Origin of the sequence: Nocardia neocaledoniensis (genome assembly GCF_003182135.1) — a bacterium.
GTDB classification, from domain to species: Bacteria; Actinomycetota; Actinomycetes; order Mycobacteriales; family Mycobacteriaceae; genus Nocardia; species Nocardia neocaledoniensis.
On the sequence record NZ_QGTL01000005.1, the window covers coordinates 285261 to 341946 of the forward strand.

Annotated in this window: 54 protein-coding genes (2 of these 54 only partly in view); 20 read left to right on the top strand and 34 right to left on the bottom strand. The window is 70.4% G+C overall.

What is annotated here, in order from left to right:
• Window positions 1-110, top strand: the final stretch of a protein-coding gene (locus DFR69_RS16840) for a GNAT family N-acetyltransferase (RefSeq protein ID WP_110038506.1). Its footprint begins 490 nt before the window's first position; only the last 110 of its 600 coding nucleotides appear in the window; its start codon lies beyond the left edge, outside the window; the stop codon is at window positions 108-110.
• Window positions 111-176: 66 nt separating this feature from the next.
• On the opposite strand, the gene DFR69_RS16845 is transcribed toward DFR69_RS16840, so the two are convergent.
• The 8 genes from DFR69_RS16845 to DFR69_RS16880 all read right to left on the bottom strand — a co-directional run bounded on the left by DFR69_RS16845 (window position 177) and on the right by DFR69_RS16880 (window position 8605).
• Window positions 177-545 (bottom strand): hypothetical protein, encoded by a 369-nt coding sequence (locus DFR69_RS16845; RefSeq protein WP_186817530.1) that lies wholly within the window; start codon window positions 543-545, stop codon window positions 177-179.
• A gap of 520 nt (window positions 546-1065) precedes the next feature.
• Window positions 1066-1578, bottom strand: a complete 513-nt coding sequence (locus DFR69_RS16850; protein ID WP_110038508.1) for a hypothetical protein — start codon at window positions 1576-1578, stop codon at window positions 1066-1068.
• A gap of 32 nt (window positions 1579-1610) precedes the next feature.
• Window positions 1611-3398 carry a fatty acid--CoA ligase FadD11 gene (gene fadD11 / locus DFR69_RS16855; RefSeq protein WP_110038509.1) on the bottom strand — a complete coding sequence of 596 codons (1788 nt, stop codon included), beginning with the start codon at window positions 3396-3398 and terminating at the stop codon, window positions 1611-1613.
• The gene (locus DFR69_RS16860; RefSeq protein ID WP_167456296.1) at window positions 3395-4333 is read right to left on the bottom strand and encodes an alpha/beta hydrolase; all 939 of its coding nucleotides are present in this window, start codon (window positions 4331-4333) and stop codon (window positions 3395-3397) included. The genes fadD11 and DFR69_RS16860 overlap by 4 nt, the downstream gene beginning before the upstream one ends.
• Window positions 4330-5205: a short-chain dehydrogenase/reductase gene (locus tag DFR69_RS16865; RefSeq protein ID WP_110038511.1), complete on the bottom strand. Its 876-nt coding sequence runs from the start codon at window positions 5203-5205 to the stop codon at window positions 4330-4332. The genes DFR69_RS16860 and DFR69_RS16865 overlap by 4 nt, the downstream gene beginning before the upstream one ends.
• The gene (locus DFR69_RS16870; protein ID WP_110038512.1) at window positions 5202-6683 is read right to left on the bottom strand and encodes a flavin-containing monooxygenase; all 1482 of its coding nucleotides are present in this window, start codon (window positions 6681-6683) and stop codon (window positions 5202-5204) included. The genes DFR69_RS16865 and DFR69_RS16870 overlap by 4 nt, the downstream gene beginning before the upstream one ends.
• A gap of 21 nt (window positions 6684-6704) precedes the next feature.
• Window positions 6705-7727, bottom strand: a complete 1023-nt coding sequence (locus DFR69_RS16875) for a PDR/VanB family oxidoreductase (protein WP_110038513.1) — start codon at window positions 7725-7727, stop codon at window positions 6705-6707.
• On the bottom strand, window positions 7724-8605 hold the full coding sequence (locus tag DFR69_RS16880) for a metal-dependent hydrolase (RefSeq protein ID WP_110038514.1): 882 nt from the start codon (window positions 8603-8605) through the stop codon (window positions 7724-7726). The genes DFR69_RS16875 and DFR69_RS16880 overlap by 4 nt, the downstream gene beginning before the upstream one ends.
• A 68-nt stretch (window positions 8606-8673) precedes the next feature.
• Here DFR69_RS16880 and DFR69_RS16885 point away from each other — a divergent pair, with 68 nt between their 5' ends.
• The 5 genes from DFR69_RS16885 (at window position 8674) to DFR69_RS34500 (ending at window position 11251) form a co-directional block, all read left to right on the top strand.
• Window positions 8674-9285: a TetR/AcrR family transcriptional regulator gene (locus tag DFR69_RS16885; protein WP_244198304.1), complete on the top strand. Its 612-nt coding sequence runs from the start codon at window positions 8674-8676 to the stop codon at window positions 9283-9285.
• Between the two features lie 167 nt (window positions 9286-9452).
• Window positions 9453-10142 (top strand): TetR/AcrR family transcriptional regulator, encoded by a 690-nt coding sequence (locus tag DFR69_RS16890; RefSeq protein WP_110038515.1) that lies wholly within the window; start codon window positions 9453-9455, stop codon window positions 10140-10142.
• On the top strand, window positions 10123-10608 hold the full coding sequence (locus DFR69_RS16895; protein WP_110038516.1) for an SRPBCC family protein: 486 nt from the start codon (window positions 10123-10125) through the stop codon (window positions 10606-10608). Before DFR69_RS16890 ends, DFR69_RS16895 begins: the two co-directional genes overlap by 20 nt.
• Window positions 10609-10638: 30 nt before the next feature.
• A complete protein-coding gene (locus DFR69_RS16900) occupies window positions 10639-11064 on the top strand; it encodes a hypothetical protein (RefSeq protein ID WP_110038517.1) in 426 nt (141 codons plus the stop codon).
• Window positions 11065-11086: 22 nt separating this feature from the next.
• The gene (locus tag DFR69_RS34500) at window positions 11087-11251 is read left to right on the top strand and encodes a hypothetical protein (RefSeq protein ID WP_167456283.1); all 165 of its coding nucleotides are present in this window, start codon (window positions 11087-11089) and stop codon (window positions 11249-11251) included.
• On the opposite strand, the gene casI is transcribed toward DFR69_RS34500, so the two are convergent.
• The 4 genes from casI to DFR69_RS16920 form a co-directional block, all read right to left on the bottom strand.
• The gene (casI, locus tag DFR69_RS16905) at window positions 11252-12919 is read right to left on the bottom strand and encodes a steroid-22-oyl-CoA synthetase (RefSeq protein ID WP_110038518.1); all 1668 of its coding nucleotides are present in this window, start codon (window positions 12917-12919) and stop codon (window positions 11252-11254) included.
• 81 nt (window positions 12920-13000) lie between these two features.
• Entirely contained in the window at window positions 13001-14476 is a 1476-nt protein-coding gene (locus DFR69_RS16910; protein ID WP_110038519.1) for an FAD-dependent oxidoreductase, read from the bottom strand.
• A gap of 85 nt (window positions 14477-14561) precedes the next feature.
• Window positions 14562-15731, bottom strand: a complete 1170-nt coding sequence (locus DFR69_RS16915) for an AI-2E family transporter (protein ID WP_110038520.1) — start codon at window positions 15729-15731, stop codon at window positions 14562-14564.
• 51 nt (window positions 15732-15782) lie between these two features.
• Window positions 15783-16394, bottom strand: a complete 612-nt coding sequence (locus tag DFR69_RS16920) for a TetR/AcrR family transcriptional regulator (RefSeq protein WP_244198305.1) — start codon at window positions 16392-16394, stop codon at window positions 15783-15785.
• A gap of 70 nt (window positions 16395-16464) precedes the next feature.
• Here DFR69_RS16920 and DFR69_RS16925 point away from each other — a divergent pair, with 70 nt between their 5' ends.
• Window positions 16465-17226, top strand: coding sequence for a 3-hydroxyacyl-CoA dehydrogenase (locus DFR69_RS16925; RefSeq protein ID WP_110038654.1), 762 nt, complete (start codon window positions 16465-16467; stop codon window positions 17224-17226).
• 162 nt (window positions 17227-17388) lie between these two features.
• Here DFR69_RS16925 and DFR69_RS16930 read toward each other — a convergent pair whose 3' ends face one another.
• The gene (locus DFR69_RS16930; protein ID WP_110038522.1) at window positions 17389-18663 is read right to left on the bottom strand and encodes a sigma-54-dependent transcriptional regulator family protein; all 1275 of its coding nucleotides are present in this window, start codon (window positions 18661-18663) and stop codon (window positions 17389-17391) included.
• A gap of 95 nt (window positions 18664-18758) precedes the next feature.
• On the opposite strand from DFR69_RS16930, the gene DFR69_RS16935 reads away from it, so the two are divergent.
• From DFR69_RS16935 to DFR69_RS16965, 7 genes are all read left to right on the top strand, one after another.
• Window positions 18759-20585, top strand: a complete 1827-nt coding sequence (locus DFR69_RS16935) for a flavin-containing monooxygenase (RefSeq protein ID WP_110038655.1) — start codon at window positions 18759-18761, stop codon at window positions 20583-20585.
• 119 nt (window positions 20586-20704) lie between these two features.
• Window positions 20705-21895: a PucR family transcriptional regulator gene (locus tag DFR69_RS16940; protein WP_167456297.1), complete on the top strand. Its 1191-nt coding sequence runs from the start codon at window positions 20705-20707 to the stop codon at window positions 21893-21895.
• 82 nt (window positions 21896-21977) lie between these two features.
• On the top strand, window positions 21978-24239 hold the full coding sequence (locus tag DFR69_RS16945; RefSeq protein WP_110038524.1) for a LuxR C-terminal-related transcriptional regulator: 2262 nt from the start codon (window positions 21978-21980) through the stop codon (window positions 24237-24239).
• A gap of 206 nt (window positions 24240-24445) precedes the next feature.
• Window positions 24446-26506, top strand: a complete 2061-nt coding sequence (locus tag DFR69_RS16950; RefSeq protein WP_110038525.1) for an AMP-binding protein — start codon at window positions 24446-24448, stop codon at window positions 26504-26506.
• 62 nt (window positions 26507-26568) lie between these two features.
• Window positions 26569-26814, top strand: coding sequence for a hypothetical protein (locus DFR69_RS16955; RefSeq protein WP_146229306.1), 246 nt, complete (start codon window positions 26569-26571; stop codon window positions 26812-26814).
• Between the two features lie 97 nt (window positions 26815-26911).
• Window positions 26912-27895, top strand: a complete 984-nt coding sequence (locus DFR69_RS16960) for an AurF N-oxygenase family protein (RefSeq protein WP_110038527.1) — start codon at window positions 26912-26914, stop codon at window positions 27893-27895.
• 62 nt (window positions 27896-27957) lie between these two features.
• Window positions 27958-29307 carry a lipase family protein gene (locus DFR69_RS16965; RefSeq protein ID WP_110038528.1) on the top strand — a complete coding sequence of 450 codons (1350 nt, stop codon included), beginning with the start codon at window positions 27958-27960 and terminating at the stop codon, window positions 29305-29307.
• 63 nt (window positions 29308-29370) lie between these two features.
• On the opposite strand, the gene fadD5 is transcribed toward DFR69_RS16965, so the two are convergent.
• Genes fadD5 through DFR69_RS16980 form a run of 3 tightly spaced genes read right to left on the bottom strand, consistent with a single transcriptional unit; the run spans window position 29371 to window position 32749 of the window.
• The gene (gene fadD5, locus DFR69_RS16970) at window positions 29371-30942 is read right to left on the bottom strand and encodes a fatty-acid--CoA ligase FadD5 (protein WP_110038529.1); all 1572 of its coding nucleotides are present in this window, start codon (window positions 30940-30942) and stop codon (window positions 29371-29373) included.
• Between the two features lie 17 nt (window positions 30943-30959).
• Window positions 30960-31766, bottom strand: coding sequence for an enoyl-CoA hydratase-related protein (locus DFR69_RS16975; RefSeq protein ID WP_110038530.1), 807 nt, complete (start codon window positions 31764-31766; stop codon window positions 30960-30962).
• Entirely contained in the window at window positions 31766-32749 is a 984-nt protein-coding gene (locus DFR69_RS16980; RefSeq protein ID WP_186817383.1) for an NAD(P)H-dependent flavin oxidoreductase, read from the bottom strand. Before DFR69_RS16980 ends, DFR69_RS16975 begins: the two co-directional genes overlap by 1 nt.
• A gap of 213 nt (window positions 32750-32962) precedes the next feature.
• On the opposite strand from DFR69_RS16980, the gene DFR69_RS16985 reads away from it, so the two are divergent.
• Window positions 32963-34471 (top strand): aldehyde dehydrogenase family protein, encoded by a 1509-nt coding sequence (locus tag DFR69_RS16985; RefSeq protein ID WP_373867041.1) that lies wholly within the window; start codon window positions 32963-32965, stop codon window positions 34469-34471.
• Between the two features lie 41 nt (window positions 34472-34512).
• A complete protein-coding gene (locus DFR69_RS16990; protein ID WP_110038532.1) occupies window positions 34513-35658 on the top strand; it encodes an acyl-CoA dehydrogenase family protein in 1146 nt (381 codons plus the stop codon).
• Between the two features lie 51 nt (window positions 35659-35709).
• On the opposite strand, the gene DFR69_RS16995 is transcribed toward DFR69_RS16990, so the two are convergent.
• The 13 genes from DFR69_RS16995 to DFR69_RS17055 all read right to left on the bottom strand — a co-directional run bounded on the left by DFR69_RS16995 (window position 35710) and on the right by DFR69_RS17055 (window position 47927).
• Entirely contained in the window at window positions 35710-36969 is a 1260-nt protein-coding gene (locus tag DFR69_RS16995) for a TetR/AcrR family transcriptional regulator (RefSeq protein ID WP_308633198.1), read from the bottom strand.
• Between the two features lie 93 nt (window positions 36970-37062).
• The gene (locus DFR69_RS17000; protein WP_244198306.1) at window positions 37063-38289 is read right to left on the bottom strand and encodes a TetR/AcrR family transcriptional regulator; all 1227 of its coding nucleotides are present in this window, start codon (window positions 38287-38289) and stop codon (window positions 37063-37065) included.
• Window positions 38286-38879 carry a hypothetical protein gene (locus DFR69_RS17005; protein ID WP_110038534.1) on the bottom strand — a complete coding sequence of 198 codons (594 nt, stop codon included), beginning with the start codon at window positions 38877-38879 and terminating at the stop codon, window positions 38286-38288. The genes DFR69_RS17000 and DFR69_RS17005 overlap by 4 nt, the downstream gene beginning before the upstream one ends.
• Before the next feature lie 14 nt (window positions 38880-38893).
• Window positions 38894-40078: an MCE family protein gene (locus DFR69_RS17010; RefSeq protein ID WP_110038535.1), complete on the bottom strand. Its 1185-nt coding sequence runs from the start codon at window positions 40076-40078 to the stop codon at window positions 38894-38896.
• The gene (locus DFR69_RS17015; RefSeq protein WP_110038536.1) at window positions 40075-41187 is read right to left on the bottom strand and encodes an MCE family protein; all 1113 of its coding nucleotides are present in this window, start codon (window positions 41185-41187) and stop codon (window positions 40075-40077) included. The genes DFR69_RS17010 and DFR69_RS17015 overlap by 4 nt, the downstream gene beginning before the upstream one ends.
• Window positions 41184-42290 carry an MCE family protein gene (locus DFR69_RS17020; RefSeq protein WP_110038537.1) on the bottom strand — a complete coding sequence of 369 codons (1107 nt, stop codon included), beginning with the start codon at window positions 42288-42290 and terminating at the stop codon, window positions 41184-41186. The genes DFR69_RS17015 and DFR69_RS17020 overlap by 4 nt, the downstream gene beginning before the upstream one ends.
• Complete coding sequence (locus DFR69_RS17025) at window positions 42290-43303, bottom strand: MCE family protein (RefSeq protein WP_110038658.1); 1014 nt, start codon at window positions 43301-43303, stop codon at window positions 42290-42292. Before DFR69_RS17025 ends, DFR69_RS17020 begins: the two co-directional genes overlap by 1 nt.
• Window positions 43300-44322, bottom strand: coding sequence for an MCE family protein (locus DFR69_RS17030; protein ID WP_110038538.1), 1023 nt, complete (start codon window positions 44320-44322; stop codon window positions 43300-43302). Before DFR69_RS17030 ends, DFR69_RS17025 begins: the two co-directional genes overlap by 4 nt.
• A complete protein-coding gene (locus tag DFR69_RS17035) occupies window positions 44319-45752 on the bottom strand; it encodes an MCE family protein (RefSeq protein ID WP_110038539.1) in 1434 nt (477 codons plus the stop codon). Before DFR69_RS17035 ends, DFR69_RS17030 begins: the two co-directional genes overlap by 4 nt.
• A 9-nt stretch (window positions 45753-45761) precedes the next feature.
• Complete coding sequence (locus DFR69_RS17040) at window positions 45762-46625, bottom strand: ABC transporter permease (RefSeq protein WP_110038540.1); 864 nt, start codon at window positions 46623-46625, stop codon at window positions 45762-45764.
• A gap of 1 nt (window position 46626) precedes the next feature.
• Window positions 46627-47478: an MlaE family ABC transporter permease gene (locus tag DFR69_RS17045; protein ID WP_110038541.1), complete on the bottom strand. Its 852-nt coding sequence runs from the start codon at window positions 47476-47478 to the stop codon at window positions 46627-46629.
• Between the two features lie 39 nt (window positions 47479-47517).
• Window positions 47518-47703, bottom strand: coding sequence for a hypothetical protein (locus DFR69_RS17050; protein ID WP_110038542.1), 186 nt, complete (start codon window positions 47701-47703; stop codon window positions 47518-47520).
• Window positions 47703-47927: a hypothetical protein gene (locus tag DFR69_RS17055; RefSeq protein WP_110038543.1), complete on the bottom strand. Its 225-nt coding sequence runs from the start codon at window positions 47925-47927 to the stop codon at window positions 47703-47705. The genes DFR69_RS17050 and DFR69_RS17055 overlap by 1 nt, the downstream gene beginning before the upstream one ends.
• Window positions 47928-48280: 353 nt before the next feature.
• Here DFR69_RS17055 and DFR69_RS17060 point away from each other — a divergent pair, with 353 nt between their 5' ends.
• Entirely contained in the window at window positions 48281-49444 is a 1164-nt protein-coding gene (locus DFR69_RS17060; protein ID WP_110038544.1) for a thiolase family protein, read from the top strand.
• Window positions 49445-49503: 59 nt separating this feature from the next.
• On the opposite strand, the gene DFR69_RS17065 is transcribed toward DFR69_RS17060, so the two are convergent.
• Complete coding sequence (locus DFR69_RS17065; RefSeq protein ID WP_244198307.1) at window positions 49504-50256, bottom strand: oxygenase MpaB family protein; 753 nt, start codon at window positions 50254-50256, stop codon at window positions 49504-49506.
• A complete protein-coding gene (locus DFR69_RS17070; protein WP_167456298.1) occupies window positions 50253-51611 on the bottom strand; it encodes an AMP-binding protein in 1359 nt (452 codons plus the stop codon). The genes DFR69_RS17065 and DFR69_RS17070 overlap by 4 nt, the downstream gene beginning before the upstream one ends.
• Window positions 51612-51898: 287 nt before the next feature.
• On the opposite strand from DFR69_RS17070, the gene DFR69_RS17075 reads away from it, so the two are divergent.
• Complete coding sequence (locus tag DFR69_RS17075; protein WP_244198308.1) at window positions 51899-52720, top strand: oxygenase MpaB family protein; 822 nt, start codon at window positions 51899-51901, stop codon at window positions 52718-52720.
• A 183-nt stretch (window positions 52721-52903) separates the two neighbouring features.
• Window positions 52904-53902: an oxygenase MpaB family protein gene (locus DFR69_RS17080; RefSeq protein ID WP_110038546.1), complete on the top strand. Its 999-nt coding sequence runs from the start codon at window positions 52904-52906 to the stop codon at window positions 53900-53902.
• 48 nt (window positions 53903-53950) lie between these two features.
• Here the strand turns inward: DFR69_RS17080 and DFR69_RS17085 are convergent, their stop codons facing one another.
• From DFR69_RS17085 to DFR69_RS17095, 3 genes are all read right to left on the bottom strand, one after another.
• Entirely contained in the window at window positions 53951-54346 is a 396-nt protein-coding gene (locus DFR69_RS17085; RefSeq protein ID WP_110038547.1) for a RidA family protein, read from the bottom strand.
• Window positions 54347-54427: 81 nt separating this feature from the next.
• Window positions 54428-55573, bottom strand: coding sequence for a hypothetical protein (locus tag DFR69_RS17090; RefSeq protein WP_110038548.1), 1146 nt, complete (start codon window positions 55571-55573; stop codon window positions 54428-54430).
• Between the two features lie 10 nt (window positions 55574-55583).
• On the bottom strand, window positions 55584-56510 hold the full coding sequence (locus DFR69_RS17095) for a metal-dependent hydrolase (RefSeq protein WP_110038549.1): 927 nt from the start codon (window positions 56508-56510) through the stop codon (window positions 55584-55586).
• 134 nt (window positions 56511-56644) lie between these two features.
• Here DFR69_RS17095 and DFR69_RS17100 point away from each other — a divergent pair, with 134 nt between their 5' ends.
• Window positions 56645-56686: the beginning of a TetR/AcrR family transcriptional regulator gene (locus DFR69_RS17100; protein ID WP_110038550.1), read on the top strand. The gene runs 579 nt beyond the window's last position; only the first 42 of its 621 coding nucleotides appear in the window; its start codon is at window positions 56645-56647; its stop codon lies beyond the right edge, outside the window.

Here is a 56686-nt window from a genome sequence, read left to right on the forward strand (position 1 = left end):
GGCAGCACGACGGATTCCAGACCGTCCATCTCGAGATCCCACTGCGCCGAACGGATCCCGGCGCGCCCTCCGTCGGCCAGGGCCCGAGGGCCGACGGCGCGGCACGGTAGTGACCGCCTCCCCGCCGTCGACCGGACGGCGGGGAGTGTCGGCTACACGGCGCCTGGGATGCGGCGTCAGCGGTCGGCCGATGGGTGGGCCCGTTCGAGGATCACTTCGTCGTAGGTGACGGTGACGCGGTGGTCGTGTGCTGTCGCGTGGGCGCCGAGGACGCGGATGCGACCGAGGACGTCGGGGGCGCTGTCGGAGACGATGATCGTCAGGGTGTCACGGAAATCGGGATCGGTCGCGCAAAGGTCGAGCCAGTCGGCGAACCCGGTGCCGAGCTCTTCGCCTCGGACGAGGTGACCCACGCCGCCGGAGCGGCCGGGGTGGAAGCCGTCGATCGCCGTGGCCCAGCCGACCGTGGTGTCCAGGGCGATCTCGAAACAGGCTGCGCCCGGGAACATTCCAGGCAGATCGGGGACGGGAGCCGATGTCGCCAAATCTCTGTTCCCTCCCGCGCTCGAGACCTGAGAGTATCCGGTGGCAGACTGCCGGGACGGGACCGGTAGCCGAAACGGGGGAGGGCGTCGTGGGGGACTCGGCGGAGTACGAGATCTTCGTCCGGCCGGACGCGGTCGAGCGGGCGCTGCTGATCCTCGCCGACCACGCCGACCTGCCCGCCCGCGCACCGACGACGGTGCGGCTTCCCGATCGGCGGCGGGTGACCCTGCCTTTCGCGACCAATCGCGCCGGCCGAACGATCGCCGATTGCTCGCTGGGCGCCGACCTCGAGCTGATGCTCTCGCTGCGCGTCGACGCCGACGAGCTGATCGTCGACCGCTACAACCTGTTCCCCCGCTCCCTGTTCGCCGACATCGACGGAGCTACGACGACGAGAAGACCGTCCACTGGCTCAACGGCGAGTCGGTCGACCGGATCCCGGTGCCCGGCCCCGACTTCGCGAACCTCGTCGAGCTCGTCGCCTCCTGGCGACCGGTTTTCCCGGGGTAGAGCGACCCGCTATCCGCTTGTAGCGCTCCAGGATTCGATGGTGTCGGAGAGGGCTTTCCACTCCGCGGCGGCCGCGGCGCGGGCGCGGGGCTCGAGGTCGTCGAAGGCTTCGGTCGCTCGGAGAACGGTGAGCTTGGCCATCAGGAGTCCGAGCATCCGGTAGTGCTCCATCTCGCGCAGCAGCAGGACGAACTGCCCGACCAGGCGGAGCAGGAGTGGGTGAGCGGCACCGAGTTCGGTTGTCGCCAGCACTCTTCCGTGGTCGAAGTCGTCGTACGCGAGTCGAGCGGCGCCCTCGGCGCGGGTGCCCAGCGTGCCGACGGACAGCCGTGCGATCGTCGTCTGCAGGGCCCCGGCCCTGGTCGCCGCCGCGACCCGGCGCTCCACGGCCTCGTCCGGAGAATGCGCCGCGAGCCGGAGCAGGCCGATCTCCCTGCGGATCGCCTGGACCTCGGGCGAGGTCCTGAGCGCGTTGGTGCGTTCGACCATCTCCTCGAAGGAGAACGTCCGACCGGAATCCATACCCCATCATGCCCGCGGCGCCGGCGGACACCTCAGACGGGACTGGGCTGGGCGTCGTTCGCGTAGAGCTCCTCGATCTCGGCGGCGTACTTCTCGGCGATGACCTTGCGCTTGAGTTTGAGGGTCAGGGTCACCTCGTCGCCGCCCGCTTCCCAGAACGTCGGCAGGACCCGGAATCGCTTGATCTGCTCCACCCGCGACAGCGTGGTATTGCCCTGGGCCACACCCGCTTCGATGGCCGCGAGCACCGTCGGGTCGACGGCGAGGGCGGCGGGGGAGGCGTCGGGCAGTCCGTGCGTGCGGGCATACGGTTCCACGGATTCGGCGTCGAGGACGATCAGCGCGGTGTTGTAGGGCCTGCCGTCGCCGATCACCGCCATCGCGCCTATCAGTGGCGTCGCCGCTTTGACGGCGTTCTCGATATTGGTGGGCGACATGTTCTTGCCCGACGCGTTGATGATCATCTCCTTCTTGCGATCGACCACGGTGAGATAGCCGTCGTCGTCGATCTCGACGATGTCGCCCGTGCGCAACCAGCCCTCGGCGTCGATCGCCTCGGCGGTCTGCTCGGGCAGACCGCGGTAGCCCTTCATCACCAGCGGCCCACGCACGTGCAGCTCGCCGTCCGCGCCGCGGCGGGCCCGCATCCCGGGCAACAGCTTGCCCACCGCGCCGAGCTTGGCCTCGCGCGGATGACTGACGCTGCAGATGCAGGCCAGCTCGGACATGCCCCAGATCTCGGCGATCGGGATCCCCAGACCGGCGAAGAAGCCGAGCGTCTGCGGCGGAATCGGCGCGGCGCCCGACAGCGCCCAGCGCACCCGGTCCAGGCCGAGCGCGGCGCGCAGCGCGCTCAGCACCAGTTCGTCGGCGCGCGCCCACTCGGCGGCGAGCTCGGCAGGCACCGGTTCGCCCGCCAGCTGGTGGCGGCTGCGGGCCGCGGCCACCGACAGGGCCCATTCCATGGCCTGGCGGCGCGCGGCGTCGGGCTCGCCGGCGACCCGGAACTCGATGGCGGCCTTCAGCTTCTCCCACACCCGCGGCACCGCGCCCCACACCGTGGGGCGCAGGTCGACCAGCGCCGCGGCGATCTGCTTGGCATCGCCCACGCTGGTCACCTGCGTGCCGAGCACCTCCTGCACGTACAGCGCGGTGAGCCGGTCGGCGATGTGCGCGGTCGGCATGAACGAGGTGATGGTGTCGCCGAATTCGATGCCGAGCACCTCGGCGATCCCGGCGACCTGGAACAGCAGCGCGGCGTGCGTGGTCTCCACGCCCTTGGGCGCGCCGGTGGTCCCCGAGGTGTAGATGAGGGTGGCGACATCGTCGCCGCGCACCGCCCGCCACGCGGTCTCGAAATCGAAATCGGCGGGTGCGGCGGCGACGAGCTGATCGACCGAGAGGGTGCCGGGGGGCGCGTCGTCCACACAGATGATGTGGTCGAGGGCGACTTCGGCGGCGGTGAGTGTCGCGACGTACCGCGGCTCGCAGATCACCACCCGCGCACCGGCATTGCCGAGCACGTAGGCGAGCTGCTCGGGCGGCAGGGTGTTGTAGACCGAGAACGAGGTCGCCCCGAGGTGCTGGGCGCCGACCTCGAGCGGATAGAACTCGACCCGGTTGCTCATCATCAGCGCGACGGTGTCGCCGCGGCGCACCCCGAGCCCGGCCAGCCCGGCGGCGACAGCGCGCACCCGGTCGGCGTACTCGCGCCAGGTGAGGCTCACGGTGTCGCCGGGCGTGCGCAGCGCGACGGCGTCGGGGTCGATCGCGGCGGTGCGCTGGAACGCGGCGGGCAGGGTGTCGACGGCAATGCTCATGAGGCGACGGCTTTCTGGTTCGCGAGGGGAAGATGAGCGGCGACGAAGCGGGCCGCCGCCCGGTAGGACGCCCTGGTCTCGGGAACGACCGAGGGCAGGGTCTGGAAGGCGTGCATCTGGTCCGGCCACAGCTGCAACTCGCACGGGGCGCCGGTCGCGGCCCAGCGGCGCGCGAGGTCTTCGGCGTCGGCCCGGAAGTATTCGGTGTCGCTGGTGTGGACCAGAGTGGGCGGCAGGCGCATTCCGCGCTCGGGCCGCAGCGCGAACGGCGCGTCGGTGAAGTGCCCGACGGCCTGCCTGGCCACCCGCTCGGAGAGCAGGCCGTCGCGATCCGCGCCCGTGTGCCCGGCCCCGAGCGCGAGCGTCAGATCGGACATGGGGGAGAACAGCACGAGCGCGCCGGGCCCCGGCGCTCCGGCCGCCGCGAGCCGAAGGGCCAGGTGGGCGGCGAGGAATCCGCCCGCCGAATCACCGGCGACGACGATCCGGTCGGCCGGGTGGCCGAGTACGACCAGCCGGTGAAAGGCCGCGGCGACATCGTCCGGCGCGGCGGGGAAGGGGTGCTCCGGGGCGAGCCGGTAGTCCAGAGTGCAGACCGGAAGCCTTGTCGCCGTGGACAATCGGGAGGCGACGCCGCGGTAGCCGAGCGCCGACCCGGCCACGAATCCGCCGCCGTGCACGTAGAGCACGACCGCGTCGGTGCGGTCGGCCCGTGGCCCGCGCACCCATTCGCCGACGATACCGTCGCGCTCTGCGGGCTCGGTGACGGTGCCGCGCAGCGGCGGCGCGGCAGCCCGCAAAACCTGGTCGACGAGCAGCCGCGCGGATGGGAGCGTGGCGGCGGTGACCGGCGCCAGCGCCGCCAACCGGCCCGCGGTGAGCGCCGAGAGTTGTCGCACGGTGCGTGCCCGCAGCGACCCGCGCTCGCCACTCACCCGCGGCGCTCTATCGCGCGCAGGAGCTCGTGCACCGCGGTGTCGGCCGCCAGTTTGCGGTCGAGGACCACGTTCACCGCGCCGCGCAACAGCGCGTACGGCTCCCACCCGCTCGGTGCGATGGTCCGCGGCGCCCGCCGGGTGATGCCGTCGGCGATGGTCCGCGCCGCGTGGGCGGCGCTGATGCGCACGTTGAGCGGCCACGGCAGCAGGCCGTCCAGCTCACGGCCGAGGTCGTCGGTGTCGAGCATGTCGTGGGTCATCGCGGTCTCGACGATGCCGAAGTAGGCCACCCCTGCGCTGGCCCCGCTCGCGGCGAGCTCGACGCGCAGCGCCCGGCCGAACTGTTCGACCGCGGCCTTGCTCATCATGTACGGCGACCCGCCCATTCCCGGCGCGAACGCCGCGCACGAGGAGACCACCACGACGTGTCCCCGGGCCCGCACGATATGGTCGAGCGCGGGATGCACGGTGTTGAAGGCGCCGGTGAGATTGATACTCAGCACCCGGTCGAAATCCGCCGGGTCCATCGTGCGGACGGTGGCGGGCACCGGGGTCACCCCGGCATTGGCGACGACCACGTCGAGGTGGCCGAACCGGCGCGCCACCTCGTCGACGACGGCACGCATCCCGGCGCGATCGGCCACGTCGGCGGCGACCGCGTGCGCCGCGGGGCCCAGGCTCGCCGCCGCGGCCTCGGCCGACCGCTCGTCGATGTCGACGACGGCGACCAGCGCCCCGCGCTCGTGCAGGACGGCCGCGAGCTCCCGGCCGATCCCCTGGCCCGCGCCGGTGACGAGGACGGCCTTGCCCGCCAGGTCATAGGTCGGGCCGAACCACCGGGTGGGGTCGAGCGCGGACAGTGCCCTCATGCCGACACCTCGTACGACTCGATGTCGAAACGCCGTGTCCGGCGTCGGTATTCGAAACTCCAGCTCGGGTACAGGCCGGCGTTGCCGCCGTCCGGGGTGGTGTAGTAGCTCTCGCACCCGCCGGTGAGCCAGACGGTGTCGGCGCTGCGGCGGCGCATCTCGTCGACGAAGGCGTCCTGCACGTTCTCGCGCACCTCCACCCGGCGCTGTCCGCTCGCGCGCAGGGTCTTCAGCGCGTCGACGATGTAGGCGACCTGGGATTCGATCATGTAGACCGCCGACTGGTTCCCGGCCGCGCCGAACGGCCCCAGCGTGCAGAAGAAGTTGGGGAAGCCGGCGACGGCGGCGCCGAGATAGGTCTGCGGGCGCCGGGCGTACAGGTCCGCGATCGACCGCCCGTCGCGGCCGACGATGCGGTCGAACGCAGTGGGAATCGTGGTGAACCCGGTGCCGAAGATGATGGTGTCGACCGGGATCTCGGCGCCGCCGCGGGTGACGATCGCGTGCGGCCCGACCTCGGCGATGCCCTCGGTCACCACCTCGACGTTGTCCTTGTCCAGGGCGGGCAGGTAGGCATCGGAGAAGATCGCGCGCTTGCAGCCGATCATGTAGTCCGGTGTCAGCGTGGCGCGCAGGCGTGGATCGCGGATCTGGCGGCGCAGCTGGATCCGGCCCAGCAGTTCGTAGGGGTGGCGGAACCGGTTGTCGACGAATCCGACGAGCCCGAACCCCTCGATCAGCGAGTACCAGGTGCCCCGGACCGCCTTCTGCGCCAACGGCAGGTGCCGCAGCAGCCGCCGCTCCAGCCCGAGCGTCGGGCGGTCCAGGCGCGGCACGATCCACGGCGCCGAACGCTGGAACACGGTCAGCGCCTCGACCTTCGGCTGGATCTCGGGGATGAACTGGACCGCGGAGGCGCCGGTGCCGATCACCGCGACGCGTTCTCCGGTCAGATCGTGGTCGTGATCCCAATGCAGGGAATGGAAAGTCCTGCCGCGGAAGGACTCCAGCCCGGGGAGCTCGGGGTACTTCGCCTCCGCGAAGATGCCCGCGGCGGAGATGAAGTAGTCGGCGGTGAGTGGGCCGCGCGAGGTCTCGATCCGCCACAGCGCGGCGGCCTCGTCCCAGCGGGCGTCGAGGAGTTCGGTGCGCAGACGCAGATGCCGCACGACATCGTGGCGTTCGGCGACCGTGCGCAGGTACGCGAGGATCTCGGGTTGCTTGCCGTAGGTGCGTGACCAGGACGGATTCGGGGCGAAGGAATAGCTGTAGAGCTGGGAGGGGACATCGCAGGCGCAGCCGGGGTAGGTGTTGGCCTGCCAGGTGCCGCCGAGATCGTCGGCCCGGTCCAGGACGACGATGTCGTCGAACCCGGCTTCGCGCAGCTTGATCGTGAGACCGATCCCGCCGAACCCGGCGCCGAGCACGGCGATGTGGGTGTGTTCGGGCAGCGGGCGGTCGGAACGGGAAGAAGTCATGGGGGACCGGGCCTTTCGCGGTCAGAGGTCCAGCGTGAGTGCGCCGCCGGTGGAGCGGGACACGCAGGTCAGCAGGTGGTCGGTGCGCTCGTCGCCGGTGAGCAGCAGGTCGCGGTGCTCGACCTCGCCAGCCAGGACGCGGGTCTTGCAGGTTCCGCAGAATCCCTGCCTGCAGGAGAAGACGACCTCAGGCCGCACGCGGCGGATCGCGTCCAGCGCGGTCTCGGTGCTGCCGACGCGCACGGTGCGACCGCTGCGAGCGAGCGTGATGTCGAACGCGCGGCCGTCGACCACGGGCCTGGCCGAGAACAGCTCGGTGTGCAGGGAGGCCGTGGGATTCAGCGTGAACAGGGTGCGCTGGGCCAGGTCGAGCACCGGCGGTGGACCGCACACGTAGACCGCGGCGCCGGGGGCCGCGGTGGCCAGCAGCGCGGGGAGGTCGGGCGTGCCGGTCTCGTCGTCGGGGCGGATGTCGGTGCCCGGCGGCACCTCGGCCAGGAACGGCATGGTCTCGCGCGACCTGCCCAGATACACCAGCCGTCCGCGCGCGCCTGCCGTCCACGCCATCGGCAGCAGCGGGGTGATCCCGATGCCCGCCGCGACGAACAGATACGACGGCGCGGTCTCGATGAAGGGAAAGGCATTGCGCGGCCCACGGATTCGGAGCGGGTCGCCCGCGCGCAGAGCGTGCATCTCCAGGGAACCGCCGTCGCCGTCGGCGATCCGGCGGACCGCGAGGCGATAGTGGTGCCGGTCGCGCGGATCGCCGCACAGGGAGTACTGGCGCTGCCGCCCAGAGGGCAGGAACACATCGAGGTGCGAGCCCGGTCGCCACGTGGGCAGGGGCGCGCCACCGGGGCGGCGCAGCGTCACACCGACCACGTCCGCGGCCTCCGGGCGCACCGACTCCACCACGACATCGAGGTCGAAACCGCGGTGCCGCACGGGATGCGGTGGCGACAGCGCCGGCTGGGTGAACACCTTCTTGTAGACGTCGACGGCCACCCCGAGCGCGCGCAGGCCCGGCGTCGCGACCCCGCTCACGCGCGCGCCGCCGGCGAGTGCGCCAGATACCGCAGGGCGTTGTCCATCGAACCCAGTTGGGAGGGATGGAAACCCGGCCGCAGGTAGCGCGGCATCTCGGTGACGAAGGTGGTGAAGCTCGGGATCACGCCGCGCACCGTCGCGCTCACGAACTGCCGCGCCCAGGACCGTCCCTTGTCCCGGCTCGGATCCTTGCGGTACAGGTACGCGGTCGAAATGATGAACAGCGGCAACAGCGTTCCGCTGGCCAGTAACCCGGTGCGCGCCCGGCGCAGGTACCCGCCGTCGACGTGCATGTAGGCGTCGAACACCACGCTGCGGTGCTCGACCTCCTCGGCGCCGTGCCAGCGGACCAGGTCCAGCATCGTCGGGTCCATCCCGAGCTCGGCGAGCACCTTCGACTCGAGCAGCCACTCGCCGATCACGGCGGTGAAGTGCTCCATCCCGGCGAAGAGCCCGAGACGTTCCTTGAGCCATTGCTCCTTGGCGCGACCGGACAGCCCCTGATCGCCCAGCAACCGGTCGACCAGCCAGGCCACCCCGGCCACATACGACTCGACGTCGAGACCGATCGACTGCAGGTGCTCGCGCGCGCCCTCGTGACTGCTGGCGTGCATGGATTCCTGCCCGATGAAGCCGGTGACCTCCTCCCGCAGCCGCTCGTCGTCGATGTGGGGGAGCGCCTCGGCCAGGCAGGCGGCCATCGCGCGTTCGCCCTCGGGCAGGACCAGGTGCATCACATTGGTGACGTGCGTGGCCAGCACCTCCCCGGGGATGTAGTGCATGGGCACCGACGAGAAGTCGAAATGCACATCCCGGGCGTGGATCGCGTGCGCCTCTTCCTGATAGGAGCGCGCCGTTGCACTGTTATCAGCCATGCGACGACCGTACAGTGCAACAAAAAGTATCGCAATGTTGCATTCAGGCGGCCTGCTACCGTCGACACGTGCTTTCCACCGCCGCGACCTCGGGAGATTCACCCGCCGCCGACTCCGTCGAAGAACGGATTCTCGACGCCGCGCTCGTCCAGTTCGAGCGCGTCGGCGTGCGGAAGACCACGATCGAGGACATCGCCAGGGCCGCCGACGTGGACCGTGCGACCGTCTACCGGCGCATCGGCTCCCGCGACGACGTGGTGCGCGCCGCGTTCGAGCGCGAGGTGCGCGGGCTGCTCGACGACTTGCGCGACATCCCGGCGCGCCACGACGGGTTCGACGACATCGTCGTCGACGTGTTCACCACCGTGGTCACCCGCTGGCGCACCCATCCACTGGTGGAGCGGCTGCTCACGCTCGAGGCCGACCGCATCCTGCCCCAGCTCACCGTCGAGGGCGGGTCGTTCTTCCTGCTCTCGGTCGCGGCGTCCACCGAGATCCTCGGAAAGGTGCTGGAGGACAGCCGGTTTCCGGCCGTGCCGGATCTTCCGGCGCGCGTCGAGGTGGCCTGCCGGGTGGTGCACTCGCTGATCCTGCAGCCGGTCGGCGGCATCGACACGAGCACGCCCGAGGCGCTGGCCGCCTTCGCCCGGGCCTACATCGTCCCGATTCTCACGCCGTAGCCGGTCCGGGCCCTCGCGTGTCGGACCGCACTGCCCGGAAGTATTGACAAGTCGCCAATAGTGCTGCGATCGTCACTATTGCTTGGGCTTCCGACTATCGGATCCCCTTCTGCTTCGCGCGGCGAGGTCGCCGAGGTGCTGAAAACCAGTTCGACCATCGAGGAAACATGACCGAGGCATCCGTTCACGGGGCGATCCGGCCGTCGGCCCGGGGTGTGCGCGGCGACGGCAGGCGCGCGCATCGTCGGCGTGCCGTCGTGGCCGCGGCACGCGACGTCTTCGTCGTCAACGGGTTCCACGGTGCGCGGATGGCGGAGATCAGCGCGCACGCCGGGATCAGCAAGCCCGTGCTCTACGACCACTTCGCCACCAAGCTGGACCTGTATCTGGCTGTGCTGCAACAGTATCTGGATCGCATGGTCGCCGACGTGCGCGCGGCGGTCGTCGCAGGCGACACCGCGCGGTCCAAGACGCGCGGCGCGGTCGCGGTGTACTTCGACTTCGTCGACGACGACCCGGGCGGGCACATCCTGGTGTTCGAGTCCGCGGTGCCCAGTGAGCCGAGCGTCGAATGGCGGGTGCGCTGCGCGCTGAGCGCCTGTGCCGAGCTGGTCGCCGCCGAGCTCCGTGGCGCGGGCGTCGCCGACACGTCCGCGCGGATGTACGCCTGGAGCATGGTCGGCATCAGCCGGCTGGCCGCGCGCCACTGGCTCGACGCGGGCAGGCCGATTCCGAAGCGGGACGCCGTCGATGTCGCGGCGGCCCTGTGCTGGAGCGGGCTGTCGGGCGTCGAGCGCAAACCCGCTCTTCGACCTTCGATCGAACGGACGACCTCCTATGCCCTTCGCCCTGCGTGAATCCGACGACGCCTTCCTCGCCACCGCACCCCACCGCTGTGTCCACGTCGTGGAGCTCACGGCGTCCCCGCGCGCGGTGTGGGCCGCGCTCGTTGCCGACGACGCGCTCGTGTCGTGGTCGACGGCGGTCACCGGAATGCGCTGGACCTCCCGGCCGCCGCACGGTGTGGGTGCCACGCGCGTGGTCACCCTCGGCGGGGTCGCGGCACTGACCGAACGCTTCTATCGCTGGGAGGACGAGCGGCGGATGACCTTCACCGTCGACGCGGCCTCGGTGCCCGGCCTGCGCCGCTTCGCCGAGGATCTCGAGCTGACCCCTACGGCCACCGGCACCACGCTGACCTGGACGTTCGCGGTTGAGGGTGGTCCCGTGCTGCGTCCGCTGCTCGGGCTGTCCGGCCCGGTCACCCGAGGCCTCACCGGCTCGATCGCCCGGGGGATCCGGCGCGCGATCGCCGCACCGTAGGCGGCCCTGGGGAAGGACGGCTCGATTCGGGTGCGCGCCATCGACCTGCGCGCGGAACTCGTCGCCGCGGTGGAGGAGGTGATCGCCGCCGAAGCCCACCGGCACGAGGACCAGGCGCTGACCAAGCCGGCCGTCGAGCTGGGGCGCGACGAGGGGCTGGCCGTGGTGGGCCTCGGCCCGACGACGGCGGCGCTGCGCACGGCCGATGTCGAGCGGCTGCTGCTCGACCCCGACCGGCTCGGGGACCGCACGGTGCTGGTCGGCGCCGATCGCGCGCAGGTGATCGCCGAGACCGGCACGCCGTCGAGCTGGAGTGGTAACACCGCGCACCGGCAGACCTGCCGGGCCGACGAGGCACTGCCCGTCGCCGCCCTGCTGATGGGCGCGGAGGTGAGCACCGTGGCCGGTGGGCTGCCGTCGGAGGACGGCGTCGCCGCACTGGTGCGGCACCGCTGAGAACCGAGACGAGGAGGTCACGATGGCCATCGAACGCGGAAACACCAAACACGGACCGCAGCAGGACGATCAGCTCGCCCACGAGCTCCAGGGCACGATCAAGGGCAATCGCTCGAGTCGCGCCGAGGAGTGGCGGGATCCGGAGCCGCCCGCCGACGACGACCCGGAAACCGAGCTGCGACGCTGACTACAGCAGGCGCTGCCTGCCGTGCGTCGCGAATTCGGCGGCCAGCGCCTGCTTGTCGGCCTCGGTCATCCGCTGGTATTCGGGTCGACCGCGCCCCACCCAGCGGTGGACCGGCTCGTCGGTGCGCCACGCCTGTTCGCGCAGCGCCCGCTTGAGGACCTTGTTCGATCCGGTGACGGGCAGCTCGGGCGAGACCCGCAGCAGCCGGGGCATGCCCTTGCTGCCGAGATCGGCCTGGGCGCAGAGGAACTCGGTGAACTCGGGGAGGTCGAAGGTGGCCGGGTCGGCGACTTCGATCGCAGCCATCACCTGATCGCCCGAGCGCGGATCGGGGACGGCGAAGACCGCCGCGGCGATGACGGCCGGATGCCTGCGCAGCACGTGCTCGATCATCAGCGCGGAGGTGTTCTCCCCGTCGACCCGGATCCAATCGCCCTGGCGCCCGGCGAAATACAGGAACCCGTCGGTGTCGAGGTAGCCCAGATCGCCGGTCCAGTACCAGCCGTTGCGGACCCGATCGGCGTCGGCGGCCTCGTTCTTGTAGTAGCCCTCGAAGGCGAGGGCGCCGTTGCGGTCGATCATCTCGCCGATGGCCTCGTCGGGGTTGCGCACCCGGCCGTGGTCGTCGAGTTCGGCCCGGGCGCACTCGGCGAGGGTCTGCGGATTCACCACCGCCACACCGGGATGCGCGGGCCGGCCGAGCGCGGTGGCGGGCGCGGCCGGATCGGGAACGGCCAGGTTCGGGCCCTCGCTCGAGCCGTAGCCCTCGAACAGCGGGGCGCCGAAGCGGCGGCGGAACTCCTCCTGATCGGCGACCGACGCCTCGGTGCCGAAACCGCGCCGGAGCTGATTGTCCGCGTCGTCCGGGGTTTCCGGCACGGCGAGCAGGTAGCCCAGCGCCTTGCCGACATAGGTGAAGAACGTGGCGCCGAAGTACCGCACATCCGGCAGGAAACGCGAGGCGGAGAACTTCGGGGTCAGGCAGACCGTGGCGCCGACCGCGAGCGCGGGCGCCCACAGGGCCATGATCGCGTTGCCGTGGAACAGCGGCATGCAGCAGTAGTCCACATCGTCGCGGACGTGCCCGAACTTCGCCACCGCCTTGTGCGCGACCACCGCCAGGCGGCGCTGGCTGCACCGCACCGCCTTCGACGTGCCGGTGGTGCCCGAGGTGAACAGCAGCAGCAACAGATCCGCGGGTCCGCCCAGCGCGGTGGGCGGCACGCGGTGGGCCGCGACCCTGGCGGCGTAGCCGGGATCGTCGATCAGCAGGAAGCGGTCCTCGGTGAGTCCGAGATCGAGGGTCCGCAGGCGCGCCATCCCGGCGGCGTCGGTGACGATCAGCTGACAATCGACGTACCGGATGTCGGCGGCGAGCTGGGCGTCGCCCCTGGTCGGATTGAGCCCGGCCACGGCGGCGCCCGCCAGCGCCGCCGCGCCGAGCCAGAACACGAAGTCGGGAACGTTGTCCAGCAGCACGCCCAGGTGGAAGGCGCCGTCGCGGCGCAGCGCGCGGGCCAGCTCGGCCCGCGCCGCCGACTCGGCGACCACCTCGTCCCAGGTCCATCGCGCCTCCCGCGTGCGCAGGCCGATCCGCTGGTCACCGACCCGGTCGAGCAGCATGGTCGCGATATCCGCTCGGGGCGCGTCGTGGATCCGTTCCGTCATCTCCGCTGTGTACCTCCTGTACCGACCTTGCCACGCCCGCGACCGGCGTCGCGGGCGAGACCCCTTCTCCCGCAGTCCGGCTCAGGCCGGCGCGGCCGCTGTCGCGCCCGCTCTGCGCCCGAAGAAGGTGCCGTCGCCGAGGGAGGTGCCGCTGATGTAGCCCCACGAGTGCAGACCCGAGGTCGCCCGGCCCGCGGCGAACAGGCCGGGGATCGGGGCGCCGTCGAGGTCGAGCACGTGCCCGTCGACCGTGGTGTGCAGACCGCCGATGGTGAACACCTCGGCGCCGCCACGGCCCGCGGCACCGTATTCCGGCGGGGCGATGCCACGCTGGACGTCGATCGCCGCGAACGGTGAGCGCAGCGGTCGCAGCCAGCGGGGCGCCTTGTGGAAGTACGGGTCGCTGCCCTCCGCGGCGTGCCGGTTGTACTCGGTGATCGTGGTCTGCAGGGCGCCCGGCGGCATGCCGATCTGCTGTTCGAGGTCGTCGAGCGTCTCGGCCACGAAATGCGGCTGCACGCCCCAGCGTTCGTTCTCCGGCACTTCCTCGTAGGCCTGCTCGTCCAGGATCACCCACACCTTCAGGCCGTGCTTGAACAGCGCGGCCTGACCGACGAGTCCGGGGTAGACGTCCTCGTTGATGAAGCGACGGCCCTTGTCGTCGACGATCATGCCGCGCACCATCATGCCGGGGATCAGCGAGATGCCGACCTGCGCGGCGGACATGTGCCGCACCGCCGCGCCCGCGGCCTGCGCCATCACCACGCCGCGGCCGTCGTCGCCACCGTCGCTGTTGACCCCGAGCCCGACCAGCTGCGGCGCGTGCTGGGCCACCATCTCGGCGTTGTCGGCGAACCCGCCCGTGGTCAGGACGACGCCGCGGCGCGCCCGGTAGGTGTGCAGCCTGCCGTACTGCTTGGCGACGACTCCGACGACGCGGCCCGCCTCGGTGATCAGCCGGGTCGCGTTGGAATCGGTGTGCACCGTGACGGAGGTGGCCGCGACGGCCTCGCTCAGCTTCTGCATGAGCACCTTGCCACCGAAGCCGTCGGAGGTGACCCGGTGCCCGCGCGGCGCCGGCTTCGCCAGTTCGGCGAAGGGCCAGGCGTTCTCGCCCATCCACATCAGCCCGTCGTCGGTCGGCGGCACCCAGGTGGGCGAGTCCCACAGCGACGGCTTGAACGGCACGCCGTGATCGACGAGCCACTGGTAGTGGCGGGTGCTCTCGCGACTGTAGAGCTCGACCTTCGCCCGGTCGGCGTCGGGGCCGAGGGCGGCGAGCAGGAACGCCGCCATGTCCTCGGCGGTGTCCTCGAAGCCGCACGCGCGCTGGATGTCGGTGCCGCCGCCCAGATACATCTCACCGCCGGACAGCGCCGAGGACCCGCCGCCGCCACTGAACTTCTCCAGAACGATGACCTCGGCGCCCGCCGCGGCCGCCTCGAGCGCGGCGGACGCGCCCGCGCAGCCGTAGCCGACGACGAGAACGTCGGTCTCGTGGTCGAATCCGTCGAGCGCGCCCGCATCGACGGGTGTCACCGAATTGTCTGTGCTCATGCCCACTCCCATCCGCTGTGCTGCGGCGCACGCTAGGACCTCGCGCGCGCGGCCGACGGGGGAGTGTCCACCCAGCGGGAGGCCGTCAGTCCTTCGGCGCGGCCACCGCGGGTTCCTCGGGCTCCTCCACCGCGGGCGGCGGCCCGGTGGCCGCGTCGATCTGCTCGCCGATGTAGCGGATGACCACGGCGATCATCGCCACGACGGGGACGGCGAGGAACGCACCGGTGATGCCGTACAGCGAGCCACCCGCGGTCACCGCGAGCAGCACGATCACCGCGTGCAGTTCCATGCTGCGGCTCTGCAGGACCGGTTGCAGCACATTGCCTTCCAGCTGCTGCACGGCGATGACGATGCCGAGCACGATCAGCGCGGTGGTGAAACCGTTGCCGACCAGCGCGACGAGGACCGCCAGCGCGCCGGCGACGAAAGCGCCGACCATCGGGACGAAGCCGCCGATGAAGGTGATCACCGACAGCACCATCGCCAGTGGAACGTCGAGAATGAACAACCCGGCGCCGATGAGCACGGCGTCGACCATGCTGACGATCGCCTGCGTGCGGATGAAGCCGCCCAGCGTCGCCCAGACCCGCTCGAGTACGGCCTCGACGTGGCGGCCGCTGCGGCTGCCGAACACCACGTGCATCCAGGGCAGGAAACGGCGGCCGTCCTTGAGGAAGAAGAACACCAGCACCAGCACCAGGAACACGGTGATCAGGACCGAGGTCGCGGTGGAGACGCCGGTGAACACGCCGCTGGCGATCTGCGCGCCGCTGGACTGGAGCCGGCCGACGATGGCGTCGACCGCGGAATCGAGTTGCTCGTCGCGGATCCGCAAGGGCGGCCCCTGGACCCAGTCGCGCACCTGGTTGATGCCCTCGGTGGACTTGTCGGCGAGTTCGGGGGCCTGATCGGCCACCGAGGGCACGATCAGCGCGACGATGCCGGCCAGCACCCCGACGAAGCCGAGCAGGGTCACCGTGGCCGCCAGCGCGGGTGGGAAACGATGCGCGGTGAGCCACCTCGCCGGTGGCCAGAGGATCGTGGTCACCACGATCGCGAGGGCGACCGGCAGGATCACCACCCACAGCCGCGCGGTGACGGTGCCGAGCACCCACGCGCCCAGCGCGATCGCGACGATGCACAGCGACCACTTGGCCAGCCACAGCAGTCCGCCGCCGATCACGTCCCCGCGGTCGCGGCGCGGCGTGCCGGTCGATCGCGTTCCACTCGGTTCTTTCCCCTGCCCGCTCACGTCGCCAGTCTGACACGTCGTGCGCGATTCGTGGCGGCGGCGGTTCGCGGCTCAGGCGCGTCGCGGCGGGGGCGCGGGCAGGTGGGCGTCCATCCAGCGCAGCAGCCGGTCGACGGATTCGGCGCAGTCCCCGCCCGCGCCGGACTCGGCCCACTCGATCAGCGCGGCGAAGGTGGCGGACTGGTAGGCGGTCGCGAGAGCGTGGCAGATCGCGGCGGGGGAGTCGGGCAGACGGCGGGCCAGATAGCCCGCGAGCGTGTCGATCCAGGGCTGGTAGACGCGGGGCGCGGTGGCGGCGAGTTCGGGCTCCGAGGAGATCAGCCGCAGCCAGTCCGGCGCGAGCTCGTGGATGCGGGGATCGCGCGACACCGATTCCACGATGGCTGTGCGGACCACCACCGCGGGCGGCGCGTCGTCGGCGGCGCCGGTGAGCACGTCGCGCAGCCGCTCCGTCGCGGGCCCGACGCCGAGCCAGGCGATCTCGGCACGGGAGGAGAAGTGCCGCAACAGCGTTCGGGTGCTGATCCCGGTGGCCTCGGCGAGGTCGTTCCAGTTGGTGGTGGCGAAGCCGCGGTCGGTCCACAGGCGCAACGCTCCGGCGGACACGGCCCTGGTGTCGAGCACGGAGGGTCGGCCGGGGCGTCGGGGCGCGGGCTCGGTCACCGCGAAAGCCAACCAGTTTTGGCGAAGTGTGTCAATATTGGGCGGACCCCACCGAAACAGGAGAAAAAGTATGGATTTCGTCAACTCGTCCGCGATCGTCACCGGCGGGGCGTCGGGTCTCGGCTTGGCCACCGTGCGGGAGCTGCACGGGCAGGGCGCGAAGGTCGTCATCGTCGATCTGCCCTCGTCCGACGGTGAGGCCATCGCGAAGGAGCTGGGCGAGGGCGCGGCCTTCGCGGCGGCGGACGTGACCGACGAGTCGGCGGTGTCGGCGGCGCTCGATGTCGCCGAGTCGCTGGCCCCCCTGCGGATCGCCGTGAACTGCGCGGGCATCGGCAACGCGATCAAGACGGTCGGCAAGAAGGGCGCGTTCCCGCTCGCCGATTTCACCAAGGTCGTCAACGTCAACCTGATCGGCACGTTCAACGTGATCCGCCTGGCCGCCGAGCGCATGTCGGTGGTCGAGCCGGTCGGCGAGGAGCGCGGCGTCATCATCAACACCGCCTCCGTCGCCGCCTACGACGGCCAGATCGGTCAGGCCGCCTACTCCGCGTCCAAGGGCGGCATCGTCGGCCTGACTCTGCCCGTCGCGCGCGATCTGGCCGGGTTCAAGATCCGCGTCGTCACCATCGCGCCGGGCCTGTTCCGCACCCCGCTGTTCGAGACGCTGCCCGAGGAGGCGCTGCAGTCCCTCGGCGCCCAGGTGCCGCACCCCTCGCGCCTGGGTCAGCCCACCGAATTCGCCGCCCTGGCCCGCCACATCGTGGAGAACCCGATGCTCAACGGCGAGACGATCCGCCTCGACGGCGCCATCCGGATGGCCCCGCGCTGATTCCTCCCGACCTCCGGCTCGGGACCCGGCCGGAGGTCGACCACTGCGCGTGCCCTCGATCCGATCCCTCCGCGCCTGGGCGACCTCGCCGATCCCGCGCCGGCGGCACCGGCGAGGTCGCGTTCGGCGGCGTGTGCTCGGCGCCGCGGTGTCGGGAGGTTCCTAGCGCTGCCGGGCCGCGCACATCGCCCTGAGGCCGGGGCCCGCGGTGTGGCGGAGGAAATCGGTGTCGGCGAGTCGGTCGGCGGCGCCGAGATCGATGGTCAGGTCGAGGGATTCGGCGAGCCGGTACGGGCGGCTCTCCAGTGCGGAGCCGACGACGCGGCGCAGGCGGGAGATCTCGGCGCGGACCGCGACCGCGTGGTCGGGGTCGCCGTAGAGGGCTTCGCTGAGCTGACGCACCGTCATGCCGCGGCGGTCGTGCAGGTGCAACAGCAGCAGGATCTCCGCATGACGAGCGGACAGCGCACTGCGCCAGCCGGATTCGCCACCGAGCACGCTGAGCGTCGGCGGGCCCGACAGGTCCAGTTCCCAGCGGGTACCGCGAGAACGCGTGTCCGGGCGCAGGATCCAGCCGTCGGCGAGCTGTTCGGCCACGCAGGTGCCGAGTCCCGGCACGGTGACCGCGCGGTCGGCCCGCGGCACCGCGACCCGGCGGGTGGCGGCCACGCCCACCGCGTGCGCGACCCACCCGTGTTCGTCGACGACCAGCGCCGGCCCGGTGACGGCCGCGAGCGCGGGGCCGGCGGCCGATCGGAGCCGGTCGAGCCGGTTCTCGTGATGACGCCACAGCTGCGACTCCGCGAGCCGGACGCCGGTCGCCACCAGCGCGGTGATCGCGGGATGCAGGGTCAGGGCGGGGCCGCTGATGTCGACGATGCCGAGCAGTTCCCCGGTGCGCGGGTCGTGGATCGGCGCCGCCGTGCAGTACCAGGGATGCTGGAACTGCTCGAAGTGCTCGCCGGAGAACAACTGCACCGGCGCGGCCTCGGTGAGCGCGGTACCGATCGCGTTCGTGCCCACAGCGTCCTCGGTCCAGCGGGCGCCCTCGCGAAAGCCCAGCGAATCCGCGCGATGGCGGACCTTGGCCGAGCCGTACCGCCACAGCACCACGCCCTCGGCGTCGGCCACCACCAGCATCAGCTGCGAGGAGGTGTCGGCCAGGCAGGCGACCGCCTGGGTCAGGTCCTCGATCACCGCGGTGAGCAGCGATTCGCGCCGCCGGCGTTCGACATCGGCGACCGCGAGCACCGAGCGGGCGCGTGGCCGGTCGGGGACCAGCCCCGCCGCCAGCACCCGCGTCCACGAGCGGGCGACGAGCGGGCGCGGGCGCAGCGGCGAGCGGCCGCCCGCGATCACCGCGTCGTGCATGCGGATCAGGTCGCGCGCGTAGCCGGAGAGGTCGGTGCCGGGCTCGACCGCGCTGAAATCGCTCACGATCCACCCTTCCTCCGTTGCAACGCGCTGCAACGATTGTGCCACCTGCCGGTCATGGCGTGTGCTCTAGGTCACAGATTGTGGAGGAGGATTCGATGACCCAGACACTCGATCCCGTCGTGCGCGGATCGGACGCGGCCGGACCGCAGCAGCGCGTGGACGCCTGGTTGGCGGCGTTCGAGGCGGCGCTGGCCGCGCGCGATATCGACACCGCGGCAGGCATGTTCGCCACCGACAGCTTCTGGCGCGACCTGATCGCGTTCACCTGGAACATCAAGACCGTCGAGGGCAGGGCAGGCGTCGCCGACATGCTCACCGCGCAACTCGACGAGACCGACCCGTCCGGCTTCCACACCACCGAACCGCCGACCGAGGACGACGGCGTGATCAGCGCCTGGATCGGGTTCGAGACCGGGGTGGGCCGCGGTGTCGGGCATCTGCGGCTCACCGACGAGGGCGCGTGGACACTGCTGACCACCCTGCAGGAGCTCAAAGGCCACGAGGAGGGCAAAGGGCCACGGCGACCCAGGGGCGTGCGTCACGGCGCCGACCGTGAGCGGGTGACCTGGTCCGAGCAGCGCGAGCGCGAGGAGAGCGAGCTGGGCTACACCCGCCAGCCGTACGTGCTCGTCGTCGGCGGCGGGCAGGGCGGGATCGCCCTCGGCGCGCGGATGCGTCAGCTCGGGGTGCCCGCGCTCGTCGTCGACAAGCACGACCGACCCGGCGACCAGTGGCGCAAGCGGTACAAGTCGCTGTGCCTGCACGACCCGGTCTGGTACGACCACCTGCCGTATCTGCCGTTCCCCGACAACTGGCCGGTCTTCGCGCCCAAGGACAAGATCGGCGACTGGCTCGAGATGTACACGAAGGTGATGGAGGTGCCGTACTGGTCCAAGACCACCTGCACCTCGGCGCGCTACGACGAGGCGAGCGGGACGTGGACCGTCGAAGTGGAACGCGACGGCGAGCCAGTGGTGCTGCGGCCCCGGCACCTGGTGCTCGCGACGGGGATGTCGGGCAAGCCGAACGTCCCGGATTTCCCTGGGATGGAACGGTTCCGGGGCGATCAGCACCATTCGAGTCAGCACCCGGGGCCGGATCGGTACGCGGGCAAGCGCGCCGTGGTGATCGGGGCCAACAACTCCGCGCACGACATCTGCGCGGCGCTGTGGGAGGCGGGCGCGCAGGTCACCATGGTGCAGCGATCCTCGACGCACATCGTCAAATCGGACTCGCTGATGGAGATCGGGCTCGGTGATCTGTACTCGGAGCGGGCGCTGGCCGCCGGAATGACCACGCAGAAGGCCGATCTCACCTTCGCCTCGCTGCCGTACCGGATCATGCACGAGTTCCAGATCCCGGTCTACGACGCGATCCGGGAGCGCGACGCCGACTTCTACGCGCGCCTGGAACGCGCCGGTTTCGACCTCGACTGGGGCGACGACGGCTCGGGGCTGTTCATGAAGTACCTGCGCCGGGGTTCGGGCTACTACATCGATGTGGGCGCGGCCGAACTCGTCGCCAACGGCGATATCGCCTTGGCGCACGGGCAGGTTCGCGAACTCACCGAGGACAGTGTGGTCCTCGCCGACGGCACCGAGTTGCCCGCCGACCTCGTCGTCTACGCCACCGGCTACGGCTCGATGAACGGCTGGGCCGCCGACCTCATCGGCCAGGATGTGGCCGACGCGGTGGGCAAGTGCTGGGGATTCGGCTCCGGCACCACCAAGGACCCCGGGCCGTGGGAGGGCGAACTGCGCAACATGTGGAAGCCGACCCAGCAGCCCGGCCTGTGGTTCCACGGCGGCAACCTGCACCAGTCCCGCCACTACTCGCTGTATCTGGCGCTGCAGCTCAAGGCCAGATACGAAGGCGTCCCGACCCCGGTCTACGGGAAGCAGGAGGTCCACCACCTGAGCTGAGCGTCGCGCGTCCGGCGGGATCGGCCGCGGCCGATCCCGCCGGAGGGTGCGGGTCGACGGCCGGGAGATACGCAGTTCTACCGATGCCGGGCCCTGGTCGCGCACGGCACACTGCCCCCATGTCCCCACGAACACCTTCCGGGATCGCCGTTCTCCAGCGGCACGACACGATCGCGGAGGCCGATGTCGATCAGCTGCTGCGGGTGGCGGGCTACACCGAACCAGGCGACCGGCCGACAGCGCGGCAGCGGCAGTTCCGCCGCACGGTCGCCCGGCTGTGCCTCGCGGTGATCGCGGCCCGGCGCGGTGGCCTCGACGCCGAGGACGCGCTGCGCGAGCTGGAGCAGCGCACACTCGAGTGGGCCCGCGAGGGTCTCGGCGTCGACGCCGTCCTCGACGCGGTGCACCGGTGCGTGCGTGCCGCAGTGGGCGCGACCGAAGTTCCGCGACCACTGGCCGCCGGCGCGGTGGTGGAGGTGCTCGGCCGGTTGTCGGGGGCGGTCGCGGGCGCGTACGTCCACTACGCCCTGGAGCTGACCGAGCCCACCGAGCAGGCGCGCGGCAAGCTCGCCCAGCATCTGCTCGCGGGGGATCCGTGCGGGCTCCTCGCCCGCGATTGCGGCGTCGAACTCGCCGCCCGGTACCGGGTGCTCGCGGTGCACCTCGAGGAACCGCCCGCGACCGCGGCGGACATCGACGAGCGGGTGCGCCTGCGGCACGCCATCGGCCTGCTGCGCCGGGAAGTCGAGCGGCACTGCGACGGCGCGGCGCTCGCGGCACTGTCGGCCCGCTCGGGGACGGTCCTGCTGCCGGACACCGGCTCGGCGCCCGAGCCGGGCGTCGTCGCCGACGCGCTGACGCGCGCGGCGCAGCGGGCGGTCACCGTGGCGGTCGTCGACGCCGCGCGCGAGGAACTCCCCGCCGCCGCCGAGCGCGCGCACGAACTGCTCGCGATCGCGCGCCGGGCGGGCCGCCGCGGTGCCGTCCACCAGTTCCGTGACTTCGCACTCGAATACCAGCTCACCCGGCCCGGTCCCGCCCGCGAGCACCTGCGGCACCTGCTCGCGCCCCTCGACGACCATCCCGAACTGCTGCAGACGCTGCGGATCCACCTCGCCACCGAGGCGAACCGCCTGCACACCGCGCGCCTGCTGCACGTGCACACCAACACTGTCGACTACCGACTCCGGCGCATCGCGACCCTGACCGGTCTCGACGCCAAGCGCTGCCCCGATCTGTGGTACCTGCGCGCCGGGCTCGTCGTCACCGCGGTGACCGCCCCGGAGAAAGCCCGCCGCGCGCCCCGCTGAGCTGAGTACCATCGCGGAGACCGCATACCGTGCACCGGCGCGGCGCAGCGCTCGCCTCGGCCGGTCGGAACCGAAGCGATGGATGGTGCGCAACACCCTCGACCCCGCGCCGACCAGCTACCTGGGCCGCGACGCCGAGTACGACGCCGTCCGGCGGCTGCTCGGCAGCGGCTGCCTGGTCTCGGTGGTGGGGACGGGTGGACTCGGCAAGACCCGCCTCGCCAGACGGCTGGCCGCGCGGGCCCGCGCGGACTACGACGAAGTGGTCTTCGTGGAACTGGCGGGGACACGCCACGACGCGGAGGTGGCCGGCGCGGTCGCCGACGCCTTCGGGCTCCGGGTGACCGCACGGGAGGCGGCCGGGGAACGGGTGCTGGAGCATCTCGCCCACCGGACGCCGCTGCTCGTCCTGGACAACTGCGAACACCTGCTCACCGCGTGCGCCGACCTCGTCGCCCGGCTCGTCGCGCGCTGTCCCGGAGTGACGGTGCTCGCCACCAGCAGGCAGGCGTTGAGTGTGGCGGGGGAGCGCGTCTACCGGATGCCCGCGCTGGCCGTGCCCGAGCCGGGAATCACCGATCCGGCGCTGCTGGCCGGATATCCCGCGGTCGCGTTGCTGGTCGACCGGGCACGCGCGGTGCGCCCGGATTTCCGGGTGACCGCCGCCAACGCGCCCGATGTCGCCGAACTCTGCCGGCTGCTCGACGGCATCCCGCTGGCCATCGAACTGGCGGCGGCCCGGCTGCGCGCGCTGTCCCCGCGCCAGGTCGTGGCCCGCTGGTCCGGCGTATTGGCCCTGCCGACCGCCTGGTCGCACGGTGTCCCCGAGCGGCACCGGACCGTGCGCACCACGGTCGAGTGGAGTTACCGGCTGTGCACCGCGGCCGAACGCGGCGTCTGGGCGCGGCTGTCGGTGTTCCAGGACTGGTTCGAACTGGAGGCGGCCGAACATGTCTGCGCGGCAGCGGATCCGGACGCGCCGGTCCTCGAGGTGATCGATTCCCTGGTCGACAAGTCGATCCTGGAGACCCGCGGCGATGACGTCGTGCGCTTCCGGCTGCCGCAGGCCGTGCGCGAATTCGGCGCCGCGGAGCTGGCCGGAGCGTGCCTGCGTGAGGAGACCGCCCGCAGGCACCGGGACTGGTTCCGTGCCCTGCTCGACCTGGCCGATCGCGCCTTTCTGAGCCACCAGCAGGACGAACTGGTCCACCGGCTGCGCGCGGCCCACCACGATCTGCGCCTGGCCCTGGAATGGTCGCTGACCACGCCGGGGGAGGCGGAGACGGCGCTGGAGATGGCGTGCGCGGTCGAGGAGTACTGGAGCTTGACCGGGGCCGACCACGAGGCGCGCACCTGGCTGCGCCGCGCCCTCACCGCCGCCCCCGACGCGCCGCACGCGGCCCGCGCGTGGGCGGTCCTGGCCCTGCACTCGCTGTGGCTGACCGATCGCGAGAGCGCCGACCGGGAACTCGACCGGGCCGAGATCGCCACGGGCGCGGACGATCCCGTCGTCGCCGCCCGGCTGTTGGTGGTCCGCGCGACCGCCGCGAAGATCGACCTCGACAACGCCAGGGCGGCGGAGCTGGCCGCGGCGGCGCTGGCGCGATTCCGGGCGCAGGGCAGGCTCCGGGAAGCCATGCCCGCCAGGACCATCCACGCCCTGGCCACCGCGGCGGCCGACCCGGTCAACCGGGTCTCGGAACTGCACGACGCGGTGCGCGTCTGTGCCGAACACGGCGACTACTACTACCGCGGCATGATGCTGTTCGCCATCAGCCTGATCGAGGTGATGCTGGGCCGGGCCGACGCGGCCGAGCGGGCCGCGCGCAGTGCGCTCGAGTTCGCCCGCCGCTCCGGCAGCAGGCTGGGTGACGCCTATCAGATCGAGGCACTGGCCTGGGCCGCCGCCGCGCGCGGCCGCCACGACCGGGCCGCGTTCCTGTTCGGCGTCGCCGCCGAGGCGTGGGCGCGGCTCGGCGCCGATCCCGAGATCGTCCTCGTCCGGCCCCACACGCTGTTCCGGGACGCCACGATCGCGGCGCTGGGGCCGCGGGAGTACGCCGCGGCGTTCGCGCGGGGCCGGGCGATGCCACTGGTCGAGGCGGTGGCACTGGCGCTCGCGCCGACGACCCCGCCCGGCACCGCGCCGCTGACACCGCGCGAATACGAGGTGGCCACGCTGGTGGCCGACGGTCTGACGAACAAGGAGATCGCCGCGAAGCTGGTCATCGCGCCACGCACCGTCGACACCCACGTCGGCAACATCCTGACCAAGCTGGGTTCGGCCAACCGCGCGCAGATCGCCGCCTGGGTGGTGACCCGCTCGCGCGCCGACGGCGGCTGACGGCCGAACGCTGGCCATGTTCACATCACCGACCGCCCCCGTGTCGTTCGGTTGCCCAGAATCCGTAGATCTTTCGTTCCGCGGCGGGGCGGGCGCCGAATCATAGTTTCTGGTGCAGTGCCTGACCACAGGCGCCGCCGCGGCACGGGGGCCGGGCGATCGGGCACCACCCGGCAGCGTGGCCGGGCCGAGAAAGGCGCGCGGAGATGCCGAGCGATGTCGTCGATGTGTCGGTGGAATTCCCGGTCTCGCGGCGGGCGCTGTGGGACGTCCTGCTGGATCCGCAGAGCTACCCCCGCCTGTGGACGGGGATCGGGGCGTGTGAGCGACTGCTGCAGCCCGACCGCAGCACCCTGTGGCAGGTGCGCATCGGTGACGCGGCCATCGGCGTCCGGCACACCGACCTGGCCCTGACGATCGGGCGCTGGTACGAGAGCTTCGAGCTGCACAATCCGGAATCCGGTGGCTTCGCGCTGATCCGGCTCACCGGCGACGAACGGCGCACCAGGGTGAGCGTCACCGTGTTCGCGGCGCCGCGACTGCACCCCGCGCTGGCGGGGACCACCAACTCCGCGGTCGTCGGCTGGGTCGAACAGGGGCTGGGCCGGGCCGTCGACATCGTGCGCGGCGCGCGGACCTCGGTGGTGTCCAACGGTGCGCGCGCGCCGATCCGGCGCAAGTCCGAGCTGGTGCGGTGGTGCCTGCAGTCGGGTCTGATCGCGCCGCCGTTGACCTCGGCCCGGCAACTGCGCTCGCTCTACCGGTGGGGCTTCAACCTCGCCGGCGGCTACGCGGCCGGCGCCGCGCACAGCCCCGAGCAACTCGCGCTGATCGACGACGCGAGCACCGCGACCTTCGAGGAGACCGACAAGCGCACCACCGCGCTGGCAGGCGCGATGTACGAGGTCGGCATCCGCGCGGGCGACGCCGTCGGCCTGCTGGCCGGAAACCACTGCGGCATGGTCGAAACCATGGTCGCCGCGGGCAAACTCGGCGTCGACGTGGCCCTGCTCAACGCCGGGCTCTCCGGACGGCGGATCGAGGAGATCGTGCAGCGCCACCGGCTCTCCGCGCTGTTCGTCGACGCGGGGCTCACCCATCTCGTGCGCTATCTGCACGGCGGGCTGCCGCGCTTCCTCACCGACGACCTGCCCGCCGACCCCGCCCGCGTCACGATCGAGGACCTGATCGCCATGGGCCGCACGACCTTTCCCGAACCCACCACCCCCGGCCGCCAGATCGTGCTGACCTCGGGCACCAGCGGCACGCCCAAGGGCGCCCGGCGTCCGCACCCGAAGGGTTTCGACACCCTTGTCGCGCTGCTGTCGCGCATCCCGATCCGGGTCGGCGCCACGATGATGATCCCGGCGCCGCTGTTTCACACCTGGGGACTGTCGGCCCTGCAACTGAGCACCGCGGTACGCGCCACCGTGGTGCTCGCGCAGGGCTTCGACGCCGAGGAGGCCCTGCGCCGCATCGCCGAGCACCGGGTGACCACGCTCATCGCCGTGCCGACCATGGTGCAGCGCCTGGTCGACGTGCCCGCGGCCGTGCGGGCCCGCTACGACCTGAGCAGCCTGCGGCAGGTGATCAGCTGCGGCGCGCCGTTGGCGGCGATCACCGTCGACCGGTTCCTGCACGACTACGGCGACATCCTCTACAACCTCTACGGCTCCACCGAGGTGTCCTGGGCGAGTGTGGCCGGACCCGAGGACCTGCGCGCCGCGCCGACCACGGCCGGGCGCCCGCCGCTGGGGACCCGGCTCGCGATCCTCGGTCCCGACCGCGCTCCGGTGCCGGTCGGGGTCGTCGGGCGGATCTTCGTCGGCAACCACATGCTCTTCGACGGCTACGTCAGTGACGCGCCGCCCGAGGAAGCCGACGGCATGCTCGACACCGGCGACCTCGGCTACCTCGACGCCGAGGGCAGGCTCTTCGTGGCCGGCCGCGACGACGAGATGATCATCTCCGGCGGCGAGAACGTCTTCCCGCGCCCGGTCGAGGAGGCGATCGCCTACCTGCCGCAGGTCACCGACGTGGCGGTGGTCGGCGTGCCCGATCGCGAGTTCGGGCAGCGGCTGGCCGCGTTCCTGGTCAAGAGCGAGAACTCCGGGCTGGACCCGGAGATGGTGCGGACCTACATCCGGAACCGGCTCAGCCGCTTCTCGGTCCCGCGCGATGTCACCTTTCTCAGCGCGCTGCCGCGCGGGGAGACCGGCAAGGTGCTCAAACGACTGCTGATCGACCAGGAGGGCCTGGCGGGTTGACCGCTATTCGGCATCACACCTGCTGGCGCGGGGCGGTGACGTCGGTCCGCAAACATACAGCTATGTTATTCGGGGACGGCGGGTTCGACGCGGTGGTTGTAGAGGGTGGAGGGGTCGGGATGGCGGCGCTGGGCACAGCGGTGGTGCGCACGGATCGGGAACGGCGCCCGGCGTTCTCGGAGCGGCGGTTCGAGCGGCTCGTGACGCTGGCCGACGGCTTGTCGCCGGAGTCGCTCGAGATCCTGATCGGATTCGCCGGGCGGTTGCGCGCCGTCGAGGGCGTGGGCATCGATCCGCTGGTCGAGTAGCGAACAGGCCATATAGCTGTAACGCATCGTAGCGGCAACCTTGTGCGGTACTGCCGGTACCACTAAACTGGTGGAAGCACTGTTCTAGGAGGCACCGATGACGTTGTCCACCGTGAAGAACCCGGGAACGCCCGGGTACACCGAGATCCTGCGCACCCTGTCCGAGGGGTCCGTGACCAAGCACTTCGATCCGTACGTCGACATCGATTGGGATTCGCCGGAGTTCGCCGTGCACAGCGACGATCCGCGCTGGATCATGCCGGAGGAGGACCCGCTGGGTCGTCATCCCTGGTACAAGGCGCAGCCGGTGGAGCGCCGGATCGCGATGGGGATGTGGCGTCAGGCCGGGATCGCGAAGGTGGGCCTGGATTTCGAGCAGCTGCTGATCCGCGGGTTGATGCAGTATCTGGTCTCGGTGCCCAACGGTGATCCGGAGTTCCGGTACGTCACCCACGAGGCGGCCGAAGAGTGCAACCACACGATGATGTTCCAGGAGATGATCAACCGCATCGGTTACCGCGATGTGGTGGGCATGGGCAGCATCGATCGCAAGCTGACGATGATCATCTGGCCCGCGGTGAAGTATTTCCCCGAGCTGTTCTTCACGATGATCCTCGGTGGTGAGGAGCCGATCGATCACCTGCAGAAGTCGCTGCTGCGCGGCGGGGTCGATCTGCATCCGATGGTGCATCGGGTGATGCAGATCCATGTGGCCGAGGAGGCCAGGCACATCTCCTTCGCGCACGAATACCTGCGCAAGAACGTGCCGTCGATGCATCCGGTCACCAAGACCGTGCTGTCGGTGGCCTTCCCGATCGCCATGCGGGTGATGCTGTCGATGATCGCGACGCCGCCGAAGGAGTTCGTGGAGAAGTTCGACATCCCGGCCGAGGTGATGCGGGAGGCGTACTGGGGCAGCCCGGAGTCGCAGGTCACCATGCGTGACGTCTTCGGCGATGTCCGCGCCCTCGTCACCGACACCGGCATGATGAATCCCCTCGCCAAGCTGACCTGGCGTCTGCTCGGCATCGGCGGCCCCGCCTCGCGCTACCGCAGCGAGCCCGCGCGCCGCACCGCCTGAGCCGATGACCCGCCGGGCCGGTCCCCACCGACCGGCCCGATCGACCACTGGAGACCTTTCCGTTGACTGCCGAGCACATCCCGCCGCGCGCCGAGAGCTGGCCCGCGCCCACCACGGCGCTGCTGCCCGACGACGACCCGTTCTATCGACCGAACGAGGACTACGCCCAGCACGCGCCGGGCACCGTGCTGCGCTGGCGGCCGATCGAGCTCGCGGCCTTCGGGCTGATCCCGTTGCGGGTCACCGCGTGGCAATTGCTGTACCGCACCAGCGATCTCAACGGCAAGCCCGACGCCGGCGTGACCACCGTGATCGCCCCGGCCGGCGGCACCGCGCCGGGGACACCGCTGCTGTCGTTCCAGTGCGCCATCGACGCCGTGTCTTCTCGGGGCTTCCCGTCCTACGGGCTCCAGCGCGGCTCGCGGGCGATCGGCACGTTCGCGCACGTGGAGTTGCTCTGTTTCGCCGACGCTCTGACCAGGGGCTGGGCCATCTCGATCCCCGATCACGAGGGCATGCTCGGCGCGTGGGGCGCCCCGCGCGAACCCGGCTACCGCGCGCTCGACGGCGCGCGCGCCGCGCTGGCCTTCGCTCCGCTCGGCCTCGAGCCCACGGCGCAGGTGGGCCTGTGGGGCTATTCCGGTGGCGGACTGGCGACCTCGTGGGCGGCGGAGACGGCGCCCACCTACGCCCCCGAACTCGACATCATCGGCGCCGTCCTCGGCTCGCCGGTGGGTGATCTGGTCGCGACCTTCCACCGGCTCAACGGTGGCCTGCACGCCGGCCTGCCGACGCTGGTCGTTGCCGCGCTGCGCCGGGTGTATCCGGCCTTCGACGCCGTGCTCGGCGCGCATGTGAACGAGGCGGGCCTGGCCGTGCTCGACCGGGCCGCGACCTCCAGCACCGGCGCCACCGTGCTGCGCCTGGCGCGCTACAACGTGGAGCGCCACATCAGCATCCCGCTGGCCGAGCTGCTCGCGCTCGAGGAGATGGCCGCGGTGTTCGCCGACGCCGAGCTCGGCACCTCGGCGCCCGCCGTGCCCATGCTCGTGGTGCAGGCGGTGCACGATCAGATCATCGCGAGCGCCGACATCGACGCGCTGGTGGAGCGCTATCGCGCCCACGGCGCGCACGTCACCTACCTGCGGGACCGGCTCAGCGAGCACCTCACCCTGCTGGCCCTCTCGACACCGCTGAGCCTGAACTGGCTGGCCGACCGGTTCGCCGGCGCGCCGGTGACACCCTCGGAGACCAGGACGGTGTGGAGTGTGCTCGGCCTGCCCGCGGGCCGCCGCGGTCTCGCCGAACTGGCGCACGCCGCACTGCGGGTGCTCTTCGCCCGGCCGATGCCCGGATCGGCGACCCGGCCCGCCCGGAGCGCCGAATCCGGCACGGACCGCCGCGCGGCCTGAGCACCCCCCGACACGACCGATCCCGTTGCGCCACCGGCACAACGGGATCGGACGGTCCCGCGCTCAGCCGACGGCGGCCGCCGAACCGTGCAGCTTGCGCAGCTCGTGCTTGACCACCTTGCCGCCGGCGTTGCGCGGCAGCGCCTCGACGATCACGAGCCCCTTGGGGTGCTTGTACCTGGCCAGGTGCGCGTTCAGGTGCGGTTCCAGCGCCGCCAGATCGAGCTCCTCCTCGCCCTCGACCGCCACGATCGCGATCGGCACCTCGCCCCACTTGTCGTCGGCGCGCCCGATCACCGCCGCCTCCCGGATCCGGGGGTGCGCGAACAGGACGTTCTCCACCTCGGCGCAGTAGATGTTCTCGCCGCCGGAGATGATCATGTCCTTCTTGCGGTCGACGACGTAGACGAAGCCCTCCTCGTCGACGCGGACCAGATCGCCGGAGTGGAACCAGCCGCCGGCGAACGCGTCGGCGGTGGCGCGCGGGTTGTTCCAGTACTCGCGCATCAACGTCGGTCCGCGATAGACGATTTCGCCGATCTCACCGGGCGCCACGTCGTTCATCTCGTCGTCGACGACGCGGGTGGCGATGGTGGGGATCGGCTTGCCGACCGAGCCGAGCTTGCGGATGGCGTCCTCGCCGTCGAGCACGCAGGTGATCGGTGACATCTCGGTCTGCCCGAACACCGCCACGTTGAGCGCGTCGGGGAAGGTCTCGGCCATCGCCCGCAGCACGGTGTCCGACGCGGGCGCCGCGCCCCAGGAGATCACCCGCAGGCGCAGATCACGCTGCGCCACCGTGGGATCGGCGCACACGACCTGCCACTGGGCGGGCACGAGGAACACCGAGGTGGCGCGCTCGCGTTCCCAGGCGTCGAGGACCTCGGTCGCGTCGAAGGCGGTGAGCGGGTGGATCACCGTCAGCGCGCCGAGCACGAAACAGGCCGCGACGCTGCCCAATCCGGCGATGTGGAACAGCGGCGAGGCGCAGAAGGCGATGTCGTCGGCGCTGTAGCGCATGGCCCGGATACAGGTGAGGGCCTGCGAGTTCATGTTCAGATGGGTCAGCACCGCGCCCTTGGGGTTACCGGTGGTGCCCGAGGTGTACATGATCAGGGCGGCGGAATCCTCCGGCACGTCGACCGGCTCGTGCGGCGCGCCCTCCTCGGCGAGCAGGTCGTCGTAGCCGAGCATTCCCTCGCAGCTGCCGACCCCCACCACGACGCGGGTGTCGAGGCCGCCGGTCTGCTCGGCGACCGCGGTGACCAGTGGGGCGAACATGGCCTCGGTGATGATCGCCGTGGCGCCGCTGTCGGCGACCAGGTAGCCGATCTCGGGCGGGGTGAGCCGGAAGTTCACCGGCACCGCGATCGCGCCGAGGGTGTTGATCGCGAAGACGGATTCGATGTACTCGGTGTTGTTGAGCATCAGGATCAGCACGCGATCGCCCGCGCCGATCCCGCGCCGGGACAGGGCGTCGGCCAGGCGGCCGACCCGCTCGTGCAGTTCCCGCCAGCTCGTCGTCTTGCCGAGGTAACGCAGCGCGGGCGCGTCCGGGATGGCGGTGGCGTGGATCGCGATCTGGTTCATCCAGTGATTGCGTCGCGAGCGCATCGGTTCTGCGGCAGTGGACATGTCGTCTCCTCGAAAAGCTAGGCCGGGTCGGCGATCGGGGTCGGCGCACCCGCGAACTGCGGTGCGCGGCGGGTGAGCATCGCGGTCATGCCCTCGAGGAAGTCCGCGGAGGTGAGCAGCTCCACCTGGCCGGTCTTCTCCGTGGCCAGCGCGGAGTCCAGGCCGGGCAGGGTGGCCGCGTTCAGGGCGGCCTTGGTGAGTTCGAGCGCGCGCCGCGGCCCCGCCGCGAGCTTCGCGGCGACGGTCCCGACCAGCTCGTCGAGCTCCGCGGCGGGCACGCTACGGGTGATCAGGCCCGCGGCGGCGGCCTCGGCGGCGGGCAGCCTGCCACCGAGCAGCGCCATCTCCGCGGCCCTGGCCCGGCCCATGGCGGCGGCCACGATCGCCGTCGCGCCGCCGTCGGGCATCAGGCCGATGGAGGTGAATGGCAGCAGCAGATAGGCGTCCTCGGCCGCGTAGACGAGGTCTGCGGCCAGTGCGAGCGAAGCCCCGACGCCCGCGGCGGGCCCGTTGACGCGGGCGATCACCGGCAGCGGGGAGTCGATGATCGCGCGGACGGCGGCATTGGCGGTGTCCATCACCAGCTCGGGCGAGGCTTCGTTGCCGCCCGCCGCGGCCGCGGCCGCCAGATCGGCGCCGGTACAGAACGCCTTGCCCGCGCCGGTCAGCACGATCACCCTGGTCTCCGGCCGGTCCGCGGCCGCGCCGATCACCTCGGCCAGTTCGGCCATCGCCGCCAGATCGATGGCGTTCATGCGGGCCTGGCGGTCGATCGTGACGCGCAGGACGCCGCGTTCCTCGTCGATACGGATGCTCTCGCTCATCAGGCCACCACCGCCACGACCGAGTTCGCCAGCCGCTCGGCGATGAGCGCCTCGGCCTCACGGACCATCCGCGACACCAGCTCGGCGCAGGTCGGGATGTCGTGGATCAGGCCCTGGCACTGGCCGACGCTCCAGATGCCCGCGTCGAGATCGCCGTCCTCGTACACCTTGCGGCCACGCGCGCCCGCGACGAGTTCGCGCACATCGTCGAACGTGCCACCGCCGCGCTCGATCTCGACGACCTGGCGGCTGACGGCGTTGTCGGCGACCCTGGCGGTGTTGTTCATCGTCCGGAAGATCAGCTTGGTGTCGAGCTCGGTGTTGGCGACGATCTTCTCCTTCACCGCGTGCGCGATGGGCGATTCGACCGTGCACAGGAACCGGGTGCCCATGTTCACCCCGTCCGCGCCCAGCGCCATGGCGGCGACCAGGCCGCGCGCGTCGGCGATGCCGCCCGAGGCGATCATCGGGATCTCCAGTTCGCGGGCCGCGGCCGGGATCAGGACCAGGCCCGGTGTGTCGTTCTCGCCGGGGTGACCGGCGCATTCGAAGCCGTCGATGCTCACGCCGTCGACACCGACCTGCTGCGCCTTGAGCGCGTGCCGGACGCTGGTGCACTTGTGCAGCACTTTGATCCCGGCGTCCTTGAGGAACGGCAGGTGGGTGGCCGGATTGCCGCCGGCGATCTCCACGATCGGGACGCGGGAGTCGATGATCGCCTGCCGGTACTCCTCATAGGGCGGCGGTGTGATCGACGGCAGGATCGTGAGATTCACGCCGATCGGCTTGTCCGTGAGATCCCTGGCCTTGGCGATCTCCTCGCGCAGGGCCTGCGGCGACGGCTGGGTGAGCGCGGTGATGATGCCGAGGCCACCCGCCTGGGATACCGCGGCCGCGAGTTCGGCTCGGCCGACCCACATCATCCCGCCCTGCACGATGGGGTGTTCGACCCCGAACGCCTCGGTGAACCGGGTGCGCAACATCGCGCCCTCCCTTTCGGATCCGATGTTCCCGCAGGCCGCCACCGGTGGGGCAGCCCTTTGCAACTTGCGAGAACCGTGATTAACTTATCGAGAATTGTGATTAACTTAATGGCGGTCGGCGCGGACTGTCAACAGTTCGCGTGACACGCCGGACCCCGTGCGTGTCCCGACCTGGACGCATCAGTCGCCGAGCTAGTCGAAGGAAGGTCGAGAATGACCGAAACCCCCACTACCGCACCCAATTCTGCGAAAATGGTGAGCACCGTGAACCCCGCGACCGGGGAGCCGGTCGGCACCTGGGCGGTCGACGACGCGGCCGCCGTGGCCGCCGCCGTCGCGCGTGCTCGCACCGCCGCGCGGACTTGGAGTGAACTCGGGTTCACCGGGCGGAAGCGGGCGCTCCTACGCTGGGCGGCGGGCATCATCAATAACATCGACGAGTTCTGCGAGCTGATCAAAGCCGAGAACGGCAAGCCGCTCGAGGACGCCTACCTCGAGGTGATCACGGCCGTCGAGCATCTGAACTGGGCGGCGAACAACGCGTCCAAGGTGCTCGCGCCCAAGAAGGTCTTCCCCGGCCTGATGATGGCCAACCACGAGGCGGTGATCGAGCAGCGCCCGCACGGCGTGGTCGGCGTGATCGGGCCGTGGAACTACCCGGTGTACACGCCGAACGGCTCCATCGCCTACGCGCTGGCCGCGGGCAACACCGTCGTGTTCAAGCCGAGCGAGCTCACCCTCGGTGTCGGGCACTGGCTCGCCGACGCCTTCACCAAGGCCAATCCCGCACTGCCCCAGGGCATCCTGAGCGTCGTCAGCGGCGACGGCGAGACCGGTCGCGCGCTGGTGGAGTCCGAGGTCGACATGATCGCCTTCACCGGCTCCACGGCCACCGGCAAGAAGATCATGGCCGCGGCCGCGCAGCGGCTGACGCCGGTGGTCCTCGAATGCGGCGGCAAGGACGCGGCGATCATCGCCGAGGACGCCGATGTCGCCGCGGCCGCCGACGCGATCGTCTGGTCGGCGATCGCCAACTCCGGGCAGACCTGCGTCGGCACCGAGCGCTGCTATGTGGTCGAGTCGGTGCTCGACGAGTTCGTCGCCGAGGTCACCAAGCGGGTCGCCGACCTGAAGCCGGGCTCGGGCCCGGACGCGGCCTACGGCCCGATGACGCTGCCCGCCCAACTCGACATCGTCACCGCGCACGTCGAGGACGCCCTGGCCAAGGGCGCGAAGGCGATCGTCGGCGGTCGCGACTCGATCACCGCGCCGTTCGTGAGCCCCATCGTGCTGCTCGACGCCCCCGAGGATTCGGTGGCCGTCACCGAGGAGACCTTCGGACCCACGCTCACCGTCCGCGGTGTGCGCGATGTCGAGGAGGCGATCCGGCTGTCCAACGCCTCGCGCTACGGCCTGGCCTCGACGGTGTTCTCCCGCAAGCGCGGGATGGAGATCGCCCGGCAGCTGCGCGTCGGCGCCACCTCGGTGAACAGCCCCGCCGCCTACGCCGCGATTCCCGCGCTGCCCTTCGGCGGGGTGGGGGAGTCCGGCATCGGCCGCATCCACGGCGCCGCCGGGCTGCTCGGCTTCACCAGGCCGCATTCGATCGCCCGGCAGCGCTTCGTCGTCCCCGGCATGGCGTTGCTGTCGTTCGCCCGCACCGAGTCGACGATGTCGCTGGTGCGCAAGCTCACCGCGCGCCGATTCGGCCGCGCGAAGTAGACCCGTTCATCCCCCGACACCGAAAGCAGAGGGACACATCCATGGGCGTCGAATTCAGCCCGGAACAGCAGGATTTCGCCGCGGCGGTCGCCGCGTTCGCCAAGCGCGAGGCCGGCACCAGGGAGAAGCGCGACGCGCTCACCCACCACGATGCCGACCAGCACAACGCCGAGGTGTACGGCAAGATGGCCGAGCTCGGCTGGCTCGGCCTGACCGTGCCGGAGGAGTACGGCGGCTCGGACGCCTCGATGGTCGACATGTGCATCCTGCTCGAGGAGAGCCTGCGCGGCATGCTGCCGATCGGCGCCATCGGCCCGACGCTGATCACCGGCGGCGCCTACGCCAAGTTCGGCACCGAGGCGCAGAAGGACGAGGTGCTGCGCGGCATCGTGCGCGGTGCGTCGCAGTCGATCTCGATGTCGGAGCCCGAGGCCGGGTCCGACGTCGGCGCGCTCACCACCCGCGCCGAGAAGACCACCGACGGCTGGCTGATCAACGGCCAGAAGACCTGGTGCTCGAACGCGCACATCTCCGAGAACATCCTGCTGGTCGCGCGCACCGACCGCAGCGGCGGCAAGCACGAGGGACTCACCATGTTCCACGTGCCCGCGAACACGCCGGGTCTCAAGATCAGCCCGATCGAGCTGATGGGCAATCAGAAGGAGACCAACGACCTGTACTTCACCGACTGTCTGCTGCCCGAGGACGCGGTCGTCGGCGAGGTGGGCAACGGCTGGCGTCAGCTGATGACGGGCCTGAACTTCGAGCGCCTGATCCTGGCCGCGATGAGCCTCGGCGCCGCCGAGCGCGCCTTCGAGGACACCCTGCAGTTCATCAGCGAGCGCAAGCAGTTCGGCAGGCCGATCGGCTCCTTCCAGGCGCTGCGGCACCGGATCGCCGATCTCGCGACCGAGATCGAATGCACCAAGCTGCTGGTCTACAGCGTCGCCGCGGCGGTGGACGCCAACCCGACCAGGACCTTCGCGCGCGAGGCGTCGATGGCCAAGCTCAAGGCCACCGAGACCTCCAAGCAGGTGGCGCTGGCCGGCATGCAGATGATGGGCGGCTACGGCTACGCCAGGGAATTCGACATGGAGAAGCACGTGCGCGGCGCGCTGGTGTCGACGATCTTCGGCGGCACCAGCGAGATCCAGCGCGACATCATCGGCAAGACGTTCGGGCTCTGACAGGAGGGGGGGTGGGCGTCCGGCCGGAATCCGGCCGGACGCCCGCGTCGATCAGGCGGTGCGTGGCCCGCCCAGCAGAATCGACTCCAGCAGCTGGATCACGGTGTCCTGCGGGCAGATCCGGTCGTCGAAGGCGCGCCCGAGATCGACCACGAGGCTGAACGCGGCGTGCACCAGGATCCTGGCCTCGCCCAGCGAGAGTTCCGGGCGCGCGGCCACGACCAGCTTCGCCCATTCGGTGATGATGAGCTGCTGCAGATGCCGCAGCGTCACCTGGTCGGCGTGATCGACGTGCCCGAATTCCGCGTAGTACACGAAGGTCAGCGCGCGCTCGTCGAACGAACCGGCCACATACAGCCGGATGAGCGTGCCCAGCGCCGCGGCGGGGCCGTCGGCCGCGGCGATCGCGGGGGCGATCGCGCCCGAGACCCGGTCGGCGGCGCGGCGGAAGGCGGCCACCAGCAGGTCGCTCTTGCTGCGGTAGTACCGGTACACGGCCGAGGCGGCCGAGAGATCGGCGGCGGTGGCGATGTCCTCCATGCTGACGTTCGGGTAGCCGCGCTCGTGGAACAGCTCGACGGCCCTGCGCAGCAGCAGGTCGTGCTTGAACGGCTGGTAGTACTCCTTGGCGGGCGTGCTCGGCGCGGCGGTGTCCGGGTGGGACAGGTCCGCGTCGATCAGCGCCCAGCTCGTCGCGGTGAGCAGCGGGGCGAGCGCTTTCGCGGGCACCGTGGCGTGGTGATCGCCGATGCTGCTGACCACCGCGAAGATCGACACCGCGCGGATGGCCAGATCGCGCCGGTCCAGTTCGGGACGGACGGCGCCGATGAGGTCGCGCAGTGCGGCGATGGCCGCGGTGAACTGCGCGGTGAGCTCGTCGAAGTCGGTGGGCTCGAGATAGCGGCGTTCCCAGCGCACGAGGGCGACGGTGGGCCGGTTGGCGATCGTCAGGCCGATGATCGCGTCGAGGACGTGCTCGACGCGCTGCCTGGCGCTCCAGTCGCCGGCCTCGGCGGGCAGCTCGGTCGCGCTCAGCGCCAGGCCCGACAGGCGCAGCAGCTCCTCGCGGAACAGCGCGTACTTGCTGGGGAAGTGACGGTAGAGCGCGGTGGAACTGATGTCGAGCCGCTTGGCGATGTCGTCCATGGACACACCGTGATAGCCGTGCGCGCCGAACGCGGCCGCCGCCTCGGCCGCGATCTGGGCACGCCGGTTCTTCGGCCTGCGCCGGATCGGGCGTTCCGGCGCGGCCGAGGGTGCTTGGTCTGCCTGCTTGCTCGTCGTCTCGCCCTTTGTTCCTCGGTGCCGCACAGTCGGCGATGATCTTGCCGCCATGCTATCGCCTGACCGGGTGGGCGCCGCGCACCGGATTCGGTCACCGCGCGGTGTGCGCGTCCGGTGTCCTCAGCGGGGGAGCGGCCTGCCGAGAGTGACGATCTGGAGCAGCCCGATCACCAGTTCGGGCGGGCAGATCCCGTCGTCGCCGAAGGTGCGGCCGAGGTCGACGACGAGGCTGAACGCCGCGTGGACGAGGATCTTGGCCTCGCCGAGCGACAGCTCCGGCCTCGCCTCGGTGACCAGAGTGGCCCACTCGGTCACGATGAGCTGCTGACGGTGGCGCAGGGTCACCTGGTCGGCGTGGTCGACGTGGCTGAACTCGGCGTAGTAGACGAAGGTCAGCGCCCGCTCGTCGAAGGACCCGGTGACATAGAGATCGATCAGGGTCGCCAGCGCTTCGGCGGACGTCGCCGCAGCGCTCACCGCGGGCAGGATCGCGCCGGACACCCGGTCGGCGGCGCGGCGGAACGCCGCGGCCAGCAGGTCGCTCTTGCTGCGGTAGTAGCGATACACCGCCGAGGCCGCCGACAGGTCGGCCGCGGTGGCGATGTCCTCCATGCTGACGTTCGGGTAGCCGCGCTCGTGGAACAGCTCGACGGCCCTGCGCAGCAGCAGTTCGTGTTTGAACGGCTGCGCCCGTCCCGCGGCCCTGCGTATGAGCTCGGGCGTGCGGCCGCAGGCCGGGTCGGCGTCGATCATCGCCCACGCCGTCGCCTTCAGCAGCGGGGCAAGGGTTTTCGCCGACATCGTCGTGTGGTGGTCGCCGATGCTGCTGATCACCGCGAACAGCGACACGGCGCGGACCACGCGGTCGTGCCCGTCGAGTTCGGGGCGTACCTCGCGCAGCAGCGCGCGGAGAGCGGCGATCGCGGCGGTGAACTGCCCGGTGAACTCGGCGAAGTCGGCGGGCTCGAGATAGCGGCGCTCCCAGCGGGCCAGCGCGGCGGTGGGCCGGTTGCCGATGGTCAGCACGACGATCGCGTCGAGCACGTGATCCAGACGCTCGCGCGGGGACCAGGCGCTGGCCTCGGCGGGCAGCTCGGTCGCGCTCAGCGCCAGGCCGGACAGGCGCAGCAGTTCCTCCCGGAACAGCGCGTACTTGCTCGGGAAGTGGCGGTAGAGCGCGGTCGAGCTGATGTCGAGCCTGCGGGCGATGTCGTCCATGCTCACGCCGTGATAGCCGTGCGCGCCGAAGGCCGCCGCCGACTCCGCCGCGATCTGGGCCCGCCGGTTCTTCGGCCTGCGCCGGATCTGGCGGGACCGCGCCGCCGAGGTCGAGGAGGGTTCGGTCACTGGGCGGGCACCGCCGGTAGCGGGGAGTTCACCTTCTCGACCAGCCAGCGGCCGTCGTCGTTGCGCAGGCTGAGCAGCATCGACAGCTGGCCGGGTTTGGCCTTGTGCTCGGTGCCGAGGCTCGAGATCGTCGTCCCGATCACCACGATGGCCTCGGCCGCGGTCTCGTCGCCGCTGCGCAGCGCGCACTGGGTGTCGGTGGATTTCGACACCACCTCGCCCTGGGTGAGGGCGTCGCGCAGCTCGGCGCTGGTGGATTCGAACTGCTTCTTCCAGTCGCCGGTGGCACCGTCGAGCACGGCCCGGAAATAGGTGTCGAGGCTCTTGCTGTCGTAGTCGGCGAGCACCGGCCCGTAGTGGCAGGCTGCCTCCCTGGCCTGCTGCTGGGCGGACAGCAGGTCCTTGCTGTCCTTGTTCTCGAAGAACAGGTACACCGAGGTGGCCACCGAGGCGCCGAGCACGATCGCCGCGGCGGCGCGCAGGCCCAGCGACCTGCGATCGATGGCCGCCCAGCGGCTCTTCCGCTCGGCGGTCTCGCCGCCGGTGTCGTCCGATTCCGTGGTGGCGGTGGGTGTTTCGTCGTTGCTCATGGTCTGGTTGCTCCTTATCGAGGTGCGGGCACGGCGGGCTGGGACAGTTCGTCGCCGGTGACGCCGGGCGGCGGGCCCGCGCCGTTGTCGGGTCCGGCGGGCCGTGGCGCGTTGGCCGAGCCGCGCACCTGGAGCGCGGGATTGTCGGTGACGCAGTAGTTGTAGAGCCGCACCCTGGTGTCGGTGGTCGGGGTGGTCGGCACGATCGGGACCGTGTCGTAGTCACAGGTCGGGCGCGGCCACGGATCGACGAGGGTGAAGAAGGCGTTGTCGTGGGCCGGGACGCCGACCGCCTCGGTGAAGCGGCTCAGGGTGGGGAACAGCAGCTCGATCGCGGGCTGGCGCAGCTTGGCCGCGCGGGTGATGGCGACGAAGTTCGTCACCAGGTCGGTGATCGGATCGTGGGTGCGGGAGAGGAATCCGCCCAGCGTGCTCAGCTGGCCCGGCCCCTGCTCGAGCAGGTGGCGCAGTTCGGCATCGGCGGCGGTGAACTGCTGGAACAGGGCACTGCCCGCGCCGGTGATGGTGCCGAGGTCCGGTTGGGCATGCGAGGTCGTCTCGGCGATGACCTCGAGATTGCGCAGCAGGTGCTCGGTCTGCGGGAGCAGATCGGTGAGCCCGGCCATCGCCCTGGACAGCCCGGAGATCATGTTGCGCAAGCTGTCCGGCCCGCCGGCCAGGGCCTTGTCGAGCTCGTCGACGATGACATTGAGCCGCTCGGGGTTCATGCCGCCGACCAGCCCCGCCATGTTGCCCAGCACCGACTGCACCTGCACGGGCACGGCGGTGTCGGCCCTGGCGACGACGGCGCCGTCGGCGAGGTAGGGGCCGGTGTCGGATGCGGGCCGGAAGTCCAAGTACTGCTCGCCTGCGGCCGACAACCGCGCGACCGCGACGGTGCCGCCGCGCGGAATCAGCGTGCCCTCCTCGACCTCGGCCACGGCGGCGATGCCGGTGCCGTCGACGCGCACCTGCTCGACCCGGCCCACCCGCACACCGCGGAAGGTCACGTCGCTGCCTGCGGTGAGCCCGCCCGAGGTGGCCAGCTCGACGGTGACGGTGAACCGCTCGCTGGTCGGGTCGATCCGCAGGACCGCGCCGCCCAGATACAGGCTGCCGAGCACCATGACCACGACCAGGCCTGCATTGGCGACCGCGACGCGACGGCGAACCAGCCACTGCCACAACGGTGAATTCATCGGGGGCCCTCCTGCGGCGGCAGCTGTGGGGTGCTGTTGAGGCGTCCGGTCACCTTGGCGATGACATCGGTGATGCTGCCGACGAACGCGGGAATGTCGGTGCCGTCGGGCCAGCGGCTGCCGGCCGGATCGGTGATCGCGCCGATGTCGAGGTAGGACAGGATCGCGCCGACCGAGAGGTTCGGTCCGCGCATGCTGTCCATCACCGAGGGATAGATCTGGTGGAAGCCGTCGAGGGCGCCGGTCAGATCGTCGCCCATCGCCACGAAGCCGTTCATCAGGTTCTGGATGCTCTGGAACAGGCTCACGAACTGCGGTCCGTTCGTCTGGCTGAAATCGCCGAGCGCGTCCATGGTGACCGCGACCTTGTTGATCAGATTCACCATCGCCTGATTGTTCTCGGCGAACAGGCCGATCAGCTGCGGGAAGCTGTCGGCCGCCGCGCCGAGTTCGGCTTTGCGCCTGGCCAGTTCGCCGGTGAGCACCGACAGGCCGTGCAGGGTCGCGTCCAGGTCGCCGGTGCGCGCGTTGAGCGCGGCGATCACCGAGGTCATCTCGCCGATCAGATGCTGCAGCTGCGGCGCCTTGCCCGCGAAGATGGAGTTCAGCTCGGAGGTGACGCGGGCGGCCTGGTTGAGCCCGCCGCCGTTGATCAGCATCGAGACCGACATCATCAGCTGTTCCACCGACGCCGCCGAGGCGGTGCGCTCGGGGCCGATCCGCGCGCCCTCGCGCAGCGGTGGTCCCGCCTCCGCGGCGCTGGGCAGGGTCATCGCCACGAAGATGTCGCCCAGCGGGGTCGCCTGCCGCAGCTCGACCGTGGTGCCCTCGGGCAGCTGGATGTCCTCGCGGATCAGCATCTCGACATCGGCCAGGAACGAGGTGGTCGAAATGCCGGTGACCACACCGATATCGGTGCCGCCGATCTTGACGTGCGCCCGGTCGGGCAGGTTGAGCGCGTCGCGGAAGGTGGCGTGCAGGGTGTAGCCGGGCCCGCCGATGCCGGGTTCGGGCATCGGCAGCTCGGCCACGGTCATCGAGCAACCGGTGGCCGACGCGGCGACCGCGGCCGCGCAGAACGCCGCGGCCAGCGTGGTGCGAAGGGTCATTTCGTCAGTCCCAACAGCGCGGCGGTGAGCCCGAAATCCGGGCCCATGTCGGAGATCTTGCCGGTGCGGCAGCCGTCCAGACGCATCTGCACGCGCTCACAGAACGTGGCGAGCACCTCGCTGTCGAGCACGATCTTGTCGAGCAGGCCGTGCAGGCGCAGCGCCTGGTGCTCGCGGCTGATCGCGTTGTCGAAGTTCTGGAACATCAGCGGCCCGACATCGATGATCTCGGTGAGATTGCGGGCGTTGGCGCGCATCTGCGCGGCGATCGCGACGAACTTGGTGAGCGCGCCCGCGAGCTGATCCTGATTCTGGCCGACGACCGAGGAGGTGTTGGTGATGAAGTCGTCGAGCTGGGTCAGCACGGCCTGCAGGCCGGGGGACTGCTGACCGAACAGTGCGATCAGTTCGGTGATGCGGCCGCTGAAATCCCGGACCGTCTGGTCGTTCTCGGCGATGATCTGGGTGATCTCGCTGAGCCGCACGATCGTGTTGGCGATCTGGTCCTTGTTGGCGAAGGTCACCTCGAAGGCCGCCGAGAGCTCGTCCAGCGTTTCGCGCAACCGGTCACCGTTGCCGTCGAGCAGGGGGAACAGCACCCGGCTCGCCATCGGACCCTGCTCGCTGTCGCCTTTGAGCGCCTCGCCGAGCTGGTCGAAATTGGCCAGGATGCGGTCGAGTTCGACCGGCGTCCTGGTCCGCGCCAGCGGAATGTGCGCGCCGTCGGCGAGTTCGGGGCCCGATCCGGTGTAGGCGGGGGCCAATTCGACGTGGCGGTTGGTGATCAGCTGCGGCGAGATCAGCGCGGCCATCGCCTCGGCGGGGATGCGCACGTCGCGATCGACCGACATCACCACCTCCACGTAGCTGCCGCGCGGGGTCACCGAGTCGACGACGCCGACCGGCACGCCGAGCACCGCGACCTCGTTGCCCGGGTACAGCCCGGCCACGTTCTCGAAGTCGGCGCTGATGCGCTTCTGCTGACTCAGCATGCGGTCGCCCGCCCCGGTGACGCTGTCGGGCAGCAGCGCGCACCCCGCCGCGAGCAGCGCGGCCAGGCAGAGCGCGGCCACTTTGCTCGCGCGAACGGTTCCCGTGCTCATCAGTTGCACCCCTGTACGGCCTGCGCGAAGCACAGCCAGTTGTCCGGCAGGATCCACGGCGCCCAGATCTCGCCGTAGGGACCGTTGCCCAGCAGATTGTTGAATTGGCGCAAGGTGACCGGCGCGATCTCGTAGATCCGGTCCAGGTTCTCCTTGTTCTTGGTCAATCCGTCGGCCATCGTGTTCAGGTTCGCGATCAGCGGCCCGAGCTCGCCGTTGTTCTCGATGCCCATGTCCTGCAGCAGCTTCGACATCGCGGCGACGTTGTCGAGCAACTGCGTGAGCAGCGTCTGGCGCTGCTGCACGGCGGCGCCGATCGCCTCGCCCCTGGTCAGCAGGACGAGCACGCTGTTGCGGTTGTCGGCGACGAGCTGGGAGACCTGATCCATGCTCTTCAACAGGGTGTCGACCTCGTCGCGCCTGCTGTTGATCACCTGCGCGAGCGAGCCGATGCTGTCGAGGGCCTGCACCGCCATCGCGGGGGAGTCGCCGAGCTGGGCGCTGAACACGTCGAGCGCGGTGCGCAGCTTGTTCGGATCGATGCGTTCGATGCGCTCGAACGAGGAGGTGTACTTCGGATCCTGGATGACCTTGCTCAGGTTGTACGGCACCGAGGTCCGGTCGAGCCCGATCCGGTTGCCGGGCAGGCCCTTTCCGTCACCCGGTTTCAGATCGACGTGCAGCCGGCCGAGGATGGTCGACATCTTGATCGCCGCGCTCGCGTCGGCGCCGAGCCGGATGTCGTGGCGGATCCGCAGCGCCACGTCCACCCGGTCGTTGACGAGCTTCACCGACTGCACCTCACCGACCTCGATGCCGGAGATGTCGACGGTCGCGCCCTGCTGCAGGCCCGCGGCCTGCGCGAACTCGGCGTGAATAGTGATGTCGCCCAGCCGGATCTGCGTGAGCACACTGGACGCGCCGAGCAGGACCAGCACCGAGGCGCCGGCCAGCAGGCCCAGGCGCAGGTGCCGGTTGCGCAGCAGGAATTCTGGAACGCGTGGTCTGATCATCGACACACTCCCGATTGCGAGTTGCCGCCGACCTGTGAGAACAGGCCCTCGGGCAGGAGAACGCCCCACAGGGAAACATCGAGGCGACAGATGTAGGCATTGCCGTAGGTGCCGTACTGGGTGAAACGCGCGACACCGTTGAGGAAGTCGGGGAACTCGACCGCCATGCGATCGAGGGCGGCGCCGTTGTAGAGCAGCATCATCACGCCCGTGGTGGCGTTGCGCTGCGCGTCGGCCATGCCGGGCTTCACCTGGCCGATGAGCGAGACCAGCGAGTCCGTCGCGCCCGACACCCGTTCGACCGAGCTCTTCAGCGATTCGCCCTCGGCGTAGAGCCCGTCCATCAGACTGCGGGTCTGGGTGATCAGGGTCTCCAGATCGCCGCTGCGATTGGCCAGGCCGGCGAGCACCGAGCTGAGGTTGCTCAGTACGTCGCCGAGGATCTGATCGCGTTCGCCGAAGGTGTTGGCCAGCTGCGCGGCCTGGGTGATCAGTGCCGACAGCGACACCTCGTTGCCCTGCAACGCCTGGATGAGCGTCTCCGACAGCGAATTGATCTGGTCGGGCTGCAGCACGCTGAACAGCGGCTCGAAGCCCGACAGCAGTGAGGACACGTCGAAGGACGGCTCGGTGCGGTCCATCGGGATCTGCGACCCCGGGGGCATCGTGGTGCCCGCGCCGTCACCCGCCGCCAGCGCGAGGTAGCGCTGGCCGATCAGGTTCTGGTACCGCACCAGGGCTTTGGTGGTGTCGGTCAGCTGCTGGCGGGCCTCGATCCGGAAGTCGACCCGTGCGGCGTAGTCGTCGGTGAAGTCGATCTTGTCGATCCGGCCGACCCGCACCCCCGCCATGCGCACGTCGTCACCGACGCGCAGGCCGAGGACGTCGGAGAAGACCGCCGAGTAGCTCGACGTGGTGCCGGGGACGCTGCGCTGCAACGTCGACCAGATGGTGTAGGTGAGCACCGTCGCCAGCACGACGAAGAAACTGAACCCGATCAGCGCTTTGCCGTATTTCACTGCTGGACACCACCTTCGGCATCGGGGACGACGGGCAGGCCGCCCAGGATCGAGCCGAGCAGCAGCAGCTGACTGAACGTCGGCCTACCGCCGACCAGGGCCGACACCGCGGCGACCCCGGTCAGCCGCGGCGCCGCCGCCGGGGTGGCGGCGGGGGCGGGATCGACGGACGCGGCGGGTGCGGTGATCCCGGGGATGGCGGGCAGCCCCGGAATCGCGGGCAGGCCGGGCAGGGTCGGCAACGTGATGTTCGGCAGGGTGGGCAGCCCGGGCAGCGGCGCGGTCGGGGCGACCGGGGCGGGGCCGGCGGATTCGAGCCACTGCGGCAGCATCGAGGCCGGATACTCCTGGGGCGGTGCGACTTCGGGCACCGTCGGTCCACCGCAGCGCGGTCCGGTCATCTCGCCGTAGCGGGGGCAGTCCTCGGCGGTGTACTGCTGGAACGGCGTGAAGGTCACGTCCATGCGCCAGGTCATCTGCCTGCGGGGGCCGAAGGTGAAGGTCTGCTGTAGTTTTCGCAGCGAGGCGTTGAGGTTGGCCGCGGTCGACTGCAACGCGCCGGGGTCCTTGGCGACGGCGCCGATGAGCCCGTCCAGGCCGGCGACGAGTTCCTTGCCCGAATCGGGATTGGCGGCGAAGAGCGCGTTCACCGAGTCCACCGTCGCGTTGCCCTGCACGAGCAGCTCGACGAGCTGGGCGCGGTGCTCGTTGAGCGTGCGCGCCGAGGTGACCGAATCGGCCAGCACCCCGACCAGTTCGGGCGCCGACTGGCTCAGCGCGGTCGCGGCCCGGCCGAGATCGCCGAGCAGGCCGCCGATCTCGGGAATCTGGTGCACCGTGGTGAGCCAGGTGTCGAGCCGCTCGATGGTCGAGCCGGGCACGCGCGCGCCCGGCTCCAGCGCGGCCGACAGCGTGGCCAGCACCCGCCCGAGCTTCTCGGGCTGGATGGTGGACAGCACCTCGCGCAGGGTGTTGAGGGTGGACTGCAGCTGGACCGTCGCCTCGCTGGTGTCCTCGGCGATGGTGGCGCCCGCGCGCAGCGTCGAGTCGGCCGTGCCGTTGTCGACCAGCTGGATGGAGGAGACGCCGAAGATGTTGTCCGGGACCACCCGGGCGGTCACCGTGTCCGGGATCGTCTCGGCCAGGCCCGGTTTCAGCTCCAGGGTGGCGCGCTGGCGCTCGCCCTTGGCCACCATCTCCACCGAGCCGACCGCGCCGACCACCATGCCGCGGAACTTCACGTCGGCGCGCTGGGGTAGCCCGTCGCCGGTGCTGGTGAGGTCGGCGCCCACCACCACGGTGTCTTCGAACTCGCCGTTGTAGCGCAGGGCGAGCAGATACAGCGCGACCGCGAAGGCGGTGATCACCGCCAGCCCAGCGAGCGTGAGCTGCAGGGGTTTGGGGCCGCGGCCGCTGAGATCGAGAATCATTCGATCGACCTATCCCGAGATCCGGAATCCGGGGTCGATGCCCCAGATAGCAAGGGTGAGAAAGAGATTGGTGAACACCATCACGACGATGACCATCTTGATGGCCCGCCCGGCGGCCACCCCGACCCCTTCGGGTCCGCCGGTGGCCACGAAGCCGTAGTAGCACTGGATGAACGCCGCGATCAGGACGAACACCACCACTTTCCCCAGGGAGAAGAACACGTCCCCGCCGAGCAGGAACTGGAAGAAGTAGTGGTCGTAGGTGCCCGCGGTGGTGCCGCCGAGGACCAGCACCGAGAGCTTGGTCGCCACATAGGCCACCGCCAGACCCAGCGTGTAGAGCGGGATGATGGTGATGGTGGCCGCGATCATCCTGGTGGTGATCAGGTAGGGCAGCGGCCGGATGGCGATGGATTCCAGCGCGTCGATCTCCTCGGAGATCCGCATCGAGCCGAGCTGGGCGGTGAACCGGCAGCCGGACTGGATCGCGAAGGCGAGCGTGCCGAGGATCGGCGCGATCTCCCTGGTGGTGGCGAAGCCGGAGATGGCGCCGGTGAGCGGTCCCATCGTCAGCAGGTTCAGCGCCGTGTAGGACTCGACGCCCACGGTGATGCCGCCGAAGGCGCACAGCACGACGACCACGCCGACCGTGCCGCCGCCGACGATCAGCGAGCCGTTGCCCCAGCCGACGTCGGCGACCAGCCGGGCGACCTCCTTGCGGTAGTGGCGCAGCGTGAACGGGATCGCGAGCAGCGTCTGGAAGAACACGATCGCCTGGTGCCCGAGGCGCTGGTTGGCCCGCACCGGGACCTTGGCCGCGGCGCCGACCACGCGCACCGGGCGCAGGGTCGGCGGGGTGTATTCGGCCGCCATCTCAGACCACCTTCGAGGGGAAGAAGCTGTTGTAGAGCTGGGTGACGATGATGTTGGTGGCGAACAGCATCAGCGCCGAGCTGACCACCGCCGAGTTCACCGCGTTCGCCACCCCACCCGGTCCGCCCTTGGTGTGCAGACCGATGTCGCAGGCGATGATCGCGGTGAGGGCGCCGAAGATCGCCGCCTTGAACAGCGCCACCATCAGATCGTTGGCGACCGCGAACGAGGCGAAGGAGCTGATGAACGAACCGGGCGTGCCGTGCTGGGCGTAGACGTTGAACAGGTAGGCGGTGGCGAAGCCGACGAAGACGATGAACCCGCACAGCAGCATGCTCACCAGCACCGCCGCCGCCAGTCGCGGCGCGACCAGCCGGCGCACCGGGTCCACGCCCATCACCTTCATCGCGTCGATCTCCTCGCGGATGGTGCGCGAGCCGAGATCGGCGCAGATGGCCGAGCCGACCGCGCCCGCGATCATGAGCGAGGTGACCAGCGGCGCGCCCTGACGGATGATGCCGAGTCCGGCCACCGCGCCGATGAAGGTGGTCGCGCCGACCTGGTTGACCAGCGCGCCCACCTGGATCGACACCACCACCGCCACCGGGATGGCCACGAACACCGTCGGCAGGGCCGAGACGTTGGCCATGAACGCGCACTGTTTGACGAACTCGTGGAACGGGAATCGTCGGTGCGCGATCGACAGGACCAACTGCACGATCGCGGTCCGGCCGAGCAGGACCTGTCGGCCCAGCGTCTCGACCGACTGCTGGGGGTGTCGTCGCCAGAGCCCGGTGGCGCTGTCGATGATCCGTCCGACCTCGGACGGTTCGGTGGCCGGTTGCGGCGTCACGCTGCACCGATCCTTTCTTGCTTCGGGGGCGCTCGGTGGCTAGAGCGTGCTCAGCCAGTGATGGAGCAGGGCGACGAGACCGGCGACGGCCGCGAGGCCGAGGACCAGGGCGCAGAGGACGGCGAGCCACAGACCGAATCGGAGAACCGGATTGACCCGGGTGCGTCCGCCCAGGATCTTGACGATGATCACCACGAGATCGATGACCCAGACCAGTGCCATCATCAGGTCATCGTCACGTTCGCGAAGAGGAGCACGGGCCAGCAGACGATCGACCCGAGGAACGAGACGACCAGGTCCACCCCGTGCAGATCGCCGAGATGGCTTGTGTGGGTGAGGGTCCAGACACCACCGACGAGGGCGTAGGGGATGCCGATGATGATCAGGGTGCCGAGAAACTCCGACACCTTCATCTCGTAGCTGAGAAACCTGTCCAGCCGTCGCAACATGGCGGTACCGGTGTTCCTTCCTGCGGGGACCGTCCGGGCGAGCGGGTGTCCGACGTCGTCGACGGTCGCATGATGTTTCCGAGCATTCTTGGGGAAGGGTGCTTGACGACCCGTGATCCTCCCCGTGATCTCGGGACTGCTCTGTGTTGGTCCGCGGTGACCCGCGCCGTGCACCTCGGCTAAGTTACTACAGATTCTCGCCGATGTGACGAGAATTACCGGTAACATATTTCAGGTATGCCGGATTGTCCACACCGTGCGGCCGGAGCGCTCCACTCCTTGTCGACTGCGAGAATCATCGGTAACTTATGGCCGTAGTCGCCGAGGTCCGGTGACCGTGCAGGAGGAACACAATGTCCGCAGTCATCGTCGATGTGGTTCGCACACCCTCGGGCCGGGGCAAGGCAGGCGGCGGCTTGTCGTCGGTGCACCCGGCCACCCTCCTGGCCGGCGTACTCAGCGCCCTGGTCGAGCGCACCGGCATCGACCCCGCGCTCGTCGACGATGTGATCGGCGGCTGCGTGACCCAGAGCGGCGAGCAGGCCAACAACATCTCCCGCACCGCGGTGCTGGCGGCGGGCTTCCCGGAGTCGGTCCCGGCGACCACGGTCGACCGGCAGTGCGGATCGAGCCAGCAGGCGGTGCATTTCGCGGCCCAGGGCGTGCTCGCCGGCGCCTACGACGTCGCGATCGCGTGCGGTGTGGAGTCGATGAGCCGGGCGCCGATGTTCTCCAACACCCAGGGCAAGGACTCGCTGCGCGGGCCGTTGGCCGCGCGCTACCCCGACGGCCTGATCGGGCAGGGGATCGCCGCGGAGATCCTCGCCGCGCGCTGGAAGCTCGACCGGGCGACCCTCGACGAATTCGCCGCGCGCTCACACCGCCTCGCCGCCGCCACCGCCGCGGCGGGTGGTTTCGACGCCGAGCTGGTGGCGGCCGGTGACCTCACCGCCGACGAGACCATCCGTCCGGGCACCACGGTGGACGGGCTGGCCGGATTGCGCCCGGCGTTCACCGATCCCGCGATGCTGGAACGTTTTCCCGAGATCGGCTGGTCGGTGTCCGCGGGCAACTCCTCGCCGCTGACCGACGGCGCCTCGGCCGCCCTGATCATGAGCGAGACGGCGGCGGCGAAGCTGGGGCTCACCCCGCGCGCCCGCTTCCACTCCTTCGCGGTCATGGGCGACGACCCGACGCTGATGCTGACCGCGGTCGTGCCCGCGACGCGCAAGGCGCTCGAACGCGTCTCGCTGACCGTCGACGACATCGACACCTTCGAGGTGAACGAGGCGTTCGCGCCGGTGCCGCTGGTCTGGCAGCACGAGCTCGGCGCCGATCCGGAGCGGGTGAACCCGCGCGGTGGCGCGATCGCGCTCGGGCATCCGCTCGGTGCCTCCGGTACCCGGCTGCTCGCCACGATGGTCAACCACCTCGAGCAGACCGGGGGCCGCTACGGGCTGCAGACGATGTGCGAGGCCGGTGGTCTGGCCAACGCGACCGTCATCGAACGACTTTGAGCCGGTGTCGGTGGAAGCCCTTGCGCGGCACGGGCTTCCACCGGACGATGGCATCGCGCTCAGTGCCTCGCCTGAGAGACAGAGCGCAGCCGCGGCGCCGTGGCGACGCCGAGTCGGGTGAGCGCGGCGACCGTGCGCAACGCGGCCGCGTCCGCCGGGCGCGGTGACAGTCCGTAGAGTTCGACGGCGCGCGGGTGCTGCATCGCCCGCACCGCGGCGCTCGGCAGGTGCCGGACGACCCATGCGTCCGGGCGAAGGACCTGGGGCCCCAATGCGGCCGCGGCCGGGGTCATCCGGAGCATCGCGGCGCAGGCGTCGGTGAAGTACTCGGTGAACTCCGGCCAGGTGGTGGGCAGGCCGCGGTCGCTGATCCCGTAGCTGCGGTACCACCGGCAGCACTGGGCGTACAGCTCGGCTCTGGTCTCGGTGGTGAGCGTGGGCCCGAACAGGTCGGCCGCCGTCATCAGGGCGTCGACGTAGGTGGCGTGCTGGAACAGGAACGTGTCGGGGTGCAGCGCGTGGTAGCGAGCCCCGCGGTCGTCGGTGCCCTTGACGTGTTCGTGCGCGAAGCGGATCGCGGCCGCGGTGTCGTGCGCGGCGCAGGCCAGGTGGATCATCTGCAGCACCGCCCGCTTCTTGTGTTCCCACAGCCGGGTCGTCGTGTGCTCGGCGAGGGCGGGCGCGATCGCGGGGTGCAGGACCTGCAGTCCGACCGCGCGCGGCAGGGTCAGCAGGAACCTGCGGTCACCGAGATGCCTGCGCAGCAGCGCGCCGGCTGCGGGCCGCTCGATCGAGAGGTCGGGAAGCGTCACGGCCGGTCACCGCCCGCCACCCGGCCGTCGATGAACAACCGGCCCTCGGCGTCGACGTGGCCGAGGTCGCCGCTGGAGTGCATGCCGTCGACCACCTCGGGGCCGGTGCCGTCGGTGTGCCCGGCCACGGTGAGTCCGCTGGACACGAAGACGGTCCCGACGACCCCGGGCGTGGTGATCCGGCGCCGGTTCCGGTCGTAGACTGCGACCCGGCAGCCGACCGGCGGACAGCCGACGGTGCCGGGCGCCGCGCGCAGGTCCTCCGGCGTCGCCACCGACGCGACGGCGACCTCGGTCGAGGCGTAGAGGTTGTAGAGCACGTCCCCGAACAGTCGCGCGGTCCGGCTGCTCAGGTCCGGCGTGAGGGACGCGCCGGCGGAGAGGATCACCGCCGGTGTGGCCGTGGGGTATTCGGCTCGGATCGCCCGACCCAGGTCGACGATCTGCCCGAGCATGCCCGGTGTCAGGATCAGCGCGTCGGCCCGATGGTCGGCGACCGCGGCCACGGTCCGGCGGGCGTCGAACCGGCCGGGCAGCACCACCACGGTGTTGCCGAGTGCCCAGCCCAGGATCAGCTGGGACAGGCCGGTGCCGTGGAACAGCGGTGCGGCGAGCACGATCGTGCCCGCCGTCGGCAGCGGGACGCGGTCCAGGAACTGGGCGGCCTGCAGCGGCGAAACCCGGCCGCGCTGCACACCTTTCGGCGTTCCGGTGGTGCCGCTGGTGAGGACGACGATGCCGCCGGGATCCTCGGGGGCGGGCAGTGGCAGTGCCGAGCGCCACGCCGCGATGCCGTGGATGGTCGGCAGGCCGCGCCGGTTCGTCTCGCCGGCCCTGGTGAGGATGATCGGCACCGCGCGCGGGTGCTCGTCGAACCGGTCGACGAACTCCGCGTCGACGAGCAGCAGGTCGATCCGTTCGCGGTCGAGCACCGTGCGCAGCCGCGCGCCGGCCAGGTCGGTGCCCAGCAGCACGATGCGCGCGCCGAGCTTGCCCGCGGCCAGCAGCGCGAGCACGAAGCCGCGATGGTCGCGGCACAGCGCGCCGAGCACCGTGTCGGTCGTGACACCCTGCGCCGCCAGCCCGTGGGCCAGCCGGTTGGACGCCTGATCGAGCTGCTCGAAGGTGATCGGCCCGCGGTCGTCGATCAACGCCACGGTGGAGAGGGCGCCGCGGGTCGCGTGCGCCAGCGTGGTGACGACCGGGCCGAGCGTGGTGGCATCGCGTGCCGTGCGGACCAGTTCCAGTGGTTGCCGGAGCTCGATCGCGCCGCGCCGGAGCAGCACGGCGACGGCGCCGAGCGCGTCGGCGACGGCGCGGACGACAGCGGTCGGCGCGGTGGGGGCGGACGGCACGGGTACCTCCGGGAGAGGGGAGTGAGCGGGAGAGGGCGGAGCGGAACGGCGACGCCTCGTCAGCGAGCATACCCATCGAAAGAATCGGCAGTAACTTACTTCAGGGAAGTTGCAGGTCATTCGACGCACGCAGGTGAGCTGCACTCGGAGTGTTGAGGAATGGTTGGTAACTTATAGGCCGCGTGACCGTTGTGTACGAAAAGAAGCAATGAGAGACTCTATGTGTGAATCTCTCAACAACGGTGTTTCGGGGTAGGCCATCGACGCGGTCGGCGAGCCGGCCGGTCGTGGACGCGGATCTGGCGCGCAGGCGCCGCTATCTGAGCGGGTTCGGCGCCGCGCTCGGCGGTCCGGCCAATGTGATCATGCAGCTGAGCCTGCCCCCGGTGGGGCGCGGCGTGGTGGAGAGCGTCGTGGAATCCGGCAGCTTCACCGCCCACCCGCTCAAGCGCGGCCGGACCACCCTCACCTATCTCGCCGTCGCCATGGTCGGCACGGACGAGGACCGCGCCACCTATCGGGCCGCCGTCGGCACCGCGCACCGACAGGTCAGATCGGGTCCCGGCAGTCCGGTGCGCTACAACGCCTTCGATCCGCGGCTGCAGCTGTGGGTGGCCGCGTGCCTGTACCGCGGCACGCTCGACGCGCTGACCTGGCTCAACGGCGGTCTCGACGAGGTTTTCGTCGACGAGTTGTACAGCGACGCCGCGCGATTCGGGACCACGCTGCAGGTCCCCGCCGAGCTGTGGCCCGCCGACCGCGCCGCGTTCGCCCGGTACTGGGACTCGATGCTCGGCGAACTGTCCTTCGACGACGAGGTGCGGGCCTACCTGCTCGAGCAGGTCGTCGGCCTCGGCCCGTATCGCAGGCACACCCGGCTGCTGTTCGGTCGCGCGAACCGGTTCTTCACCACCGGATTCCTGCCGCAGTGGTTCCGTGACGAACTCGGCCTGGCCTGGAGTCCGCGCAGGCAGCGGGTCTTCGAACTGGCACTGCGCACGGCGGGCCGGTTCCTCGCGGTCATGCCCGAATCGGTGCGGATGCAGCCCTTCGACCTCTATCTCGCCGACATGCGCAGGCGCCGTGCGAAGGGCTTGAATCTCATCTAGCCCCCGTCCCGCATGGCATCGCTCAGATCGTGAATGATCACCAACTTATGCCCGCTGTCTTTGGTCGAAACTCCGTATCAGTGGTGAGAATGAGCGGTAACATAACTGAGTAGAGGGCGACTCCCGGCGACGAATCGCAGTGGTGGGATCCGGGCGCGCGGACACCTCGGGGAAAGGATGGCGATGACCACGGCAACGAAGCCCGGCGAACCCGACTACGGCGATCCGGACAGTGCGGGATACGTCGAGGAGGGGCCCGCGCCACAGTGGCGATCGGCGCGGGATCCGTCCGCGGACGCGGGGCGGGGCGAGCAGGAACTGACCCTCGAACGGGTGCGGATCCACATCCCCGACATCTACCGCTCGCCCCGCAAGCGGCCCGCGCAACTGGCCGACGCACTGGACTTCTGGATGTTCGCCGGCGCGGCGGCGAACGTGGCCATGCAGTTCGCGCACCAGGGCGTCGCGGCGGGCGTGATGGAGAGCCAGGTCGAATCCGGCGCGCTGATGGTGCATCCGTGGAAACGGTTGCGCACCACCGCCGCCTACCTCGCGACCGCGATCCTCGGCACCGACGAGGACAAGAAGGCCATGCGGGAGGCCGTCAACGTCGCGCACCGGCAGGTGCGCTCGCGGCCGGGCTCGAAGGTGAAGTACAACGCGTTCGACCGGCACCTGCAGATGTATGTGGCCGCGGCCATCTACATCGGCTTCGAGGACACCCACCAGATGCTGCACGGCAAGATGTCACCCGAGGAGCTGGAGGTGTTCTACCAGGGCGCCGACACCTTCGGCACCACCCTGCAGGTGCATCCGGACATGTGGCCCCAGACCAGGGCCGACTTCGACGCGTACTGGCTCGAGGCCTGCAAGGGCGTGGTGTGCGACGACGAATTCCGTGCCTACATCGACGATCTGCTGCACCTGCGGATGATCAACTGGCCGATGCGCGTCGTGGCGGGCGGGTTGCTGCAGTTCCTGACCGCCGGCTTCCTGCCGCCGCACTTCCGCGAGCAGATGGGTGTGGAGTGGAGCGCGGCGGATCAGCGGCGCTTCGAGCACCTGTTCCTGTTCGTCGGCTTCGTCAACCGCTTCATCCCGAAGTTCATCCGCTTCGCGGGGACCCACGCGATGATGCGCGACGTGCGCCGTCGCATCCGGAAGCAGAAGGCGCTCATCTGAATCCGCGCACTCGCCGTGGCGGGGACGGCGAGTGCGCGAGCCCAGCGCTCAGCTCAGCGCGGCGAGCGCGTCCACTTCGAACAGCATGCCGGGCAGGGCCAGTGCCGCGACCCCGAGCAGGGTCTGCGCGGGTGGCCGCTCGCCCCAGATCTCGGCGATCTTGGCGCCGAGGATCGCCAGCTTGTCGCCGTCGTGGTCGACGATGAACGTGCGCAGCTGCGCGACGTCGGCGTAGCTCGCGCCCGCCGAGCGCAGCGCGATGCCCAGATTGGCGAAGGCCCGGTCCACCTGACCGGCGAAATCCGTTGTGGTGGTGTGCCCTTCGTGGTCCGAGTCGTACTGCCCGGCGATGAGCACCAGCTCACCGGTGACCCGGGCGACGTGGCTGTAGCCGAACCCGGTCGGGTCGTGCAGTTCGGGCGGGTTGGTGATCACCACGGACATACGGAAACTCCTGTCGTCGACTGTGTGTTGCACAGAGACGACGACGGTGCGGTGCCGAGTGTGACACCGCACCGTCGTGGCTCAGCCCGTGACGGCCGCGCGCTCCGGGGCTGGTGCGGTTGCCGCGGCCGCGGGGCGGGGGAGTGTCCAGGTCGCGAGGACCGACAGGATCGCCACCGCGAAGCAGGCCAGCGTGTACCAGAGGTTGCCGATCGGATCGCCGTTGGCGGTGCGGCCGTCGACGGCGTCGAAGAAGTCGGGCAGCGACGCGATCCAGAGCACCGCGAACACGACCAGATACACGACGGTGTAGATCTGCACGAAGCGATCGACGTACTCCGGCCCCGAACCGGCGCGCACCCGGCGCCATTGCCGCGTCATCGCCACCACGGCCACCACCGACAGCGTCAGCAGTTCCAGCGCGTACACCACGCCGCGGACGGTGTCGCCCGCCAGGCCGATCACCGTCGCCGGGAGCGGCAGCAGGAAGGTGCCGACCGAGGCGAGCAGGCCGATGACCACGGTGCGCCAGGTCAATTCGACCCCGCTGAAGTGCCTGCCGTCGTCGACATGCCTGCCGACGAAGTACTGCACGCAGAAGGCCAGCGACATCGGCCACAACGCGGCGAACACGACCACGCTGCCCATCGGCACCGAATCGAACATGGGCTGGTTGATCGGATTCTCGACGGTCCACTCCCACCAGCGCAGCTGGGGGCCGAGGTGATCGAAGATCTCGTAGAACGCATGGTGCACGAACCCGACACAGGCGGCGCCGACCAGCACGCCGTACTGCCGGAAGACGCCGAGCATCCGGACCAGTCCGAAGGCCATCGTCGCCATCAGCGGGTAGATGGCGACGATGTAGAGCGGCAACCGTCCCCAGAGGAAGTCGACGGTGAACACGTTGTGCGCGAACATCGTGTCGACGTGGTCCTCGATCCCGAACGCCGCCGGGAAGTACAGCGGCGGTTCGATGACGAACAGGTACGCCGTCGCGCCGAACCACAGCACCAGATTGGTGGGATCACCGTGGCGGCGCAACCGAACGATCGCGAACCACAGGGCCAGCACGGCCCCGACGATGATGGTCAGCTCCAGGACCGGCAGCGTCCAGTTCTCCAGGGCGAACGGGCTGCGGAACTCGACGAGGCCGCCGGCCTCCGCGCAGGAGAAGCCGAGTTGGGTGGCGAGGTCGGCGAAGGTGGGTGAGCAGTGCTCGGCCATGATCGCACTCCTAGGAATTCACGGAATCGGCGGTGTACCACCGGGTCACGTCGTAGCCCTCGTCGTAGCGGCGGAACCACTCGTCGGCCAGCGCGGGCAGGTTCTCGTGCGCGGGGTTGTGCCGCGGCATCTGGCTGCGGATGATCCCGACCAGGGCGACGAGCTGCTCGCCAAGGCCCAGATCGTCGAACGCGCGGGGCATGGTGCCGTTGTCGGCGGGGCGCAGGCCGGGCAGCCAGCGGCGCAGGGTCTGCCCGCGACGGTAGTTCGCGAACATCGACAGCGCGTCGACCTGTCGATCTTCCAGCGGCACATGCTCGTTGAAGCCCTCGCAGGCCACCCGGATCACCTGCAGCACGTGCCGGAAGATCGAGGGCGCCACGCGCATCCGGTACACCTCGCTGTCGACCACGGAGTTGAAGATGATCAGCGCGGAGCTGCGGTGTTCGACCTCCTCGACGAAGTGCCAGATGAACAGCGAGGCCACCCGGTCGTCGCCGGGGGCGAACAGGCTCTTGTCGTTGTCCAGCATGAGCTTGAACACCGGGGTGAAGGTGGCCTCGAGGTCGGCGGTGTAGGCGAGGCGGTACTTGACCGGGGTGCTCGCGGTGAGCTTGTCGAATTCGGCGATCACCGCGTCGAGGGTCTGCTGCAGACCCGGGTAGCGGCGGATCAGCGCCTTGACGTGCTGGCGGTGCGCGGTCGAGTGCTGGCCCTCCTGACGCATGAACGCGTCGGCCTCCTCGGCCACCTCGGGGTCGGTGATCTGCGGCTTCGCCTGCGTGATCAGCTGCACGATCATCTTCTCGAAGCCGATCGCCAGGAACGAGACGGCATTGGCCATCGAGGAGAACGCCGGGTTCTGCGGATTCCACAGAAACGGCACGTCGTAGTCGGAGAAGGCGAAGTCCATCTTGCGGACATGAAGGTCGGTCACGGTGGAATACCTCGTTGTTCGGGCGTGCGCCTGCCGCTCGGGTGTGGTGCAGCAATCATACAAATGAAGCGGTGTGTGTATGTTCACTTTCGCCGAATCGGCTGTGACCAGCGGTTTGTGCTAGCGTCCACCCGGTGGCGCGCAGACGTGGATGGGGTGGCAGTCCGCCGAAGGAC

Coding starts and splice junctions, on each gene's coding strand:
- DFR69_RS17020 (WP_110038537.1), bottom strand. CDS start 42,290: ATGAGCACGGGAACCGTTCGCGCGAGCAAAGTGGCCGCGCTCTGCCTG.
- DFR69_RS16950 (WP_110038525.1), top strand. CDS start 24,446: ATGCCGAGCGATGTCGTCGATGTGTCGGTGGAATTCCCGGTCTCGCGG.
- DFR69_RS17025 (WP_110038658.1), bottom strand. CDS start 43,303: ATGATCAGACCACGCGTTCCAGAATTCCTGCTGCGCAACCGGCACCTG.
- DFR69_RS17085 (WP_110038547.1), bottom strand. CDS start 54,346: ATGTCCGTGGTGATCACCAACCCGCCCGAACTGCACGACCCGACCGGG.
- DFR69_RS16975 (WP_110038530.1), bottom strand. CDS start 31,766: ATGAGCGAGAGCATCCGTATCGACGAGGAACGCGGCGTCCTGCGCGTC.
- DFR69_RS16990 (WP_110038532.1), top strand. CDS start 34,513: ATGGGCGTCGAATTCAGCCCGGAACAGCAGGATTTCGCCGCGGCGGTC.
- DFR69_RS16960 (WP_110038527.1), top strand. CDS start 26,912: ATGACGTTGTCCACCGTGAAGAACCCGGGAACGCCCGGGTACACCGAG.
- DFR69_RS16870 (WP_110038512.1), bottom strand. CDS start 6,683: ATGACTTCTTCCCGTTCCGACCGCCCGCTGCCCGAACACACCCACATC.
- DFR69_RS16940 (WP_167456297.1), top strand. CDS start 20,705: ATGTCCCCACGAACACCTTCCGGGATCGCCGTTCTCCAGCGGCACGAC.
- DFR69_RS16880 (WP_110038514.1), bottom strand. CDS start 8,605: ATGGCTGATAACAGTGCAACGGCGCGCTCCTATCAGGAAGAGGCGCAC.
- DFR69_RS17015 (WP_110038536.1), bottom strand. CDS start 41,187: ATGACCCTTCGCACCACGCTGGCCGCGGCGTTCTGCGCGGCCGCGGTC.
- DFR69_RS17005 (WP_110038534.1), bottom strand. CDS start 38,879: ATGAGCAACGACGAAACACCCACCGCCACCACGGAATCGGACGACACC.
- DFR69_RS17055 (WP_110038543.1), bottom strand. CDS start 47,927: ATGTTGCGACGGCTGGACAGGTTTCTCAGCTACGAGATGAAGGTGTCG.
- DFR69_RS17090 (WP_110038548.1), bottom strand. CDS start 55,573: ATGGCCGAGCACTGCTCACCCACCTTCGCCGACCTCGCCACCCAACTC.
- DFR69_RS16865 (WP_110038511.1), bottom strand. CDS start 5,205: ATGAGGGCACTGTCCGCGCTCGACCCCACCCGGTGGTTCGGCCCGACC.
- DFR69_RS17010 (WP_110038535.1), bottom strand. CDS start 40,078: ATGAATTCACCGTTGTGGCAGTGGCTGGTTCGCCGTCGCGTCGCGGTC.
- DFR69_RS17060 (WP_110038544.1), top strand. CDS start 48,281: ATGTCCGCAGTCATCGTCGATGTGGTTCGCACACCCTCGGGCCGGGGC.
- DFR69_RS17050 (WP_110038542.1), bottom strand. CDS start 47,703: ATGATGGCACTGGTCTGGGTCATCGATCTCGTGGTGATCATCGTCAAG.
- DFR69_RS17035 (WP_110038539.1), bottom strand. CDS start 45,752: ATGATTCTCGATCTCAGCGGCCGCGGCCCCAAACCCCTGCAGCTCACG.
- fadD11 (WP_110038509.1), bottom strand. CDS start 3,398: ATGAGCATTGCCGTCGACACCCTGCCCGCCGCGTTCCAGCGCACCGCC.
- DFR69_RS16890 (WP_110038515.1), top strand. CDS start 9,453: ATGACCGAGGCATCCGTTCACGGGGCGATCCGGCCGTCGGCCCGGGGT.
- fadD5 (WP_110038529.1), bottom strand. CDS start 30,942: ATGTCCACTGCCGCAGAACCGATGCGCTCGCGACGCAATCACTGGATG.
- DFR69_RS16850 (WP_110038508.1), bottom strand. CDS start 1,578: ATGGATTCCGGTCGGACGTTCTCCTTCGAGGAGATGGTCGAACGCACC.
- DFR69_RS16935 (WP_110038655.1), top strand. CDS start 18,759: ATGACCCAGACACTCGATCCCGTCGTGCGCGGATCGGACGCGGCCGGA.
- DFR69_RS16980 (WP_186817383.1), bottom strand. CDS start 32,749: ATGTTGCGCACCCGGTTCACCGAGGCGTTCGGGGTCGAACACCCCATC.
- DFR69_RS16945 (WP_110038524.1), top strand. CDS start 21,978: ATGGTGCGCAACACCCTCGACCCCGCGCCGACCAGCTACCTGGGCCGC.
- DFR69_RS16955 (WP_146229306.1), top strand. CDS start 26,569: ATGTTATTCGGGGACGGCGGGTTCGACGCGGTGGTTGTAGAGGGTGGA.
- DFR69_RS16895 (WP_110038516.1), top strand. CDS start 10,123: ATGCCCTTCGCCCTGCGTGAATCCGACGACGCCTTCCTCGCCACCGCA.
- DFR69_RS16925 (WP_110038654.1), top strand. CDS start 16,465: ATGGATTTCGTCAACTCGTCCGCGATCGTCACCGGCGGGGCGTCGGGT.
- casI (WP_110038518.1), bottom strand. CDS start 12,919: ATGACGGAACGGATCCACGACGCGCCCCGAGCGGATATCGCGACCATG.
- DFR69_RS34500 (WP_167456283.1), top strand. CDS start 11,087: ATGGCCATCGAACGCGGAAACACCAAACACGGACCGCAGCAGGACGAT.
- DFR69_RS17040 (WP_110038540.1), bottom strand. CDS start 46,625: ATGGCGGCCGAATACACCCCGCCGACCCTGCGCCCGGTGCGCGTGGTC.
- DFR69_RS17080 (WP_110038546.1), top strand. CDS start 52,904: ATGACCACGGCAACGAAGCCCGGCGAACCCGACTACGGCGATCCGGAC.
- DFR69_RS16985 (WP_373867041.1), top strand. CDS start 32,963: ATGACCGAAACCCCCACTACCGCACCCAATTCTGCGAAAATGGTGAGC.
- DFR69_RS16910 (WP_110038519.1), bottom strand. CDS start 14,476: ATGAGCACAGACAATTCGGTGACACCCGTCGATGCGGGCGCGCTCGAC.